This is a genomic window from Stenotrophomonas sp. AS1 (assembly GCF_048957655.1).
Lineage (GTDB): Bacteria > Pseudomonadota > Gammaproteobacteria > Xanthomonadales > Xanthomonadaceae > Stenotrophomonas > Stenotrophomonas bentonitica_A.
In genome coordinates this window covers 168,626-224,943 of sequence record NZ_JARVXM010000008.1, presented here as the reverse complement: position 1 = coordinate 224,943, position 56,318 = coordinate 168,626, and the positions used below count along the sequence as shown (strand labels likewise).

50 protein-coding genes and 2 riboswitches (2 of these 52 running past the window's edge) are annotated in these 56,318 nt (G+C 68.3%); of the genes, 19 read left to right on the top strand and 31 right to left on the bottom strand.

All coding sequences use genetic code 11. The features are described 5' to 3' along the window. The 6 genes from purD to prmA form a co-directional block, all read right to left on the bottom strand. Nucleotides 1–297, bottom strand: partial view of a phosphoribosylamine--glycine ligase gene (gene purD, locus PV764_RS15680; protein WP_421117062.1) — the 5' end (the start) only. 990 nt of this gene lie to the left of the window's left edge; 297 of the gene's 1,287 nt are visible here — the first part of the coding sequence; its start codon is at nt 295–297; its stop codon lies beyond the left edge, outside the window. A gap of 93 nt (nt 298–390) precedes the next feature. Next, complete coding sequence (locus PV764_RS15675; RefSeq protein ID WP_421117061.1) at nt 391–1,326, bottom strand: hypothetical protein; 936 nt, start codon at nt 1,324–1,326, stop codon at nt 391–393. 17 nt (nt 1,327–1,343) lie between these two features. Beyond that, nucleotides 1,344–2,927, bottom strand: a complete 1,584-nt coding sequence (gene purH, locus PV764_RS15670) for a bifunctional phosphoribosylaminoimidazolecarboxamide formyltransferase/IMP cyclohydrolase (RefSeq protein ID WP_102788607.1) — start codon at nt 2,925–2,927, stop codon at nt 1,344–1,346. 174 nt (nt 2,928–3,101) lie between these two features. Next, on the bottom strand, nt 3,102–3,377 hold the full coding sequence (fis, locus tag PV764_RS15665) for a DNA-binding transcriptional regulator Fis (protein ID WP_026069829.1): 276 nt from the start codon (nt 3,375–3,377) through the stop codon (nt 3,102–3,104). 113 nt (nt 3,378–3,490) lie between these two features. After that, nucleotides 3,491–4,414 (bottom strand): DUF3426 domain-containing protein, encoded by a 924-nt coding sequence (locus tag PV764_RS15660; RefSeq protein WP_421117060.1) that lies wholly within the window; start codon nt 4,412–4,414, stop codon nt 3,491–3,493. Between the two features lie 30 nt (nt 4,415–4,444). Continuing rightward, entirely contained in the window at nt 4,445–5,365 is a 921-nt protein-coding gene (prmA, locus tag PV764_RS15655) for a 50S ribosomal protein L11 methyltransferase (RefSeq protein WP_284128711.1), read from the bottom strand. Between the two features lie 187 nt (nt 5,366–5,552). On the opposite strand from prmA, the gene PV764_RS15650 reads away from it, so the two are divergent. Continuing rightward, a complete protein-coding gene (locus tag PV764_RS15650; RefSeq protein WP_019183528.1) occupies nt 5,553–6,515 on the top strand; it encodes a hypothetical protein in 963 nt (320 codons plus the stop codon). After that, nucleotides 6,512–6,886: a hypothetical protein gene (locus PV764_RS15645; RefSeq protein ID WP_421117059.1), complete on the top strand. Its 375-nt coding sequence runs from the start codon at nt 6,512–6,514 to the stop codon at nt 6,884–6,886. The genes PV764_RS15650 and PV764_RS15645 overlap by 4 nt, the downstream gene beginning before the upstream one ends. Nucleotides 6,887–7,058: 172 nt before the next feature. Here PV764_RS15645 and accC read toward each other — a convergent pair whose 3' ends face one another. The 6 genes from accC to PV764_RS15615 form a co-directional block, all read right to left on the bottom strand. Beyond that, nucleotides 7,059–8,426, bottom strand: coding sequence for an acetyl-CoA carboxylase biotin carboxylase subunit (gene accC / locus PV764_RS15640; RefSeq protein ID WP_019183530.1), 1,368 nt, complete (start codon nt 8,424–8,426; stop codon nt 7,059–7,061). Nucleotides 8,427–8,436: 10 nt separating this feature from the next. Then, nucleotides 8,437–8,925: an acetyl-CoA carboxylase biotin carboxyl carrier protein gene (accB, locus tag PV764_RS15635; RefSeq protein WP_019183531.1), complete on the bottom strand. Its 489-nt coding sequence runs from the start codon at nt 8,923–8,925 to the stop codon at nt 8,437–8,439. A gap of 55 nt (nt 8,926–8,980) precedes the next feature. Further along, nucleotides 8,981–9,403: a lysozyme inhibitor LprI family protein gene (locus PV764_RS15630; RefSeq protein ID WP_421117057.1), complete on the bottom strand. Its 423-nt coding sequence runs from the start codon at nt 9,401–9,403 to the stop codon at nt 8,981–8,983. Then, nucleotides 9,403–9,852 (bottom strand): type II 3-dehydroquinate dehydratase, encoded by a 450-nt coding sequence (gene aroQ / locus PV764_RS15625; RefSeq protein WP_421117056.1) that lies wholly within the window; start codon nt 9,850–9,852, stop codon nt 9,403–9,405. The genes PV764_RS15630 and aroQ overlap by 1 nt, the downstream gene beginning before the upstream one ends. A gap of 139 nt (nt 9,853–9,991) precedes the next feature. After that, nucleotides 9,992–12,787, bottom strand: coding sequence for a PAS domain-containing protein (locus tag PV764_RS15620; RefSeq protein ID WP_421117055.1), 2,796 nt, complete (start codon nt 12,785–12,787; stop codon nt 9,992–9,994). Between the two features lie 168 nt (nt 12,788–12,955). Then, nucleotides 12,956–14,023 carry an NAD-dependent epimerase/dehydratase family protein gene (locus PV764_RS15615; RefSeq protein WP_200899506.1) on the bottom strand — a complete coding sequence of 356 codons (1,068 nt, stop codon included), beginning with the start codon at nt 14,021–14,023 and terminating at the stop codon, nt 12,956–12,958. An 83-nt stretch (nt 14,024–14,106) separates the two neighbouring features. On the opposite strand from PV764_RS15615, the gene PV764_RS15610 reads away from it, so the two are divergent. After that, the gene (locus PV764_RS15610; protein ID WP_421117053.1) at nt 14,107–14,487 is read left to right on the top strand and encodes a winged helix-turn-helix transcriptional regulator; all 381 of its coding nucleotides are present in this window, start codon (nt 14,107–14,109) and stop codon (nt 14,485–14,487) included. Here PV764_RS15610 and PV764_RS15605 read toward each other — a convergent pair. After that, nucleotides 14,473–14,694, bottom strand: a complete 222-nt coding sequence (locus tag PV764_RS15605) for a hypothetical protein (protein ID WP_019183537.1) — start codon at nt 14,692–14,694, stop codon at nt 14,473–14,475. The two genes, PV764_RS15610 and PV764_RS15605, sit on opposite strands and share 15 nt — an antisense overlap. A 115-nt stretch (nt 14,695–14,809) precedes the next feature. Then, entirely contained in the window at nt 14,810–15,403 is a 594-nt protein-coding gene (locus PV764_RS15600) for a TetR family transcriptional regulator (protein WP_019183538.1), read from the bottom strand. Between the two features lie 113 nt (nt 15,404–15,516). Here PV764_RS15600 and PV764_RS15595 point away from each other — a divergent pair, with 113 nt between their 5' ends. Next, nucleotides 15,517–16,725 (top strand): MFS transporter, encoded by a 1,209-nt coding sequence (locus PV764_RS15595; RefSeq protein WP_421117052.1) that lies wholly within the window; start codon nt 15,517–15,519, stop codon nt 16,723–16,725. Continuing rightward, nucleotides 16,725–17,930, top strand: a complete 1,206-nt coding sequence (locus PV764_RS15590) for an MFS transporter (protein WP_046273092.1) — start codon at nt 16,725–16,727, stop codon at nt 17,928–17,930. The genes PV764_RS15595 and PV764_RS15590 overlap by 1 nt, the downstream gene beginning before the upstream one ends. Nucleotides 17,931–17,955: 25 nt before the next feature. Here the strand turns inward: PV764_RS15590 and PV764_RS15585 are convergent, their stop codons facing one another. The 3 genes from PV764_RS15585 to PV764_RS15575 form a co-directional block, all read right to left on the bottom strand. Continuing rightward, nucleotides 17,956–18,477 carry a nuclear transport factor 2 family protein gene (locus PV764_RS15585; RefSeq protein ID WP_421117051.1) on the bottom strand — a complete coding sequence of 174 codons (522 nt, stop codon included), beginning with the start codon at nt 18,475–18,477 and terminating at the stop codon, nt 17,956–17,958. A gap of 125 nt (nt 18,478–18,602) precedes the next feature. Continuing rightward, on the bottom strand, nt 18,603–18,800 hold the full coding sequence (locus tag PV764_RS15580; RefSeq protein WP_019183542.1) for a hypothetical protein: 198 nt from the start codon (nt 18,798–18,800) through the stop codon (nt 18,603–18,605). Continuing rightward, nucleotides 18,797–18,940 carry a hypothetical protein gene (locus PV764_RS15575; RefSeq protein ID WP_019183543.1) on the bottom strand — a complete coding sequence of 48 codons (144 nt, stop codon included), beginning with the start codon at nt 18,938–18,940 and terminating at the stop codon, nt 18,797–18,799. Before PV764_RS15575 ends, PV764_RS15580 begins: the two co-directional genes overlap by 4 nt. Nucleotides 18,941–19,249: 309 nt before the next feature. Between PV764_RS15575 and PV764_RS15570 the strand changes: the two genes are divergently transcribed. Beyond that, complete coding sequence (locus PV764_RS15570; protein ID WP_421117050.1) at nt 19,250–21,811, top strand: methyl-accepting chemotaxis protein; 2,562 nt, start codon at nt 19,250–19,252, stop codon at nt 21,809–21,811. A 72-nt stretch (nt 21,812–21,883) separates the two neighbouring features. Further along, the gene (locus PV764_RS15565; protein WP_421117049.1) at nt 21,884–24,517 is read left to right on the top strand and encodes an excinuclease ABC subunit A; all 2,634 of its coding nucleotides are present in this window, start codon (nt 21,884–21,886) and stop codon (nt 24,515–24,517) included. Between the two features lie 15 nt (nt 24,518–24,532). Here PV764_RS15565 and PV764_RS15560 read toward each other — a convergent pair whose 3' ends face one another. The 5 genes from PV764_RS15560 to PV764_RS15540 form a co-directional block, all read right to left on the bottom strand. Then, on the bottom strand, nt 24,533–27,049 hold the full coding sequence (locus PV764_RS15560; RefSeq protein ID WP_421117048.1) for a PepSY-associated TM helix domain-containing protein: 2,517 nt from the start codon (nt 27,047–27,049) through the stop codon (nt 24,533–24,535). Between the two features lie 145 nt (nt 27,050–27,194). Next, nucleotides 27,195–27,755 carry a TlpA family protein disulfide reductase gene (locus PV764_RS15555; RefSeq protein ID WP_070426064.1) on the bottom strand — a complete coding sequence of 187 codons (561 nt, stop codon included), beginning with the start codon at nt 27,753–27,755 and terminating at the stop codon, nt 27,195–27,197. Then, complete coding sequence (locus PV764_RS15550; RefSeq protein WP_421117047.1) at nt 27,752–30,112, bottom strand: protein-disulfide reductase DsbD domain-containing protein; 2,361 nt, start codon at nt 30,110–30,112, stop codon at nt 27,752–27,754. Before PV764_RS15550 ends, PV764_RS15555 begins: the two co-directional genes overlap by 4 nt. Continuing rightward, entirely contained in the window at nt 30,112–30,450 is a 339-nt protein-coding gene (gene cutA / locus PV764_RS15545; RefSeq protein ID WP_343313251.1) for a divalent-cation tolerance protein CutA, read from the bottom strand. The genes PV764_RS15550 and cutA overlap by 1 nt, the downstream gene beginning before the upstream one ends. A 72-nt stretch (nt 30,451–30,522) precedes the next feature. After that, a complete protein-coding gene (locus PV764_RS15540; protein ID WP_421117046.1) occupies nt 30,523–32,307 on the bottom strand; it encodes an endonuclease in 1,785 nt (594 codons plus the stop codon). Nucleotides 32,308–32,600: 293 nt separating this feature from the next. Between PV764_RS15540 and PV764_RS15535 the strand changes: the two genes are divergently transcribed. Both PV764_RS15535 and groL read left to right on the top strand, forming a co-directional pair. Further along, nucleotides 32,601–32,888, top strand: coding sequence for a co-chaperone GroES (locus PV764_RS15535; RefSeq protein WP_019183551.1), 288 nt, complete (start codon nt 32,601–32,603; stop codon nt 32,886–32,888). Nucleotides 32,889–32,979: 91 nt separating this feature from the next. Further along, on the top strand, nt 32,980–34,629 hold the full coding sequence (gene groL, locus PV764_RS15530) for a chaperonin GroEL (RefSeq protein ID WP_019183552.1): 1,650 nt from the start codon (nt 32,980–32,982) through the stop codon (nt 34,627–34,629). A 96-nt stretch (nt 34,630–34,725) separates the two neighbouring features. Here groL and PV764_RS15525 read toward each other — a convergent pair whose 3' ends face one another. After that, complete coding sequence (locus tag PV764_RS15525; RefSeq protein WP_343313256.1) at nt 34,726–35,625, bottom strand: LysR substrate-binding domain-containing protein; 900 nt, start codon at nt 35,623–35,625, stop codon at nt 34,726–34,728. 225 nt (nt 35,626–35,850) lie between these two features. On the opposite strand from PV764_RS15525, the gene PV764_RS15520 reads away from it, so the two are divergent. Together PV764_RS15520 and PV764_RS15515 are read left to right on the top strand one after the other, a co-directional pair. After that, nucleotides 35,851–36,486, top strand: a complete 636-nt coding sequence (locus tag PV764_RS15520) for a glutathione S-transferase family protein (RefSeq protein ID WP_343313260.1) — start codon at nt 35,851–35,853, stop codon at nt 36,484–36,486. Nucleotides 36,487–36,501: 15 nt separating this feature from the next. Further along, complete coding sequence (locus PV764_RS15515) at nt 36,502–37,551, top strand: LLM class oxidoreductase (protein ID WP_421117045.1); 1,050 nt, start codon at nt 36,502–36,504, stop codon at nt 37,549–37,551. An 18-nt stretch (nt 37,552–37,569) separates the two neighbouring features. On the opposite strand, the gene PV764_RS15510 is transcribed toward PV764_RS15515, so the two are convergent. After that, nucleotides 37,570–38,730 carry a serine hydrolase domain-containing protein gene (locus PV764_RS15510; protein ID WP_421117044.1) on the bottom strand — a complete coding sequence of 387 codons (1,161 nt, stop codon included), beginning with the start codon at nt 38,728–38,730 and terminating at the stop codon, nt 37,570–37,572. A gap of 116 nt (nt 38,731–38,846) precedes the next feature. Then, nucleotides 38,847–39,131: a hypothetical protein gene (locus PV764_RS15505; protein ID WP_421117043.1), complete on the bottom strand. Its 285-nt coding sequence runs from the start codon at nt 39,129–39,131 to the stop codon at nt 38,847–38,849. A 130-nt stretch (nt 39,132–39,261) separates the two neighbouring features. Between PV764_RS15505 and PV764_RS15500 the strand changes: the two genes are divergently transcribed. The 4 genes from PV764_RS15500 to aroG all read left to right on the top strand — a co-directional run bounded on the left by PV764_RS15500 (nt 39,262) and on the right by aroG (nt 42,199). Next, complete coding sequence (locus PV764_RS15500; RefSeq protein ID WP_421117042.1) at nt 39,262–39,756, top strand: MarR family winged helix-turn-helix transcriptional regulator; 495 nt, start codon at nt 39,262–39,264, stop codon at nt 39,754–39,756. Continuing rightward, a complete protein-coding gene (locus PV764_RS15495; RefSeq protein ID WP_421117041.1) occupies nt 39,753–40,493 on the top strand; it encodes a DNA alkylation repair protein in 741 nt (246 codons plus the stop codon). The genes PV764_RS15500 and PV764_RS15495 overlap by 4 nt, the downstream gene beginning before the upstream one ends. 14 nt (nt 40,494–40,507) lie before the next feature. Next, entirely contained in the window at nt 40,508–40,855 is a 348-nt protein-coding gene (locus tag PV764_RS15490; protein ID WP_421117040.1) for a DUF6616 family protein, read from the top strand. A 270-nt stretch (nt 40,856–41,125) separates the two neighbouring features. Then, nucleotides 41,126–42,199 (top strand): 3-deoxy-7-phosphoheptulonate synthase AroG, encoded by a 1,074-nt coding sequence (gene aroG / locus PV764_RS15485; RefSeq protein WP_019183560.1) that lies wholly within the window; start codon nt 41,126–41,128, stop codon nt 42,197–42,199. 128 nt (nt 42,200–42,327) lie between these two features. Here aroG and PV764_RS15480 read toward each other — a convergent pair whose 3' ends face one another. The 4 genes from PV764_RS15480 to PV764_RS15465 all read right to left on the bottom strand — a co-directional run bounded on the left by PV764_RS15480 (nt 42,328) and on the right by PV764_RS15465 (nt 50,481). Beyond that, entirely contained in the window at nt 42,328–45,393 is a 3,066-nt protein-coding gene (locus PV764_RS15480; protein ID WP_421117039.1) for an efflux RND transporter permease subunit, read from the bottom strand. Continuing rightward, nucleotides 45,390–48,497, bottom strand: coding sequence for an MdtB/MuxB family multidrug efflux RND transporter permease subunit (locus PV764_RS15475; RefSeq protein ID WP_421117038.1), 3,108 nt, complete (start codon nt 48,495–48,497; stop codon nt 45,390–45,392). Before PV764_RS15475 ends, PV764_RS15480 begins: the two co-directional genes overlap by 4 nt. Next, nucleotides 48,494–49,660, bottom strand: a complete 1,167-nt coding sequence (locus PV764_RS15470; protein WP_421117037.1) for an MdtA/MuxA family multidrug efflux RND transporter periplasmic adaptor subunit — start codon at nt 49,658–49,660, stop codon at nt 48,494–48,496. Before PV764_RS15470 ends, PV764_RS15475 begins: the two co-directional genes overlap by 4 nt. 203 nt (nt 49,661–49,863) lie before the next feature. Continuing rightward, a complete protein-coding gene (locus PV764_RS15465; protein ID WP_019183564.1) occupies nt 49,864–50,481 on the bottom strand; it encodes a trimeric intracellular cation channel family protein in 618 nt (205 codons plus the stop codon). Nucleotides 50,482–50,574: 93 nt separating this feature from the next. After that, a riboswitch (glycine riboswitch) is annotated at nt 50,575–50,666 on the bottom strand. A gap of 20 nt (nt 50,667–50,686) precedes the next feature. Next, nucleotides 50,687–50,769: riboswitch (glycine riboswitch) on the bottom strand. A gap of 44 nt (nt 50,770–50,813) precedes the next feature. Between PV764_RS15465 and PV764_RS15460 the strand changes: the two genes are divergently transcribed. After that, nucleotides 50,814–51,083 carry a GIY-YIG nuclease family protein gene (locus tag PV764_RS15460; protein ID WP_019183565.1) on the top strand — a complete coding sequence of 90 codons (270 nt, stop codon included), beginning with the start codon at nt 50,814–50,816 and terminating at the stop codon, nt 51,081–51,083. Between the two features lie 86 nt (nt 51,084–51,169). Next, a complete protein-coding gene (locus tag PV764_RS15455) occupies nt 51,170–51,514 on the top strand; it encodes a ribonuclease E inhibitor RraB (RefSeq protein ID WP_019183566.1) in 345 nt (114 codons plus the stop codon). Between the two features lie 58 nt (nt 51,515–51,572). On the opposite strand, the gene PV764_RS15450 is transcribed toward PV764_RS15455, so the two are convergent. Next, a complete protein-coding gene (locus PV764_RS15450) occupies nt 51,573–52,865 on the bottom strand; it encodes an NAD(P)/FAD-dependent oxidoreductase (protein ID WP_421117035.1) in 1,293 nt (430 codons plus the stop codon). A gap of 162 nt (nt 52,866–53,027) precedes the next feature. Here PV764_RS15450 and PV764_RS15445 point away from each other — a divergent pair, with 162 nt between their 5' ends. Further along, nucleotides 53,028–53,789 carry an NYN domain-containing protein gene (locus PV764_RS15445; RefSeq protein WP_421117034.1) on the top strand — a complete coding sequence of 254 codons (762 nt, stop codon included), beginning with the start codon at nt 53,028–53,030 and terminating at the stop codon, nt 53,787–53,789. Nucleotides 53,790–53,863: 74 nt separating this feature from the next. Beyond that, nucleotides 53,864–54,484, top strand: a complete 621-nt coding sequence (locus tag PV764_RS15440; RefSeq protein ID WP_019183569.1) for a glutathione S-transferase family protein — start codon at nt 53,864–53,866, stop codon at nt 54,482–54,484. 14 nt (nt 54,485–54,498) lie between these two features. Here the strand turns inward: PV764_RS15440 and PV764_RS15435 are convergent, their stop codons facing one another. After that, nucleotides 54,499–56,318, bottom strand: the 3' portion of a protein-coding gene (locus PV764_RS15435) for a primosomal protein N' (RefSeq protein WP_421117033.1). Its footprint extends 361 nt past the window's final position; the window shows 1,820 of its 2,181 coding nt (coding positions 362–2,181); the start codon falls outside the window, past its right edge; its stop codon occupies nt 54,499–54,501.

Here is a 56,318-nt window from a genome sequence, read left to right as displayed (position 1 = left end):
CGCGGCGGCGGCGGTGGGCCCGAAGATGCGGTGGCCGGCGGCGCGGAAGCGATCGACCACACCGGCCACCAGCGGCACTTCCGGGCCGACCACGGTCAGGCCGATGCCTTCGGTGCCGACCAGTGCCAGCAGGCCGTCCAGGTCGGTGACCTTGACGGCCACGTTGCGGCACTTGGGTTCGGTCGCGGTGCCTGCATTGCCGGGGGCGACGATGACCTCGCGGACCTTCGCGGACTGGGCCAGCTTCCAGGCCAGGGCGTGTTCACGGCCGCCAGCGCCGATGACCAGGATCTTCAATGCAGTTCTCGCGTAAGAGGGCAGGAACGTGATTTTACGCGGTGCGGGCGGCGGGCGCATTCGGGCGGTCGGCTGCCGTGGCAACCCACGGCCTCAGCTGTCGCCGCAGCCGTCGCGCTGCAGGTCGTCCGGTACCGGATACGCGCGCTGCCGCGCATCGAAGATGAGATGGTAGAACCCGGTCGCAGGTCCCGTGCAGTCGTGGCCGCTGGCACGCACCGTCAGCGGCCAGTAGCCCTCCACGGCGTTGCTGTCGCCCACGGTCGTGTTGAAGTCGACCGCGAACACGCCCTTGCCGCAGTCGGCCGGATTGCGGTCACAGCCGTGCAGGGCAAGGTTGTCGAGGTGATCGCGGTACCGGGCGACATCGCGCAGGCGATGGTTGTGTTCGGCGATGTAGCTGCGCCAGACGCGCCGATGGCCGCGCCGGTGTTCCTCATGGGTGATCTGGAACGCGCGGCGCTGCGGGCCGAGCTGCGCGATCTGGACCGTGCCGGGTGAACCGTGGCGCCCGTACTGCCCCTGCAGGCGCTGGGCCATGACCAGCAGCGGATCATCGGCGGGCAGCTGCGCGAAGAAGCCGCCCCGGTTGGTTTTTTCCTCGTCCGTACCCACGCGCAGCACGTACAGATCGACCCGGCCCGGCTCGACCGTGGCGGCATCGTCCAGAGTCTGGCACACCGCCAGCAGGGTCTGTTCCTGACCGTCGGCCGTGGCCGTGTCACGCGCGCACACACGGCGGGTGACCGGGCGAAGTGCCTCCACCTCGGTGTCCTCCCACGCATCCTTCCACGGTGCATCCAGTGCGGCCTTGTCGCCATAGCGCAGGCGCAGGAAGGCCTGCAGGCGCTGGGTATGATCGCCCCTGACGCGGATCGTGTCTTCTGGCTGCGCCGTGGTGTCGAGCACACGGTGCGGTTTGGCGGGCTCGGAAGACGCCCCCGGTTCACTGGCAGGCGTGCAGCCCAGCAGCCCCGCAGCAACGGCCATGACCACCGCTGCGAGGCGATTGCGGAGCGAGGACGACATCCGTGTCGATGCCACCATCAGTGACGGAAGTGACGGACGCCGGTGAACACCATCGCCAGGCCATGCTCGTCGGCGGCGGCGATCACTTCGTTGTCGCGCATCGAGCCACCCGGCTGGATCACCGCCTTGATGCCGGCGGCAGCGGCGGCATCGATGCCATCGCGGAACGGGAAGAACGCATCGGAGGCCATCACCGAGCCTTCCACCACCAGATTCGCATCGGCGGCCTTGATGCCGGCGATGCGCGCCGAGTACACGCGGCTCATCTGGCCGGCGCCGACACCGATGGTGCGGTTGTCCTTGGCGTAGACGATCGCGTTGGACTTGACGAACTTGGCGACCTTCCAGGCGAACAGCAGATCGGCGAACTGCTTCTCGGTCGGCGCCAGCTTGCTCACCACGGTCAGTTCGTCGCGGCTCATGCCGCGGTTGTCGGCACTCTGCATCAGCAGGCCGGAACCAATCCGCTTGGTGTCGTAGTTGTTGAGGCCTTCGCCATGCGGAATGCGCAGCACGCGCACGTTGGCCTTTTTGGTCGCGTATTCCAGCGCGGCCGGCTCGTAATCCGGAGCGATCAGCACTTCAACGAACTGGCGGTCCAGGATCACCTTGGCGGTGGCCGCGTCCAGCGGCTGGTTGAAGGCGATGATGCCGCCGAAGGCACTGGTCGGGTCGGTCGCATAGGCCAGCTCGTAGGCATCGCCGTTGCCGGCGCCCACGGCCACGCCGCACGGGTTGGCGTGCTTGACGATCACGCAGGCCGGCACGTCGAACTGACGCACGCATTCCCACGCGGCATCGGCGTCGGCCAGGTTGTTGTAGCTCAGTTCCTTGCCCTGCAGCTGCTGGAAGGTGGCCAGCGTGCCCGGCACCGGGTACAGGTCGCGATAGAACGCGCCGCTCTGGTGCGGGTTCTCGCCGTAGCGCAGATCCATCACCTTCACGAAGTTCGAATTCATCTGGGCCGGAAACTCCGCGCGCACCGGCACGGCGGTGTCGGTGGTTGTCACGGCCGAGAGGTAATTGCTGATCGCCGCGTCGTACTGGGCCACGCGGTTGAACGCGGCGACCGAGAAGGCGAAGCGCTTGGCCGCCGACAGCTTGCCGTCGTTGGCGTCCAGTTCGGCCAGCAGTTCGTCGTACTGCGACGGATCGGTCGCCACCGCCACGCGGGCGAAATTCTTTGCGGCCGAACGCAGCATCGCCGGGCCACCGATGTCGATGTTCTCCACGGCGTCTTCGAGGGTGCAGTCCGCCTTGGCGGTGACCGATTCGAACGGATACAGGTTCAGCACCAGCAGATCGATCGCGCCGATGCCGTGTTCGGCCATGACGGCGTCATCCAGCCCGGCGCGGCCGAGCAGGCCGCCGTGCACCATCGGGTGCAGGGTCTTGACCCGGCCATCCATCATTTCCGGGAAGCCGGTGACGTCGGCGACATCTTTCACTGCCAGGCCGGCCTCGCGGATCGCCTTGGCGGTCCCGCCGGTGGAGAGCAGCTCCACGTTGCGCGCAGCGAGGGCGCGGGCCAGGTCGATCAGACCGGTTTTGTCGGAAACGGACAGCAGGGCCCGGCGCACGGGCAGCAGATCGGAACTCATGGGGGCAGGAGATCGAAGCGGAGCGGGGCCATATTGTAGGCCAGTGGCGCTGGCATGGCCGCGTTGGCGGTCACCACGACGGCCGGCGGGCCCTGAAACGACGAAGGCCGGTACCGAGGCGTGCTCGATCCGGCCTTCTTTTCCTCGGGCACGACGCGCGCGCCCGGCCCGGCATCAGGTGGTGATGCCGTATTCCTTCAGCTTCTTGCGCAGGGTGGCGCGGTGGATGCCGAGCATTGAAGCAGCGCGGCTCTGGTTGCCTTCGCAATGGTTGAGCACTTCCACGAACAGCGGGATTTCCATCTCGCGCAGCACGATCTCGTAGACATCGTCCGCATCGCAGCCATCCAGGTCCCGCAGGTAGCGCCTGACCGACTGGGCCACGTGTTCGCGCAGGGGTGGCTTGGGCGCGCCACGACTGTTGTCAGGACGAGAAAGGACAGCGTTCAAGGAGTTTCCCGGTGCAAGAGCCGGGGCGGACAACAGCCCACGGCGGAATGATGATGGGGTCAGTCTAGCGCGTGCGTGGGCCGCCTGCCACGCTCTGGCAGCCCGGCGGTGCCTCAGAGGAACTCAAAGGTGAATGCGACCGTAGACGCCGCAGGCTCCCGCACGCGGAAGGCGATCTGTGCGCTCTGGCCCGGTTCCAGCGTAGCGGCCGGGTCCGTCGCGCGATCCAGATAGTCGGCCGGCGCGAACACATTGGTGCCGATCACGCGGCCATCGGCATCGGACAGGGACAACCGCAGCGACGGCCAGGCCTGGGCCCAGCGTGCATCGTTGCGGATGCTCGCCTGCACCTGCAGCGCGCCGGCCACGCCGGCAACGGGGCGTACATCGCGGCTGAGCATGCTGAAGGCGGTCGGCTCGCGCCAGGCCGGCAAGGCGCAGCGCAGCACGCTGCACAGCCCGGCAACCCAGGGCCGCGTGCCGGCATCGGCAGCCAGCCGGGCGCGGTCGGCCACCGCGATCTGCACCAGCAGCAGCGCGGCCAGCCCGGCAACCATGCCCCACTGCCAGCGTGGCGTGCGCAGGCGCGCACCGGGCAGGCGCAGGAAACTCGGCGTGGTGATCGCGTCGGCTGACGGCAGGGCAGCCGTGGCCGGGGTGGGTGCGTCCCCGCCCAGGGCGCGCCCGTCATCCGGCAGCGCTGTCGAAGGCGATGGCGATGGCGCTGGCGCTGGCGCCTGCCCGACCGGCGCGGCTGCGGGCGCCGCGTCGGCGATGAACCGGCGTGCGGCATCAGCGTCGGAGTCGACCCCGATGCCAGGTGCCGGCGCGGACGGCTGCGGCGCATGCAGCGGCTGTGCATCGATCACCTGTTCCACCGCCAGCGGCGCGATGCGATCGCCCACGGACGTCATCGACGGCGCAGGCGGCGTGTCATCGGGTGCGGCCGGACGATCCGCCGGTTCGGCCGGGGCCGGCGCAGACGGACGCAGGAACGTGGCGAGCGGGCGTCGCGGCGGCATCGGAGGCTCGGACATGGGCACGGGACCGGGCAGGGGACGGGCTATTCAAGCACGGCGGACGCCGGTGATGCGCATCCAGTCGCCATCCTGTGCCACGGCCAGCTGCTCGAAGGCCGGGGCATAGCGCTCCAGCAGTTCACCTTCCTGCCCGTGCAGGATGCCCGACAGCGCGATGCGACCGCCCGGGGCGACGCGCGCGGCCAGCACTTCGGCCAGTGCATCCAGGGCCGAGGCGAGGATGTTCGCCACCACCACCGGGTACGTGGCCTGCGGTTCGTCCTCCGGCAGATAGACCTGCACCCGGTCCTGAAGACCATTGCGCTCGGCGTTGTCACCGGTGGCGATCACCGCCTGCGGGTCGTTGTCCACGCCCACCGCGCGGGCAGCCCCCAGCTTCAGCGCCGCCAGGGCGAGGATGCCCGAGCCGCAGCCGAAATCGAGCACGGTGTTGCCGGCCAGCGCGCCTTCGGTGGCCAGCCCGTCCAGCCAACGCAGGCACAGCGCGGTGGTGGGGTGGGTGCCCGAACCGAACGCCAGGCCCGGGTCCAGGCGGACCACGGCGGCATCCTCGGCCTGCGCGGCCTCCGGCAGGTCGTGGTTCCACGGCACGATCCAGGTGCGGTCGCCGAAGGCCATCGGCTGGAACTGGTCGATCCAGGCGCGTTCCCAGTCTTCGTCGGCCACGGCGCGGAAGCTGGCATTGGCCCAGTCCAGGCCCGGATCGAAGGCGTCCAGCGCGGCCAGCAGGGCCAGCGCATTGGTGTCGCCCGGGAACAGCGCGGTCAGCACCAGGTCGTTCCACAGTGGCGTCTCGCCCACACCCGGCTCCAGGATCGCGCGCTCGTTGCTGGTGTCGGCATCGGCATCGAGCAGGGTCACCGCCAGCGCGCCCACGTCGTCCAGCGCATTCTCATAGCGCGGCTGGGTGGCTTCGGTGCAGTGCAGGGTGAGTTCCAGGAAGGGCATGGGGGCAGGGACCGGCGGAAAACCGTGCATGTTAGACCAGTGCGGGCCGATGGTCCCGGCGGCCAGGCGGCGCGGGCGTCTCGCCGGCCGGTAAGATTGGCCTGACAGCCGGTTCAGACAGCCTCGCGGCTGCTTGCTAAACTTGGCGTTCTGCTGTCAACCGCTGACAGCCTGTGACGTCCTGCCCATGGCGCTCGTGCCGACCCTGAAAACCTGGTTGCTGGTCGTACCGGCCCTGGCGTTGCTGGGGGTGGTGGGCTATCGCGCGGGCGATCGGGTGCTGCACGCCGAACCGGCCACCTCGCAGGTGGATGGGCCGCAGGCCGGCGAGGCCACCAGCGCGGTTCCGGCCGAAGCGCGGCAGCTGGCCCGGCGTCTGCTCGGCAGCGAGCGCGGCACCGCGGTGGCCTCGGGCCTTCCGCTGGACCTGCGCGCGGATATCGAAGGCGACACCGACCTGTTCGCCTACGCGCAGCGGCTGCAGTTCCAGGCCGCCAATGGCAACGCCGAGGCCGGGTGGATGGTGAGCCGGGTGTACGACTACTGCGCCATGTACGCGATGGACCCGGGCGGTTACCAGCTCGACAACACCCTGCTCACCGGCATGGGCATGAGCGCCTCGGCACCGATGGTCGCCGCGCGCGAGCGCGTGTCGCGCCGCTGCGCGGGCTTCGTCAGCAGCGATAATCTCGGCCGCCCGTTGATCCTGACCCAGCGTCTGGAGGCGGCCAAGGCCGGCAACCTGGCTGCGGAGGCGTCGCTGTTCGCCGAAGGTCATCCGCTGGAAACCGCCCCGGCCTATCGTCGCGGCCTGGTCGAGCGCGTGATGGATTCGCGCGATCCGGAAGCCTTCATGGCGCTCGCGCCAGGCATGGGTCAGCGCGCCAGCGGGGACAGCGCGATGAGCGGCCTGGTGGCCGGCGATCAGTTCAGCGAACTGGCCTGGCGGCTGGCGGCCTGCGAACTGGGTATGGCCTGCGGCCCGGACAGTGTGCTGATGAACAATTTCTGCGCGAACGGAGGGATCTGTTCGCAGAACGGTGGGCAGGACTTTGCCACTTTTGTGTATGACGCCGCGGTATCGCGGCAAGGTGCGGGGAAAATGAACGTGTTGGTCGAAGAGCTGGTCAAGCAGAGGAATGGGCGATGAATTACCGTCGAATCCTGCACGGTGCGAAATTCTGGTTCTGGGTGGCGTTGTTCGTCGCGTACTCGGCCGGAGCAGTGGGCCTGGTGATGATCGATACCTACGATGATCGTTACCGAAGCCTGTCCAAGGTGCAGTTGACCTCGGTCAAGGCCGATGCCGAAGTGCGTCGTGCCGGTGCCAGTCAGGTCGCTGCGGTGTATCGCGCGCAGAGTGGCATGCCGTTCGCTTCGTTGCCGACCGGCAGCACCTTCCAGGTGGTGTGGCCGGATGGTTCCACCGAGACGATGGTGATCGTCGATCCGACCTCGTCGCTGGGCGTGGAGCCGGTGAAGAATTCGCAGGTCACCGCGGCCGATACCACCAAGCGGTAAGCACGCGCGGCATGCCCCGCCCTGCGGGGCCGCGGCGTGCCTTCGCCATGGCTCGGGTCAACCAACCCCGGGTTGGCGCCACCGGCATCGCGGGCCATGGCAGCTCGGTTCGCGCAAACAAAAAGGCGGGGAAATCCCCGCCTTTCTGCTGTCCAGCGTCCCGCGCAAGCGATCAGGTCAACGCGATCGACTTGTTCTTGCGTTCGGCCAGGCGCTTTTCCAGGTAGTGGATGTTCTGTCCACCGGCCTGGAAGCCCTTGTCGCGCATGATGCGCTGCTGCAGCGCGACGTTGGTCTTGATGCCGTCCACGACCAGTTCGCTCAGCGCCACGCGCATGCGCGCGATCGCGGTCTCGCGATCCGGGCCGTGCACGATCAGCTTGCCGATCATCGAGTCGTAGTTCGGCGGCACGCGGTAACCACTGTAGATGTGGGTATCCACGCGCACACCGGGGCCACCCGGCGGATGGAACGCGGTGATCTGGCCCGGGCTCGGCACGAAGGTTTCGGCATCTTCGGCGTTGATGCGGCATTCGATCGCGTGGCCGGTCAGCACCACGTCGCTCTGCTTGATGCTCAGCTTCTGGCCGGCGGCGATGCGCAGCTGCTCGCAGACCAGGTCGATGCCGGTCACCATCTCCGTCACCGGATGTTCCACCTGCACGCGGGTGTTCATTTCGATGAAGTAGAAGCGACCGTCTTCGAACAGGAACTCGAAGGTACCCGCGCCGCGGTAGCCGATGCGGATGCAGGCTTCCACGCAGACCTTGCCGATCTCGTCGCGCAGCTCGGCGGTGATGCCCGGTGCCGGCGCTTCTTCCACCACTTTCTGGTGGCGGCGCTGCATGGAGCAGTCGCGTTCACCGAGGTGGATGGCGTTGCCCTGGCCGTCGGCAAGCACCTGGATCTCCACGTGGCGCGGATTCTCCAGGAACTTCTCCATGTAGACCTGATCGTTGCTGAAAGCGGCCTTGGCTTCGGACTTGGTGGTCTCGATCGCCGCCTTCAGCGAGGCCTCGGCATGCACCACGCGCATGCCACGGCCGCCACCGCCACCGGAGGCCTTGATGATGACCGGGTAGCCGATCTCACGGGCGATCTTGGTGTTGGCCACGATGTCGTCGGTCAGCGGGCCGCCCGAGCCGGGCACGCACGGCACGCCGGCCGCCTTCATCGCGCGGATCGCTTCCACCTTGTCGCCCATCAGGCGGATGGTGTCGGCCTTGGGACCGATGAAGATGAAACCGGACTCTTCCACGCGCTCGGCGAAGTCGGCGTTCTCCGACAGGAAGCCGTAGCCCGGGTGGATGGCCTGGGCGTCGGTGACTTCCGCCGCGGCAATCAGCGCCGGGATGTTGAGGTAGCTCTCCGAGGACGGTGCCGGACCAATGCAGACCGACTCGTCGGCCATGGCCACGTGCTTGAGGTTGCGGTCGACCGTGGAATGCACGGCCACCGTGCGGATGCCCAGGGTGTGGCACGCGCGCAGGATGCGCAGCGCGATTTCCCCTCGGTTGGCAATAACGACTTTGTCGAGCATGGACGAGTCCTTAGCCGATCACGAACAGCGGCTGGTCGAATTCGACCGGCTGGCCGTTTTCGCCCAGGATGGCGACGATGGTGCCGGAAACATCGGCTTCGATCGGGTTGAACATTTTCATCGCTTCGATGATCGCCAGCGTTTCACCGGCCTTGACGGCCTGGCCGACCGACACGAAGGCCGGCTTGTCCGGCGAGGACGAGGCGTAGAACGTGCCGACCATCGGCGCGCGCAGCACGTGGCCGTCCGGCAGGGCGTTGCCGGCCTTGGCGGTGCCACCGGTGGAGGCTTCGGTCGGCGACTGCATCGGCATCGCCGGGGCAGCGGCCTGGGCCGGTGCCGGGGCCATCATCATCTGCGGCTGGGCCTGGACCATGCCGTAGCCGGAGACGGGCGCGCGCGACAGACGCACGGACTCTTCGCCTTCCTTGATTTCGATTTCGGCGAGGTTCGACTCTTCCAGCAGGTCGATCAGCTTCTTGATTTTGCGGAGATCCATAGGGGCCTCTGTGGTCTTGATGTCAGTGGAGAGGGGAAAGCGCGGTGCGCTCGGGTCAAAGCAGTTCGTAGAAATCGCGCAGCTGCCGCGTACGGTCGCGCGCGAGGGTGGTCAGGCAATGCATCTGCGCGCCATTGCGCGAGGTGCCATCGGCGTTGAAGGCGTAGACCGCCTCGCAATCGTGGTCGCGCAGCTGCATCCACGCGCGCTGGGCCAGGACCAGCTGCTTCTCGGCATCGGCGCAGTGTGTGCAGGCGCCTTCGGCAGCCTGGCTGCGCAACTGCTGGCGCGCCTGGGCATACACCGTGTTCAATTCGGTATCGGCCTCGCTGGCCACATCCGAGGCGCACAGGTCTGATTCCATGGTGCCGCTCGGCTGCGCGCAGTCGATGCCTTCCGCGCTGCGATCAGCGGCGATGGCGGCGCCACACAGGCAGCCCCACAGCGCGACGCTGGCCAGGACACGCGGCAGCGTCATCACGCGGAGGTGGCCGCCAGCCGGGTCAGCGCTGCATCCATCGCGTAGCGATAGCTGTCCGCACCGAACCCACAGATCACCCCGACCGCCTTGTCGCTGAAATAGCTGTGCTGGCGGAAGGGCTCGCGTGCATGCGGGTTGGACAGATGGATCTCGATGAAGGGCAGGTCCACCGCGGCCAGCGCATCGCGCAGGGCCACCGAGGTGTGGGTGAACGCCGCCGGGTTGATCAGGATGAAGGCGGTGCCGTCGTCCCGGGCGGCCTGCACGCGGTCCACCAGCACGTGCTCGGCGTTGGACTGCAGGTTCTCCAGGGCATGGCCGGCGGCCTGCGCCTGGGCCAGCAGGGCCTGGTCGATCTGCGCCAGCGTGGTGTGCCCATAGACCCCCGGCTCGCGCGTGCCGAGCAGGTTGAGGTTGGGGCCATGCAGGACCAGCAGTTTCGCCATGGGTGCCGAACAACAGGAAAGGGCGGAGTCTGGCGGAACTGGTGGATCGTGTCCAGTTCGGCGAAGTTACGCGTGTTTCAAACGGTTGTTTGAAATTCGCGTGCGATCCCTGTCCCAGCACGGCATGCCGGCGTCGGGATCACCGCACCTCTGCCAGCACCGCGCGCACCCGCAGCGCCAGATCTTCCAGCGTGAAGGGCTTGCCGATCACGTGGACTGCGGGGTCCAGCACCCCATCGTGTTCCAGCGCATTGCGGCTGTAGCCGGTGGTGAACAGCACTTTCAGGTCGGGCCGCCGTTTGAGGGCTTCGTCGGCCAGTTGCCGGCCGTTGACCTCCGGCATCACCACATCGGTGAACAGCAGCGCGATGTCCGGATGCTGCTCGAGCAGCGCCAGCGCGCCGGCCGCACCGTCGGCGGCAAGGACCGGGTAGCCCAGTTCGCTCAGCGCCTCGATGGAAAACTGTCGCACGCCCGGTTCGTCTTCCACGACCAGGACCAGCTCGCGGCCACCGCTCAGCGGGCGACTGTCCGCGGGTGCTGTCGAAGGACCCGCGTCGATCTCCCCCTCCCGGCGCGGGAGATACAGCGCCACCGTCGTTCCCTTGCCGAGCGAGGAATGGATCTTCACGTGCCCGGCCGATTGGCGGACGAAGCCGTACACCTGTGACAGGCCCAGCCCGGTGCCCTGGCCGACCTTCTTGGTGGTGAAGAACGGATCGAAGGCCTTGGCGATCACCTCCGGTGGCATGCCGCCCCCGTTGTCGGCCACGGTGATCAGCACGTACTCACCGGGGGGCACGTCGGCACGCATGGCGTCTGCGGCAGAGGCGATCCGGCAGTTGGCCGTTTCCAGCACCAGCCGCCCGCCGCCCGGCAGCGCGTCGCGCGCGTTGACGGCCAGGTTGAGGATCACGTTCTCCAGCTGATTGGCATCGGCGAAGGTGCACCACACCTGCGCGGCCAGCACGGTCTCCAGGCGGATGTTGCTGCCCAGCGAATGCACCAGCAGGTCCGACATCCCGGCGATCAACCGGTTCACGTCCAAGGGCACCGGCTGCAGGGGCTGTTGCCGGGAAAACGCCAGCAGGCGCTGGGTCAGCTGCGCGGCCCGGGTCGCGCCGTCGATGGCCATGTCGATGTAGCGCTTGGCGCGCGGATCGCTGTCGCCCATGCGCATCGCAAGCAGGTCCAGCGGGCCGATCACGGTGGCGAGCATGTTGTTGAAGTCGTGCGCGATGCCGCCGGTCAACTGGCCCACCGCCTCCATCTTCTGGCTTTGGCGCAGGGCATCTTCCACGCGCGTGCGCTCGGCGACCTCTTCGAGCACGCGGCTCTCGAGGTGTTCGTTCAATTCCTGCAGGCGTGCGTCGGCGAGCTTGCGCGCCGTGATCTCGATCGCCACGCCGACCACCCGCACGCAGCGGTCGCCTTCGAAATGGCCACGCCCCTTTGCCGCCACCCAGCGCACGACACCGTCTTCCTTGCCGACGGTGCGGTACTCCACGTCGTAGAGCGCGCGCCGGGCCGGGTCGGCCGCGGCGGCGAAGGCCGCGAACGTTGCCTCGCTGTCATCGGGATGGATGCCGTCGTAGAAGTCGCGCAACGTCACTGCCACCCCGGGCGAGATGCCGAACATCGCCTTGGTCCGTGCCGGCCAGATCAGTTCATCGCGGACCAGGTCGACATCCCAGAAGCCCATGTCACCGGCCTCGGTGGCAAAGCGCAGGCGTTCCTCGCTCTTGGCCAGCGCAGCTTCGGCGGTATTGCGGACGGTCAGGTCGAGCATCGCGCCGATCATCCGCAGCGGCTCACCCACGCCGCCACGCAATACGGTGCCGCGGTCGAGCACCGGCGCAAAGCTGCCATCGGCGCGCCGGAACCGGTATTCGCTGTTCCAGCTCGTCTCGCCGCCTTCGATCACCGCATGGATGTCGGCATCGACGCGCGCACGGTCATCGGGATGGATGTGGTCCAGCCACCACTGCGCCGTGGTCTCGGCCAGGGGATGGCCGAACAGGGTGGTGAGCGCCTCGTTCCAGATCACATGGCCATCGGAGATCCGCCAGTCCCAGATCGCATCGTTGGTAGCCTGGGCGGCCAGCCGATAGCGCTCCTCCACTTCCAGGTGGCGGGCCTCGGCGGCCTTGCGGTCGGTGATGTCCAGCGAGGTGCCGACCAGGCCGACCACGGTGCCGTCGGCGTCACGCAACGGTGACTTGGTCGACAGCCAGTAGGCGCGCCGGCCGTCGGGAAAGCTCACTTCCTCTTCAAGCTGCTCGGTCTGCCCGCTGGCCATGACCCGCTCGTCGGTGGCCATGACCGTCGCGGCCTGGGCTGGGTCGTTCAGCAGTTCGGCATCGGTGCGGCCCACGTACACCTCCGGCGGCAGGCCGATGAGGTCGGTGGTGCCGCGGTTGCCGATCAGGATCCGGCCCTGGCGGTCCTTGGCATACACCACGCCGGGCGCTGCCTCGACGAAGGAGCGCAGCAGGGTCTGTGCCTGGTCCCGCTCGGCTTCGATCCGGCGGCGTTCGTCGATATCGATGAGCACGCCGGGGAAGCCGATGGCCTCTCCCTGCGCATCGAGATCCACCCGGCCGATCGCTTCGATCCAGCGGTACGCGCCGTCCGGGCCGCGGGTACGGTACTGGTGCGCATAGCGACCGCCCCGGCGGACCGCCTCGGCGATCGCATCGGCCAGGCCGGCGCGGTCGTCGGGGTGAACGGCGGCGACCACCTGTTCCAGCCGCAGTTCCGTGCGCGCCAGGGCAGGGTCCAGGCCATGGGCCAGGGCGAGGGCATCATCCACCGTGAGGTTGTCCCGGGCCACGTCCCAGAACCAGGTGCCGATGATCGCGCCGGCGGCCAGCGCCATCTTGACGCGCTCGGAATCCCGCTCGCGGTGGGAGCCGGGGGAAGGTGAAGAACTCAAGCGGTACCTGCGATCGGCGGGGGGCGGGTCCGGAACCCGGTGGCCCGTACTGCAGGCGACACGGGGCGGCAACGATAGGGTATCGCTGCCGGGCGCCGCTTTGGAACACCCCCCGTTCGCCCCCGCTGCCCGGGCTGGATCCCGTCGGTCGCCGTGGCTCCGGCTCGATCAGGGGATCAGGCGCGCCGCCCGCAGGCGGGCGAACAGGTCGAAGAACGCATCGTCGCTGGGCTGGTAATCCAGGAAGCCCATCCGGCGGCTTTTGGACATGTCCGTGATCACCTCCAGCGGGCGCCCGAGATCGGCATCGGTGTGCCAGGGCGAGATCAGCCGATGGATATCCGGCTCTGCCAGACCGTGCGTGGCGGCCAGTGCGGACCAGGGCGCGGCATCGTCGGCCATCTGAGCCGCCAGCGGCCGCACGTGGCCACTGAAGGGCACGGCCTCGATATCGAACCACGCCGCGATCCGGCCCCACATCCAGCGCCACCGGAACACATCGCCGTTGACCACGTTGAACGCCTGGTTGGCGGCGGCCGGTGTCTGCGTGGCCCACAGCAGGTGCCGCGCCAGCAGCCCGGCGTCGGTCATGTCGGTCAGCCCCTCCCATTGGGCGAGCGAACCGGGGAACTGGAACGGGCGCCCGGTGTGCCTGCACAGGCTCGCGTGCACGGCCAGGGTCGTGCCCATGTTCATGGCATTGCCCACCGCCGCGCCGATCACCGTATGCGGGCGATGCACGCTCCAGTGGAAGCCATCGCGGGCGGCGGCGGCAAACACCTCGTCTTCCTGTGCGTAGTAGAAGTTGTCCACGGGCAGGCGCGGTTGTTCTTCACGGAAGGGCGTCTGCGGCAGGTTGCCCTGCGCGTACGCCTCGAACGGGCCGAGGTAGTGTTTCAGGCCCGTCACCAGCGCTACGTGCTGCACCGTGCCTGCGGGCTGAAGCGCGCCAAGCAGGTGACGCACCATCGCGCCGTTCACCCGGATGTTCTCGGCCTCGTTGGCCTGCCGGGACCAGGTGGTGATGAACACGTGCGTGGGTGCCAGTCCGGACAGCGCGGCGCGCGTGGCCTGCGCATCGTGCAGGTCGGCGCAGATGCCGTGGGCGCCGGCGGGCAGCGAATCGGGCCGACGGGCCAGGCCGTGAACTTCCCAGCCCTCCTGCAGCAGCCGTTGTATCAGTGCACTGCCCACGATGCCCGTTGCACCGACCACCAACGCTTTCTGCCTCACGATGTCGCCTCGTTCATTGCTTTACATGCGCACACCTTAGGATATCCAGGTACGCCTCGAAAGAAGGCACCAAACGGTAACCACCCATGAAAACGGATACTCCCGAAGAGCACTGGCGAGAGGATTGCGCCCCCCGGCGGGTGCTGGAGCTGTTCAGCACCAAGTGGACCTCGATGGTGCTGCACACCCTGGCCGTGCGGCATGACGGTACCGCCCGCAGCAACGCGCTGCACCGCAGCCTGCCGGCCGTCTCCAAGAAGATGCTGATCCAGACGCTGCGTGACATGGAGCATGCGGGGATCGTGCTGCGCACCGAGTACCCCACCGTGCCGCCCTCGGTGGACTACACGCTGACCCCGCTGGGGCGCCAACTGGTCGAACCGATCGAACTGATCTACGACTGGGCGCGCCGCAATGCTGGCGCCCTGGACGCGTTGCAGCCGCGCGCGACCTCACGTCGACGCTGAGCGGGACGTGCCTGCCGGATCGGGTAGGGTACGGCTCCCCTCCAGCGGATCGGTCACCAGGACCACGCCGCCCGGCTGCTGGTCCTTGAAGAAGGCGTCAGCTTCGCGGGCCAGCGCCTCGGTTCGGGCCGGGGCAGCGTTCGTTGCCGCAGCGGAGCCGGTCATCACCAGCGCCGATGCCATCAGCACAACACCCGGAATCTTCATGCGTCCTCTCCTTCAGTAGATGGGAGAAGCGTAGGGGTGGCCCTGCGATGACATGGAGCGATATATGACCTGCGGTCAGGGACTGGATCCAATGGCGGCCTGACCGGATGAGCGGTCAGTGCTGCGGGGTGACCCGCAGCCCACGCAGCAGCAGGTCGAGCGCCGCCACGCTCTGTGCCAGCCGCGCATCGCCATCATCGCCATCGGCGATCCAGAACGCGGCCTCGGCCAGGCTGCCGTACACCAGGGAGGCGAGGGCCTGCGGGTTGGCCTCGGCGACCATGCCCTGATCGATCAGGGCGGCGAGCAGGCGCTGCATGGAATCGATGCAGTGGCGTTGGGATTCCGGCGAGGCACCGCCGAGTACCGCGCGGGCATCGCGCAGGACGACGCGTTGGATGGTCGGCTCCAGCGCCATCTCCAGATACCCGGTGCAGCGCAGGCGAAACCCCTCCCAGGGATCGGCTGCAGCATCGGAGATCGCGTTCAGACGCTCGTCCATCTCGGCGTCGATCTGCTCCACCACCGCCGCGAGCAGGCCCTGCTTGTCGCCGAAGTGGTGATACAGCGCGCCACGGGTCAAGCCGGCCTGCGCGGTGAGGTCATCCATGGAGGTGTCGGCGTAGCCGCGCGCGCTGAAGAACGCGCGGGCGGTGGCCAGCAGCGTGGTGCGGGTCTGCTCCATCTCGGCGCGGGTGCGGCGAACCATCGTCATCTCCTTGCATACGGGGCGGATGATTGTTTACATCCGGTGCGTATGTATATAGGATTTTAAACATACGATGTGTATGTAAATGGGTGAGCATGCCCATGGAGACGAGGTTGAACCGCCCCTATCGCGATCTGTTCGCTGCGCCCGGCACGGCCGGCTTCACCCTGGCCGGCCTGCTGGCGCGGCTGCCCCTGCCGATGACCGGGATCGGCATCATCGCGCTGCTGTCCCAGGTGCGCGGCAGCTATGCGCTGGCCGGCGCGGTCGCGGCGACCTTCGTGCTCACCTATGCACTGGTGTCTCCGCAGGTCTCGCGCCTGGTGGACCGGCAGGGGCAGCGCCGGGTACTGCCGATGGCGACCGGCATCAGCGTGATCGGCCTTCTGCTCCTGCTCGGCGGCTCGTGGTACCACGCCCCGGTCGCGCTGCTGTTCGTCGGTGCACTGCTCGCCGGTGCCATGCCCAGCCTGTCGGCGATGGTGCGCGCACGCTGGACGGCGCTCTACCGCGGTCAGCCGCGCCTGCAGACGGCGTACTCGCTGGAAACGGTGTTCGATGAAGTGACCTTCATTGCCGGGCCGCCGCTCTCCGTCGGTCTGGCGGTCTCGCTGTTTCCGCAGGCCGGCGTGCTTGCCGCGGCCATGCTGTTGCCGATCGGCGTATTCGCCCTGGTCGCCCAGCGCAGGACCGAGCCGCCCATCGAGGCCGTGCCATCGACCGGCGAGCACTCAGGGTCCGTGATCGGCCTGGCAAGCGTGCGCTGGCTGGCGCTGCTGATGGTGGCGATGGGGGTGATCGTGGGCACCATCGATATCGTCAGCGTCGCCTACGCGGCGCAGTCGGGCCAGCCGGCCGCGGCGAGCCTGGTGCTCTCTGCGTATGCGGCCGGGTCCTGTCTGTCCGGGGTACTGTTCGGCGCACTCAAGCTGAAGGCGCCACTGCACCGCCTGGTGCTGCTGGGTGGAATGGCGACTGCCCTGACGACCGTGCCGCTGCTGCTGGTCGGCAGCATCGGCTCACTTGTGTCGACGGTGCTCGTGGCCGGCGCCTTCTTCGCACCGACGATGATCGTGGCGATGTCGCTGATCGAGCAGCAGGTACCGGCGCGCCAGCTCACCGAGGGCATGACCTGGCTGCTGGCGGCACTGAACGTGGGCGTGGCGCTGGGCGCGGCGATGTCAGGCTACGGAGTGGATGCGTACGGCGCGCGCGCTGGATTCCTGCTGGCGGTCACTGCCGGCGGTGCGGTGCTGCTGGCGGCCGTGGTCGCGTATCGACAGTTGCGGCCGCGCGACGACCGCGACCTGGGGGAAGGCTGATGCGCACGCACGTGGAATCGGCATCGCCGCACGCGTGGTGGGCGGTCACCGCCGCCAGTCTGGCCACCTTCTCGGTCGTCACCACGGAGATGTTGCCGGTGGGGCTGCTGACGTCGATCGCCGACGCATTGGGAACGAGCACCGGCACCGCGGGCGTGATGGTCTCGCTGCCCGCACTGCTGGCAGCGCTGTTCGCACCGCTGGTGGTGATCAGCGCCGGCAGCGTGGATCGCCGCACGCTGCTGTGCGCGCTGCTGGGGATGCTGGTCATCGCCAACCTGGTCTCCGCGCTCGCACCGACCCTGGCCTGGATGCTGGCAGCGCGCGTGCTGGTCGGGCTCTGCATGGGCGGCATCTGGGCCATTGCCGGCGGCCTGGCGGTGCGGCTGGTGGCCGCCCGATCGGTTGGCCTGGCAACATCGCTCATCTTCGGCGGCGTGGCGGCGGCGTCGGTACTGGGCGTTCCACTGGGTGCGCTGATCGGTGAACTGCTGGGATGGCGCTGGGCGTTCGGCAGCATGGCGCTGTTGGGAGGTGTCGTACTCGTCCTGCATATGGCCGTCATGCCCCGGCTGCCTTCGTCAGGTGCGACCCCCCTGCGTCAATTCGGGCACGCGCTGGGCAACCGCGGGCTGCAGCTCGGGTTGATGCTGACCTTCCTGCTGGTGGCCGGACACTTCATCGCCTTTACCTTCGTGCGGCCGCTGCTGCTGTCGGTGTCGGGCTTCGACGCGCGCTGGGTCGGGCTGTTGTTGTTCGGCTACGGCGCCGCCGGGATGGCCGGCAACTTCATCGCCGGCATCGTGGCAGCACGACGTACCCCGCTGACGGTGTCGCTGATCGCGGCGGGCCTGGTGCTGGCGCCGTTGCTGTTCCTGTCCATCGGCGATTCCCGCCTGGGCGGCGCCATGGCGCTGCTGGCGTGGGGGCTGGCCTACGGCGGGGTATCGGTGGGCCTGATGACGTGGATGATGAAGGCCGCACCAGGGGCGGTGGAGGTCGCCTCCTCGCTCTACGTCGGCGCCTTCAACATCGGTATCGCATCCGGGGCATGGATGGGGGGCCAGGCACTGGACCGGTATGGCCTGACCGCCAATCTCTGGCTCGCCGGAGGCTTCGCGGTCGCGGCGGTGGTGGTGTGCATTGCCGGCCGCCGGATGCAACCGGCGCAACGGGATACCGGCAATCCCTCAGGCGCACTGTGACAGTGCGGACCGACCCTGCCAGGCCTCACTTTTGTCCTGTCGTCTCCAGCGCCGCCTTTTCAGCCACGGTCAACGCGCGATGGCCGTAGCTCAGCACCCGGGTCATCTGCCATTGCCCGTCCTTTTGCTGCCAGACCATCACGAACTTGGCGCTGCCTTCGCACTTGCCGGTGGCCACCTCGCAGAAGCGGTGCTCGCCCTCCTCGATCGCGCCGAAGTTCTTGATCGGGTAGACCTTGAGCGTCCCGGGAACCCGTTCGCGGCGGACCTTGTGGCAAATGTACTTGCGCGTGTTGGAGACCACTGTGTCGCGATCGAACGTGGCCCCGCCGCTGTCGTGATAGAACTCGACGGTAGGCGAAAAGTAGCGGGTAAAGGTCTCCAGGTCGCAGCGGTTGTAAGCGTCGAAGACCTGGTCATCCAATCCGGTGATGGTGCGCGTGAGGGCAGCGGCGTCTTCGGCCTCCTCGCCAGCAGATGCCGCCAGGGGCGCGAGCATGCCGGCGGTTACGAGCACGGCGGCGACAACAGCGGGGAAGCGTTTCATCGGCAGTGCCTGCTTCAATCGGACCAGAGCGGGCGTCACTTTTCGCACGGGCCGCGACGCCCTTCAAGTGTCATTCGGATGGATGACCTCCGGCGCACGGAATCACGGGCGAGGGCAGTGGCCCCTTACAGCGTGCTGGAGTCCACCACTTGGCGGCCGGCCTGGGTCAGGTCGATGTCGCCATCTTCCGCCTGCGCGGCATAGCCGGCTTGGACGGCCCAGTTGGCCGCCTCGTCGCTGACCGGCCGCGTAGCGTTGATGTCGCGCAGGATCTGCCGCTGTTCTTCAGTGAGGGGCGCCCGGGTGCTTTCGCTTCCGCTCATGGCGCGCGGACCTCGACGCTGATCGCGCCCTGGGCCAGCCGTGCGCGCTTGGCCCGCCGATGGTTCACCCACCACACCAGCCCCGGCAGGCCGTACAGCAGTGCACCGGCGAGCAGAAAGATCTTGAAGGCGGCATTCATGGCGGTCTCTCTCCGTGCGGTATGGCATTGGTGCGTCGTGATCGGCCCAAGGTGCGGTGACGCGCACCGGCGCCTGCAGCGGCCCCGGCCGCGACCCCAGCGCTAGTTCAGCGCAATCGCCGTGAAGGCGCTGTCCCTGCGAGGGATACCCCGAGCCGCAGGGCGCTCGTCGCCGGACCGTCATCACTTCGTCGTCTGGCTCGCTTACAACGGGAGCCGCTGGCGACGCCATGGCCGCTGGTTGAGATGGGCCCTAAAGTTCCTCCCCAACCCGCCGATACCGATGCGTCCTTCCGCCTGGAGTACGTGATGTCGGCCGTCCCCCGCCGCCTGTCGTTGTTCGTCGCCCGCCTGGGCGACCGGTTCCGCTTCCGTCTGGCCCCGCCGTCCCGGTTGGCCGGGCTCGGTCGTCTCAGCGTGGCACAGAAACTCAGGGCCAGCCTGCTGATCTGCGGCCTCGGCCTGTTCGCGGTGGCCGTGGTCTACGGCTGGACGCGGCATGATACCGAGCGGGCGGCCGAGACCTTCGCCGCCCACCAGCAGGAGGCCGCGCTGGCGGCCACGCTGGCGACCGAGGTGGCCGAGGCGCGACGGCTGCAGACACGGTATGCCAGCACCTTCGATGATGTCGACCGCGACGCCCTGCAGGCGGCGCAACAGCGCTTGCAGGCCACGCTGGCCCAGCTGCAGCGCGATCCGCACGATGCCGGCAGTGCCGGTGCGCTGCGTGAGTTGGCGACGCGGGCAGCCGACTTTGCCGAGGGCATCACCGCATTGAACGCCCGCGTGGACGAGATGGGACGCGGCGATGCCGGCCTGCGTGCACAGCTGGAGGCAGCGGCTGCCACGCTGGAGGCCAGCGTCGAGGCCAGCGCGCGGCCGGCGCTGATGGCCCAGCTGCAGAAGATGCGCCGCGAGGAGAGCCTGCTGCTGCTCACCGGCGATTCGGCACACACTGATCGCGCCAGCGAACAGAAGCTGCCCTTCGATCTCGCACTGGGCCAGACGCGCCTGGGGCCGGAGATGCAGGAGGCACTGCGGACGCAGATGGACAACTACCAGGGCGCGCTGTTGGCCTACACCGCTGCCCGCATCGGGCTGGACGTGGAAGCGCAGTCACTGGCCGAGACCGCGGCCCAGATCGGCCCCGGGCTGCAGGCGCTGCAACAGGCGCAGACGCTGGCCTTGGCGGCGGCACGCGAGCGACAGGCCGCGCGGGCCAGCACCATGGGGATCGTATTCGCGCTCACGCTGCTGCTGGTCGCGGTGGTGCTGATCGCCACGCTGCTGCTGGTGCTGCGCGCGGTGCGCCACCCGATCACCGATACGTTGCGCTTTGCCGAGGACATCGCCGAGGATCGGCTCGACACCGTCCTGCCCCTGCATAATCCGCACGATGAAATCGGCCAGCTGGCCGCGCGCCTGCGCCACATGCAGCACCGCCTGCGTGAGCGGATCGACGCCGAGCGCGCGGTCGCGCGCGACAACACCCGTGCCCGCCAGGCGCTGGACTGCGCACAGACCGGGGTGATGGTGCTCGACGGTGAGGGGCAGATCGGTTTCCTCAACCAGGCGCTGCTGGCCGAACTGCAGCTCACGCACGCGGACTGGAGCGGCCAACCGGCTGCCGCCCTGCATCCGGCCTTCGCCACCCTGGTGCCGACGCTGCAGGCCGGCCAGCGCGCCAGCCGCGAGATCGAGCACGCGGGCATCCGCTACCAGCTGGTGATCACCCCTATCGTGGACCACGGCCAGCTGCTGGGCGCAGCGGTGGAGTGGCGCAGCCGCGCGCTGGAAACCACGGTGGAAAACGAAGTCGCCGCACTGGTGGACGCCGCCGCACGGGGGGAACTGCACGGGCGCATCACGGTGGACGACAAGCAGGGCTTCGTCAAAACCCTGGCCCTGAGCATCAACCACCTGCTCGATACCTTCCAGAGCAATCTGTCCGGGCTGCAGGGGCTGCTCTCGGCGCTGTCGCAGGGCGATCTGCGCGTCCGCATGCACGGTGACTTCCACGGCGTGTTCGCCCGCCTGCGCGACGATGCCAATGCCACGGTGATGCAGCTGACCGACATCGTCGCGCGCATCCAGCACGCGTCGCTGGCGATCAACCATGCCGCCGGGGAGATCGTCGCCGGCAACCACGACCTCTCCGATCGCACCGAGCGCCAGGCGGCGCACCTGGAAGAGACGGCGTCGTCGATGGAGGCGCTCTCGGCCACCGTGCGGCAGAACGCGGATTCAGCGCAGCAGGCCAACCAACTGGCGATACGCGCGGCCGAAGTTGCGGCCCGCGGCGGCGAATCGGTGGCGCAGGTGGTCACCACCATGGCCGATATCGCCCTGTCCTCGCGGCGGATCGGGGAGATCACCGGGGTGATCGACGGGATCGCGTTCCAGACCAACATCCTGGCCCTGAACGCCGCCGTGGAAGCGGCGCGGGCCGGCGAGCAGGGGCGCAGCTTCGCGGTGGTGGCCAGCGAAGTGCGCCTGTTGGCACAGCGCAGTGCCGACGCTGCGCGCCAGATCAAGCAGCTGATCGAAGCCTCGGTGGAGAAGGTCGATGCCGGCACGCGCCAGGTCGATGACGCGGGTGCGACCATGGGTGAGATCGTCGGCAGCGTACAGCGGGTGACATCGATCATGGCCAGCATTTCAGCCGCGTCGCAGCAGCAGACGGCGGGCATCGAGCAGGTGAGCCAGACGTTGCTGCAGATGGATGGCAGCACGCAGCAGAATGCGGCGCTGGTGGAAGAGGCTTCGGCCTCGGCGCGCGCCCTGGACCGCCAGGCCTCGCTGCTGGGCGAAGCGGTGGATGCCTTCGTCGTGACGCCACCGCCGCCGGCGCGTGTGCGGGCGACGGCCTGAGGCTGCGTCAAGGCCGCGCTCACCGTTCTTCACCGGCGGTGAGCCGGCGCTGTGGTTCGCTATTGTCCACCTATGAAGAAATCCACGCGCCGGCCGTCGCCTCCCACTGCCCCGGATGCCTTCGTGCGCGTCCGGGGTGCACGCGAACACAACCTGAAGAATGTGGATGTCGAGATCCCGCGCGATGCGCTGGTGGTCTTCTCCGGCATCTCCGGCTCGGGGAAATCCTCGCTCGCGTTTGGCACGCTCTACGCCGAGGCACAGCGGCGCTACCTGGAATCGCTGTCGCCCTACGCACGTCGCCTGATCGATCAGGTCGGCGTGCCGGACGTGGACGCGATCGAAGGGCTGCCACCGGCGGTGGCGCTGCAGCAGCAGCGTGGTACTGCCAGCGTGCGCTCCAGCGTCGGCAGCGTCACCACGCTGTCGAGCCTGCTGCGGATGCTGTACTCGCGCGCCGGTACCTATCCGGCCAGGCAGCCGATGCTGTATGCCGAGGATTTCTCGCCGAATACACCGCAGGGCGCCTGCCCGAACTGCCACGGGCTGGGCTACGTGTATGAAGTGACCGAACAATCGATGGTGCCCGATCCCTCGTTGAGCATCCGCGAGCGCGCCATCGCCGCGTGGCCACCTGCGTGGCACGGCCAGAACCAGCGCGACATCCTGGTCACGCTGGGCTACGACGTGGACATTCCCTGGCGCGATCTGCCCAAGAAACAGCGTGACTGGATCCTGTTCACCGAGGAACAACCGGTGGTGCCGGTCTACGCCGGCTTTACCCCGGCCGAAACCCGCGCCGCGCTGCGGCGCAAGGAAGAACCCAGCTACATGGGCACCTTCAGCGGTGCGCGCCGCTATGTGCTGCACACCTTTGCGACCACGCAGAGCGCGATGATGAAAAAGCGCGTGGCCCGCTACATGATCGGCGCCCAGTGCCCGGTCTGTGATGGCCGCCGGTTGAAGCGCGAAGCGCTGTCGGTGACATTCGCCGGCATGGACATCGGCACGCTGTCGCAGCTGACGGTCAGTGCGATGGCGCAGGCGCTGCGTCCTGCGGCCGAAGGCCACTTCGATGCGCCGGCAGCTACGGCCACACGCAGCCGCAGCGCAGGCCGGCAGGCCACCGCCAAGCGCGTCGCCGCCGGTGGCAATGCGCATGCCGGCGGCAGTGACGTACGCCGCACGCCGGATCTGTCCGAAGAGAAACGCATCGCGGCACAGCGCATCGCGCACGATCTGGTCGAGCGGATCGGCACGCTGCAGTCGCTGGGCCTGGGTTATCTGTCGATGGACCGCGCGACCCCGACGCTGTCGCCGGGCGAACTGCAGCGCCTGCGCCTGGCGACGCAGATTCGTTCCAGCCTGTTCGGCGTGGTGTACGTGCTGGATGAACCCACCGCCGGCCTGCATCCGGCCGATGGCGAGGCCCTGTACGACGCGCTGGCCCAGCTCAAGGCCGGCGGCAATACCTTGTTCGTGGTCGAGCATGATCTGGAGATGTTGCGCCGCGCGGACTGGCTGGTGGATGTCGGCCCCGGCGCAGGGCAGCATGGCGGCCAGGTGCTCTACAGCGGGCCGCCGGACGGCCTGCGCACGGTCAAAGCCTCGGTCACTGCGCCGTATCTGTTCCAGGACGCCACCGGCACGCGCCGCACGCCGCGCGCGCCGTCCGGCTGGCTGGGCCTGCAGGGCGTCCACCGCAACAATCTGCACGGCGTGGAGGCGCGCTTTCCGCTTGGGGCGTTCACGGCGGTGACTGGTGTCTCCGGCTCGGGCAAGTCCAGTCTGGTCAGCCAGGCACTGGTGGAGCTGGTGGGCGAACACCTGGGGCAGGAGCCGGTGATCGAGGAAACCGACAGCGAGTTGCCGCAGCCCAGCCGCATGGAACGCACGCGGGGCCGCTTGAACGGGGCCAAGGCGATCAAACGCCTGGTCAATGTGGATCAGAAGCCGATCGGGCGCACGCCGCGCTCGAATCTGGCGACCTATACCGGCCTGTTCGATCATGTTCGCCGGCTGTTCGCCGGTACACGCTCGGCCAAGGCGCGGCGCTACAGCGTCGGCCGCTTCTCCTTCAACGTCGCCGCCGGCCGCTGCGAGACCTGCGAAGGCGAGGGCTTCGTCCACGTCGAACTGCTGTTCATGCCCAGCGTCTATGCGCCGTGCCCTACCTGCCACGGGCAGCGTTACAACGCCAAGACGCTGGAGGTGCAGTGGAACGGGCGCAACATCGCGCAGGTGCTGGCGATGACGGTGGAGGAGGCGTTGGCGTTCTTCGCCGACGAGCCACCGGTGCAGCGGCCGCTGCAGCTGCTGCGGGATATCGGGCTGGGCTATCTGCGCCTGGGCCAGCCCGCCACGGAGCTGTCCGGCGGCGAAGCGCAGCGGATCAAGCTGGCCACCGAGCTGCAGCGCAGCCAGCACGGCAGCAGCCTGTACGTGCTGGACGAGCCGACCACCGGCCTGCATCCGGCCGACGTGGACAAGCTGATGGCGCAGCTGCACGGTCTGGTGGATGCCGGCAACACGGTGGTGGTCGTCGAGCACGACCTGCGCGTGGTGGCCGATGCGGACTGGGTGATCGATGTGGGGCCGGGGGCTGGCGAAGACGGCGGGCGGATCGTGGCCGAGGGCACGCCGGCACAGGTCAGCCGGGCCACGCAGGGGGCGACGGCGCGCTATCTGCGCCGCTGGTTCCCCTGAGCGGCCGGGCGTTGCTCAGTACACATCGCGACGGTAGCGTCCGTCGTTGAGCAGGGCATCGACCGGATCGTTGCCCAGTACCTCGCGCAGCACCGCATCGACGCCTTCGGCCATGCCGTGCAGCGAGCCGCACACATAGATGCTGCCACCCAGATCCACCCATGCGCGCAGTGCCTCCGGTGCGGCGCGCAGACGATCCTGCACATAGCCGCCACCCTCGGCATCGCGCGAGAACGCCAGGTCCACGCGGCTCAGATGGCCCTTCGCCTGCCAGGCCTCGATCTCCTCGCGATAGAGGAAATCGTGCGCGCGGGTGCGCTCGCCGAACACCAGCCAGTGCCCGCGGTCGCCCTGTGCGTCCGCTTCGCGCAGCAGGCTGCGCAGGCCGGCGATACCGGTGCCGTTGCCGATCAGCAGCATCGGGGCATGCTCGGGATGGCGATGGAAGCCGGTGTTGCGACGTACCCGGGCCGCGATGCTCTCCGCCTCGGTGGCATGCACGCACAGCCAGCCAGAGCCCAGCCCATGGCGGCCGTCGGGCAGCGCGGTCAGGCGGATCACCAGCTGCACGGCCCCATCGGCCGGTACCGAGGCGATCGAGTACTCGCGATGGGGCAGCGCCGGCAGCCGCGCCAGCCAGCGCGCGGCATCGGCTGCGGCGGCAGGATCACGTGGCTCCACAGCCTCCGGCAGCACGCGCGCGGCAGCCGCTTCGAGCAGCGTCGTGATCCGTCCATCGACCGTCACCGGTGCCTGCGGATCCAGGCCGTTGCGGGCCAGTGCCGCCAGCACGTGGGCACGCGCGTGGCGGGGCGCCATCTCCAGGATGTCACCGGCCTGCCAGTGCGCGTGGGCCGGCGGGTGCAGTGCCACCTGCCAGATCGCCCCGGCGGCGCTGCCCGGATTGAGTACGGTGCGCGCACCGAGTGCCCACGGCTGCAGCGCCACCGGCGCCGGCAGCGGGGTGTGGTCCTCAACGCCGGTCAGCAGGGCCAGCTGCTGCTGCCACTGCGCCAGTGGCACCGCATCGGTGCGATCCACCTCGATGCTGGCGAACAGCCGCTGCGCGCCCTGCGCCGCCAGCCAGCCATCCACCTGGCGCGAGAAACCACAGAAGCGGCCGTACTCGCGATCACCGAGCCCAAGCACGGCATACCTCATTCCCTGCAGCGCAGCGGCGTGCGCCAGTACGCGTCGCTCGAAGGCACGCGCGGCGTCCGGTGCTTCGCCATCGCCGAAGGTGCTGATGACGAACAACGCAGTGTCCGTGTCTGCCAGCACTGCGGCATCCACCTGCGCCAGCGGGCGGACGTGTACCGGCAGGCCGGCCGCCTGCAGCTGTGCAGCCGTGCGCCAGGCCAGCTGTTCGGCAAAGCCACTCTGGCTGGCGAATGCCACCAGCCACGGCTGCCCGGTGCCGATGGCCGTCGCCAGCGGCAGGCGCGAGGCGCGCACGTCGCGCTTCTTGCGGCGGCGGTCCAGGTACAGCATCCAGCCGGTGATGAAGAACACCAGCATGCCCAGGCTGGAGAGCATCACGATGATCCGCCCCGGCAGCCCGAAGAAGCTGCCCGAGTGCAGCGCGAACACACTGACGATGATCTTGCCGCCAACGTTCTTGCTGCGGTAAGGCTCGTAGGAGAGCAGGGCACCCGTGGACGGATCGAGCTGGAGGATGTCCTGCGCGCGGTCGTGCGCGGTGTTGCTTCCCTGCACGCGGCTGGTGAGCGCACGGCCTGGCCTGGCCGGGAAACGAAGGTCGATGTACCCGCGCCGCACGCCTTCCAAGGCGTACAGCGTGGTCTGCACCTTGTGCAGGTCCAGTGGGCCGCCACGGGTGCGCGGCGCGGTCTGCTCGGCGGTTGGGCCGCCAAGCAATGCGGTTGCGCCCTTGCGGTACCAGTCGAACGACCACCACAGCCCGGTCAGCGCGATCATCAGGTAGACCAGCAGCACCCAGGTGCCGACCACCGAGTGCAGGCTCCACAGGAAACTGCGCCCGCTGCGCGCCCACTCCACCGCCAGCCAGGTGCGCCAGTGCCACCAGCGCCGCGGCCAGCGCAGATACAGGCCGGACAGGCAGAAGAACACCAGCGCGATCGCGCAGCTGCCGGTGATCAGGCTGCCGCGCTCACCGCTGACCAGGTGGCGATGCAGATCCTCGACGAAGGCGAAGAAGCCCAGCCCCTTCAGCCCGGTGAGCACGGTGCCGGTGTACGGATCGAAATAGCGCCAATTCGCCTGGCCGCCTTCGAAACGCGCCACCGACAGGCGCTGCCCGGTGGCGTCCACGCGCAGCCGCTGCAGCGGCTGTGGCATGTCCTGCTGCAGCCGTGGCAGCAGCTCTGTCAGGGCCAGTGGCTGCTCGCCCGCCGCGTGCCGCTGCACCACCTGCGCCAGGGCCGGGTTGGCCGCGCGCATGATCTCGTCTTCAAAGGCCAGCGTGGCCCCGCTCAGGCCCATCACCGCCAACACGGTGCCGGCGGTAATGCCCAGCAGCCAGTGCAGCTGGAAAATGATGGTCTTCAACATGGGGGCGGTCCGGCGGCAAGGCGAAGCGCGCCCGGCGGTGGATGAGAATGGATCTCGTCATTGTTGGGTGCAGGCCGGAGGCGGTCAATAGCCCAGGTCGGGCCCGTACGGCCCCCCGATCAAACAGCCACTTCGCCCAAGCGCGTCAGGGCGTTGCCCAGGCCTCGATTTCGCCAGCCGCAAACGGCCCCAGCTTCTGTTTCACGATGCGCCCCTGCGCGTCGATCAGCACGGAGTACGGCAGCAGCCCCTGCGCATTGCCCAGGCGCACGCTCGCATCGGCCGGCCCGGGGGTATCGAGCACGATCGGATAGGCGACCGGGACGCGGGTCAGGAAATCGCGCACGCCCTCGGGCGTATCCAGCGCCAGCCCGAGCACCTGCACGCCCGTAGCGCCCTGGGCATCGGCAAAGGCGGTCAGCGCGGGCATTTCCTCCACGCAGGGGCCGCACCAGCTGGCCCAGACATTGATCAGCAGCGGACGCCCGTGGAAGCTGGCCAGGTCCTGCGGTTTCCCTTGGAGGTCCGGCAGGGTGATCGCCGGCATCGGATCCCCCGGTTGGGCCGCGACCACCGCCGGCCGTGGCGGTGGCGGGGCAGTGGCCGGGCGCTCGTCATGCCCGGCGAACCAGACGCCGGCGCCGATGCCGAGCACGGCCGCGATCACGACCACCACGACCGTCCGCCGTGGTGGCCGCAGGCTCATCGCGCGGTCCGCAGCAGCGCTTCTTCGACCAGCGCCTGGGTCAGCACGGTCGGCAGCACGGTCGGCGGGGCGCCCGGGCCGTAGACCACGTACAGCGGCACGCCGACGGCCTTGTGCTCATCCAGGAAGGCGGTGATCTGCGGGTCGACATTGGTGTAGTCGCCGCGCATGTAGACCGCGTTGGTCCGCCGCAACGTATCGCGGAAGGCGTCGGTGCCCAGCACCGCGCGCTCGTTGGCCTTGCAGGTCACGCACCAGTCGGCGGTCATGTTGACGAACACCACGCGGTTGTCCTGGCGCAGGCGGTCCAGCATCTGCGGCGAGTACTCCACCACGTTGTCGCTGGCCGACTGTGCGGCCTTGGTCGGCGGGTCCAGGCGGGTCACGCCCCAGATCGGATACAGCGCGCCGAGCACCAACAGCAGGGCCAGCAGGCCGCCCACGCGCTGGCTGCGCCAGCGGCTGCGCTCGAACCACCACAGGGCCAGCGACAGGATCACCAGGCCGCCCAGCACCAGCGCCATGGCGTCCACGCCGCGCTGCTTGCCCAGCACCCACAGCAGCCAGATCGCGGTGCCGTACATCGGGAAGGCCAGCACCAGCTTGAGGGTTTCCATCCACGCACCGGGGCGCGGCAGGCGGCGCGCCAGCGAGGGCACGAAGCCGATCAGCAGGAATGGCAGCGCCAGGCCCAGGCCGAGCGCCAGGAACACCAGCATCGCCTGCAGGCCGGGTGCAGCGAAGGCGTAGGCCAGGGCCGGCCCCATGAACGGAGCCACGCACGGGCTGGCCACCACGCAGGCGAGCACGCCGGTGAAGAAATCGCCGACCGGACCGCTGCGCGAGGCCAGCGACTGGCCCATGCCACCCAGGCTGCCGCCGAGGGTGAACACGCCCGACAGGCTCAGGCCCACGGCGAACATCAGGTACACCAGCGCGGCGATGAACCACGGGTGCTGCAACTGGAAGCCCCATCCCGCGGCCTGGCCGGCCGCACGCAGCGCGATCACCAGGGCGCCGATGGCAGCGAACGCCACCAGCACGCCGGCGGTGTACCAGAGCGCATGGCTGCGCGCGCGCTGGCGGCTCTCGCCACTCTGCGCCACGCCCAGCACCTTCAGCGACAGGATCGGCAGCACGCACGGCATCAGGTTGAGGATCAGGCCACCGGCGACGGCGAACAGCAGCAGCACCAGCAGGTTGCCGGGTGCGGCGGCCGGTGCCACCGGCGGCGGGGTGCGCTGCGCGTTGTCTGCACTGGCATCGGGCGGGGTGGCGGTATCGCCGGGCACGGCCAGCGCCGGTTCGTTCGGGCGGATCAGCATCGGCTGGCTGCCGGCGTCGCTGCGGGCCTGGTCGCGCTTGTCGCGATTGGGCAGGGGGGCGATGACCTCGGTCTTCTGCGCGACCTCATCGGCCTTGGCGTTGATCGTGCCTGCCGGCAGCGCCAGCTTCACCCGGCGCGTCATCGGCGGGTAGCAGATGCCATCGGTCTGGCAACCCTGGAAGGTGATCACCAGCGTGGCGTCGGTCGCACCGGCGGTGCTGCGGCGCAGGGGCAGCGGCACATCGATCTGGTCGAAATACACGGCGACATCGCCGAAGTGTTCATCGCGGTGCGATTTGGCAGCCGGCCACTTGGGCTTGTCCGCGCGGATGCCCGGGGCGCCTTCGAGCGCCAGCGAGGTGCGGTCGCGATACAGGTAGTAGCCCGGCGCCGGGGTGAAACGCAGCAGCACGGTATTGCCATCGCCGACGATCGCATCGAAGCCGAACGCGCGCTCGGAGGGCAGCGGCAGCGCCTGGGTGGTGCTGGTGCCGGGCAGGCGCAGGCCGGTGCCGCTGTTGCCGGCCAGCGGGTTGTTGAACGGGGAGGCGGCAGCGCTGGCGGCAGCCGGGGCGGTGCTGGCCGCGCCGCTGCCACCGCCCGGCAGTTTCACCTGCAGCGTGCGCTTCTGCGGCGGGTAGCACACGCCAGCATCGGCGCAGCCCTGGTAGCGCACTTCCAGCGTGACGGTGTCGGCGCCGTCGGCGGCCTTGCCGGGCAGGACACCGGTCAGGCGCTCGCGGTAGGTTTCCACCTCGCCGAAGAAGTCATCGTGGTGCTTCTTGCCGGCCGGCAGCTGCAGCGCCTCGGCATCGAAGCCGGCCTCGGCCTTGACCGTGGTGCGGTGGCGGTACAGGTAATAGCCCGGGGCGATCTTCCAGCTGATCTCCACGCGATCGCGGTCACGCGCCTGCGCAGTAAGCCCGAAGGCCTCATCGACCGGGAGCAGGTCTTTTTCACTGACGGCCCAGGCCGGCAGGGAGACCGCGAGCAACGCGCACAGCGCGGCAACACGACGAAACAGCGTCATCAATCACTTTCCTCACGGGTCTGCGCCCGAATCCAATCCAGGTACGCCGGCAGGCCGGCGCGGGTTTCGACCGCGATGCACTCGGGGAGTTCATACGGATGCAGGGCCTGCACGCGCGCGATCGCGGCATCCAGGCGGCTGCCGGTGGTCTTGATCAACACTTGGACCTCGTGGTCCTCGGTGACCTCGCCCTGCCAACGGTAGGTCGAGTGCGCCCCGTCCAGGCGCGTCACGCACGCGGCCAGGCGTTCGTCCACCAGCGCATGTGCCAGCCGCGTGGCGCAGGCCACGTCGGGGCAGGTGGTGAACAGCAGGAAGACGGGATCGGCAATCGACATGACCGCCGAGTATAGGACCGCTGGAGGCCAATGGTCCGACCGGCGCCACGAGGGGGCGCCGGTCGGCCGGGCTCAGTTGGCCAGCTGGCAGGTGGCCGGCCTGGCCGAGGTGAACAGCGCCGGGGTGGCCCATTCGGGGTGGTCGATGAACGGATTGCGGTTGCCCTGGAAACTGAAGATCACCTCGTTGCGAGCGCGTTCTGCCGCGTCCGGCGGGTCGGCAAGGTGCCAGTCGATCAGGGTTGAGAGCAGGCCCATGTAGGCCGGGGACGCCGAGGTTTTGACGATTCTGCTGCGGTCGTCGGTCAGCTCCAGATCGGGCTCGGACTGGCCGGTTTTCGCATCTTTACCGCCTTCATAACGGATCGCCATGTACATCACCGCACGCGCCATATCTCCCTTGCGGTGGCCCCACACTTCGAACGAGCCGCCATTGCCATCGGGCGTGCGCACCCAGTTGGAGGTGCCCGGGTAGCCGCCGCTGCCGCCGCCGGACCCGTTGTTGGATTCGGTCGCACGCTCACCGCAGTTGCTGTCGCATTTGGCATAGGGCTTGTTGCCGCGGTCCGCATTCCACTGCGCATCGGTCAGGTACAGCATGTGGGTGTCGGTATACGGCGCGTAGGGCAGGCCCTTGTCGCCGGTGGTGCTGGCAAAGCCCAGCGAGTTGGGCCAGGTGTGCTCGCGGTTGTAGGTCAGCCCACTGCCGGTGCCGGCCCGCCCGCTGACCTTGGTGTAGCTGCGGTTGCGGTAGGCATCGAGGATGTTGCCGCTGTTGTTGGGATCTTCGTCGGCGATCTCCAGGATCGTCCAGGTGCTGGTGCCCGAGCCGCTGTACGGATACGCGGTGTGCCCCTTGATGGTCTCGTGCAGCGAGCAGCGCAGCTGGCTGGGGCTGGAGGTGTTCACCTTCGCGTAGTACTCGCCGGGGTTGCCCGGATTGCCCGGGTCGGGCGTGGTGGCGGTGGCCACGGTGAACGCGATGCGGGTATCGGCGGCCGGGCGCGCGCCCTGGGCATCCTTCACGCGGGTGGCGCGGATATCGAAGCGGCAGGCTTCCCCCGCCACCAGCGCGGTGTTGGTGGCCAGCGTGAAGCGGGTACCGGTGGTCGGATGGCTCAGCGCGACCGTGCCGGACTGGCCGCAGCTCAGCGCGAACGCGCCGCTGGAGAGGGTGACCGGCTCACTGAAGGTGACGCTCAGGTCGGCCGCGGCCGGGAACGTGCTGGCGCCCTGTTCGGGGGTGGTGGCCGTGACCGAGGGCGCGGTATTCGGGCCGGTCGGGCCGCCGCCGCTGAAGGTCTGGCCGTGGTTGCAGGCGCCGAAGGTCTGCCCGGCCGATTCGGCCCAGGTGAAATGCGCGTACTGGCTGCCGGTGCCGGTCAGCTGCAGGGAGGTGCCCGGGGCGGTGCTGTTGGTCTCGCTGACCGGGATGTTCTGGCTGGTCAGGCCCGCAGCGGGTCCCCCGGCCGCGGTGATGGTGCCCTCGTAGCTGAGGAACTGGACCACCTTGCCGCTGGCATCGACCAGGGCGATGCCATCGTTGGGACCGTTCTGGAGGCCGTTGGTCGGGTAGCTGACCGTGGCCAGCCGCGCGCTGCCGCAGCTGGCGGTGCCGGCCGGGACCGCGTTGTCGGCGTAGACCGTGGCGGCCGAGGGAGTGCTGCCGTTGTAGAGGTAGAGCCGGTAGCCGGACAGGTCCTCACCGGCGGTGGCGACCACCTCGATCGCCTCGCCGACATCCCCGGCCGGGGTGCTGTCGTCGTAATGCAGTTCATTGATGAATACATCGGCCCGGGCCGGGCTGGTGGCCAGTACCAGCAGGCAGGCCAAGGACAGCGGCGTCAGCAACCTCATCTACGGCTCCTTGTGATTGGTCAGTGCCGCTCGAATCTACGCAATCCAGATGACACATCCGCCACCCTGTCGTATTCGACCTTTCGCACTGAGAACTGCGTCAAACATTCACGTCCGACGACCGGCCGGCAAAAAAATCCCATCGGCTGCCCTTGAAAGGGCAGGGGCCAGCACCATCTCTGCTCTGTCCCGCACCGTCGGGTTTTTTCGTGAGCGTGGCTGGCAGTCGCCCTGTGCGAGTGCTAACATCGCCAGACTTTCCTAGACCAATCAACAACTTAAAAGGGTCTCACATGAGCATCAAGCCGCTTCATGACCGCGTCGTAGTCAAGCCGATCGAAGCCGACGAAATCTCGTCCGGCGGCATCGTGATTCCGGATTCCGCCAAGGAAAAGTCGACCAAGGGTGAAGTCGTGGCCGTCGGCCCGGGCAAGCCCCTGGACAACGGCAGCGTGCGCGCGCCGTCGCTGAAGGTCGGTGACAAGGTCATCTACGGCCAGTACGCCGGCAGCAGCTACAAGTCCGAAGGCGTCGAGTTCAAGGTTCTGCGCGAAGACGACATCCTCGCCATCGTCGGCTGAGTGATGCGGCCGGCCCCGTGCCGGCGCTTCCGCACTTCCTCCCGTTCAAGCAGCCGGGCATGGCCCGGCTCTACATAAAAAGGTAATCGCAATGGCTGCCAAAGATATTCGTTTCGGTGAAGACGCCCGCGCCCGCATGGTTCGCGGCGTCAACGTTCTCGCCAATGCCGTCAAGGCCACCCTGGGCCCGAAGGGCCGCAACGTCGTGCTTGAGAAGAGCTTCGGCGCGCCGACCATCACCAAGGACGGCGTCTCCGTCGCCAAGGAAATCGAACTGGCTGACAAGTTCGAGAACATGGGCGCGCAGATGGTGAAGGAAGTCGCGTCGCGCACCAACGATGACGCCGGCGACGGCACCACCACCGCCACCGTGCTGGCCCAGGCCCTGATCCGCGAAGGCGCCAAGGCCGTCGCTGCCGGCATGAACCCGATGGACCTCAAGCGCGGTATCGACAAGGCCGTGATCGCCGCCGTCGCCGAGCTGAAGAACATCTCCAAGCCGACCGCTGACGACAAGGCCATTGCCCAGGTCGGCACGATCTCGGCCAACTCGGACGAGTCGATCGGCAACATCATCGCCGAAGCGATGCGCCGCGTGACCAAGGAAGGCGTCATCACCGTTGAAGAAGGCTCGGGCCTGGACAACGAGCTGGACGTCGTCGAAGGCATGCAGTTCGATCGTGGCTACCTGTCCCCGTACTTCATCAACAACCAGCAGTCGCAGACCGCTGACCTGGACGATCCGTACGTGCTGCTGCACGACAAGAAGATCTCCAACGTGCGCGACCTGCTGCCCGTGCTGGAAGGCGTCGCCAAGGCCGGCAAGCCGCTGCTGATCATCGCTGAAGACATCGAAGGCGAAGCGCTGGCGACCCTGGTGGTCAACACCATCCGCGGCATCGTGAAGGTCGTGGCCGTCAAGGCACCGGGCTTCGGCGACCGTCGCAAGGCGATGCTGGAAGACATGGCCGTGCTGACCGGCGGCACCGTGATCTCCGAGGAAATCGGTCTGTCGCTGGAAAAGGCGACGATCAAGGACCTGGGCCGCGCCAAGAAGGTGCAGGTCTCCAAGGAAAACACCACGATCATTGATGGCGCCGGCGAGAAGGCCAACATCGAAGCGCGTGTCACCCAGATCAAGACCCAGATCGAAGACACCTCGTCGGATTACGATCGCGAGAAGCTGCAGGAACGCGTGGCCAAGCTGGCCGGCGGCGTTGCCGTGATCAAGGTCGGCGCTTCGACCGAAATCGAAATGAAGGAAAAGAAGGATCGCGTCGACGACGCCCTGCACGCGACCCGTGCAGCCGTTGAAGAAGGCGTGGTCCCGGGCGGCGGCGTTGCCCTGGTCCGTGCGGTCACCGCGCTGAGCGGCCTGAAGGGTGCCAACGAAGACCAGAACCACGGCATCCAGATCGCCCTGCGCGCGATGGAAGCCCCGCTGCGCGAAATCGTGGCCAACGCTGGCGAAGAGCCGTCCGTGATCGTCAACAAGGTCAAGGAAGGCACCGGCAGCTTCGGCTACAACGCCGCCACCGGCGAGTTCGGCGACATGCTGGAATTCGGCATCCTGGACCCGACCAAGGTGACCCGTTCGGCACTGCAGAACGCGGCCTCGATCGCTGGCCTGATGATCACCACCGAAGCCATGGTTGCCGAAGCCCCGAAGAAGGATGACGGCGCTGGCGCAGCTGGCGGCGGCATGGGCGGTATGGGTGGCATGGGCGGCATGGACTTCTGATGTAGAGGCCGGCCATCGGTCGGCACCTGCCATCCGCCACCGCAGTACGAAAAACCCCGCCGGAAGGCGGGGTTTTTTTGTGCGCGTAGTACCGACTCACAGCGCGCTGGTGGGGGCCGCGACCTCGTCCTGCAACCAACCCAGGAAGGCTGCGATGGCCGGTGTCTCCTCGGCGCCGGGCAGGGTGACGGCGTAGTACGCAAACCGCGTCGGCCAGGGCTGATCCAGCACCACCGCCAGCCGACCGCTGGCCACTTCGGCGTCCACATACAGATCGCGCACCAGCGCGATGCCCTGGCCCGCTTCCGCCGCGCGGATCAGCAGCACGTCATCATCGAAGGCCGGGCCACGCTCGATGCGCGGATCGGCGGGCAGGCCAAGCGCGCGGAACCATAGCGACCAGTCACTGCGATCGGAATCCTGCAGCAGCGGGTACTGCAGGCAGTCCGCGGCGGAGTGGATCGGCGGCCCCTCGGCGAGCAGCGTCGGGCAGGCCACCGGCAACAGCACCGGTGCCGCCAGCGGACGCGAGACCAGCCCGGGATACTCGCCGAGACCGTGGCGGATCGCGATGTCGATGCGATCGCGGCGCAGATCCGCCAAGGCCGACGAGGCTTCCACGCGCACCTCGATCTCCGGATGCCGCGCGGTGAAGCGGCCCAGCCGCGGCACCAGCCAGGCGGCGGCAAAGCTGGGCACGGTGCTGATCGTCAGCGTCTGCCGCGCATGGATGGCGTCCAGCGTCGCCATGCCGTCCTGGATCTGATCGAACGCACGCAGCAGCGCAGGGTGCACCTGCGCGCCGGCGGCGGTGAGGGCGACGCCGTGCCGCGTGCGGGTGAAGAGCTCCACGCCGGTGCGCGCCTGCAACAGCTTGAGCTGCTGGCTGATCGCACCCGGGGTGACGCCCATGACCGCGGCGGCCGCCTTGAGGCTGCCATGTCGTCCGGTTTCGACGAAGGCGCGCAGCGCGAGGAGGGGAAGGACAGCGCCCATGACGTTAGATTTTCTCTCTTGAGCAAGCACGATAAATCGTTCTACAGCAGGCCATGGCCTGCGTAGCATCGTGATCATGTTGATTCACGGCGGTTTAGTCCAACTGCATTGCATGAACTCCACCAATGCGCCCGCAGCCGGCATGCGCTGCCTTCGCGGCGTGGCGTCGTGACGTGACGTGACGTGACCTCCCTCCGCCATCCATCCCCTGCCAAGGAGACCCGCATGTCCCCAGCGTCGCTGCACCTGTACACCGACAGCTCGCCCAACGGCTTCAAGATCACCATCGCGCTGGAAGAGCTCGGCATCCCTTACGTGCTGCATCACGTGCGCATCGACGCCGGTGAGCACCGCCATCCCGATTTCCTTCGGCTGCATCCACACGGCCGCATTCCGGTGCTGGTCGACGAGGCAACCGGTATCACGGTGTTCGAATCCGCCGCCATCCTGCTCTACCTGGCCGAGCAGAGCGGAAGCCTATTGCCGCAGGCGCCACGCGCGCGCTGGGAGGCAATCACCTGGCTGATGTTCCATGCCGCCAGCGTCGGCCCGATCCTGGGCCAGCGTGTGCATGTCGAGATGTTCGCCGACGCGCCCCATGCGCCCGCGATCGAACGCTATCGGCGCTTGAGCGAGGCATTCTTCGCCACGCTGGACCAGCGCCTCACAGACCGCCCATGGCTGGCCGGCGAGGCGTACTCGATCGCCGACATCGCCGGCTACGGCTGGAGCCACATCGCGCAGCTGATCGGCTTCGATTTCAGCGCGTACCCCCACTTGAGTGCATGGCACCTGCGCATGTCACAGCGGCCTGCGGTGCAGCGCGGCGTGCAGCTCCCCGAACCGGCCACCGGCCCCTGATCCAGGACGACCACGATGACGCTGTTGACCGCTATCACCGCTGCACAGGGGCCGCTGACCGGCGCCTCCGCCCCCGCGTTCGCCCGGCATGCCGGTTACCAGCGGATGTTCCGCGAGGGAGCACTCACGCTGGGCGTGTTCCTGCCGCTGCGCTTCTACCAGGGGGACATGCAGGTGCTGGCCGGCCAGGCCGACCTGGTGCGCCAGCTGGACCGCGACGGTTTCGCCGCGACCTGGGTGCGGGATGTGCCGTTGTTCGATCCGCTGTTCGGCGACGCCGGGCAGGTGTTCGATCCGTTTACCTACCTGGCCTTCCTGGCGGCGCGCACCGAACGGCTGGCGCTGGCCACCGGCAGCGCGATCTTCTCGCTGCGCCATCCGATCGACCTGGCCAAGTCGGCGGCCACCATCGACCAGCTGTCCGGTGGGCGCCTGGTGCTGGGCATCGCTTCGGGTGATCGCCCGGTCGAGTTCCCGGCGTATGGCCTGCAGCATGCAGACCGTGGCGAGCGCTTCGCCGCCTCGGTGGCCTACGTGCGTCAGTTGATGCAGCATGGTCCCCTGCATATCGAGTCGCCACTGGGCGCGCTGCAGGGCGTCGAGCTGATGCCCAAGCCGGTCGCCGGGGCGATTCCGCTGCTGGTGACCGGCACCTCGCAGCAGACACTGGACTGGGTCGGGCAGCATGCCGATGGTTGGCTGACCTATCCCGAGGCAACCCATCACGCCGCCGGGCCGCAGCGCCTGGCTGGCAAGATCCAGGCCTGGCGCCGCCTCATTCCCGATGGGGGTTTCCGCCCGCATGTCACTAACGAATGGCTGGATCTGGTCGAGGACCCGAACCATCCACGCACCCCGCTCAATGGCGGCTACACGTTGAGGACCGGTCGCCACGGATTGATCGATCTGCTCGGCGAGTGGCAGCGCGCCGGCGTGAACCATGCTGCGCTGGGCATCCAGTTCTCGCAGCGCCCCGCAGCCGAGGTGCTGCAGGAGCTGGCCGAGTACGTGCTGCCGTTGTTTCCCTCGCATGACGGGCCAGTGCCGGCACAGGTGCGCTGGTAAGCCGCTACGTGGCCTGCGTCATTCGACGAACGTCTTGCCCCCGTACTCCCACGACCACGGCGCGCCGGTTTCGCCCAGAACGAACCGCACCAGGGCCGGGAACGCCGCTTCGGCGCGCACGTCGTTGCCCAGCACCACCACGCAGCGTTGGCGTCGCGCCACGCACACCAGCGTGTTGCCCACCGCATCGTCGTGGCCGCCCTTGTAGAACCCGCGCCCCTGCGGTCCCTGGAACACCACCACGCCCAGCCCGGCGGCGAGGTCACGGCGCCGTTGCGCAGGCGCCAGCTCGTCCTGCAGGGTCGGAAACTGGCTGGCCGTGGTGATCGGCCACTGCGCGTGGACCAGCTCGGCACGCCCCTTTGCCGACAGCCCCTCGCCGCGCATGCAGCCGGCAGCGAAACGCGCGATGTCGGTAATGGTGGTATCCATTGAACCGGCAGCTCGCACGCGGCTGCGCTCATCGTGCGGCTCGCTTGTGCCGTCCTGGGTCCAGCCATCGGCCAGGTTGCCGGCAAAGTCGGGGCGCCACAGCATGCTGGTGCGGGTCATGCCGAAGCGGTCGAACACCCGCCGTTGCATCTCCGCGCCCACCTTCAGGCCCAATCCTCGCTCCAGCACGAACTGCAGCAGGATCAGGCCTTCGCCGGAGTAGGCATAGCGCGTGCCGGGATCGAAGTGCAGGCGCAGCTTTCCATCCGGCTCCAGGAACGCGAAATTGGCAAACCCGCTGCGATGGCTGAGCAGCATCCGCGCGGTCAGGCGACGCCAGCGCGGGTCGTCCCTGAGGTCCGGCCAGGGCGCGTACTGCTTCTCTGCCGGGTAGTCCGGCAAGGGGCGCTGCAGGTACTCGCCGATCGGCCGGTCCAGGTCCAGCACCCCCTCGTCCACCAACTGCATCACCATGTAGGCAAAGGCCATCTTGGTCAGCGACGCGCCGTACATCACCGTGTCGGTCGTCAGTGGGTCACCGGCGGCGTTGCGCTTGCCGGCCGCATGCACCTGAACGACCTTCCCATGATCGATCACGGCCAGTGCCAAGCCCTGCGCATGCGTCTTGGCCATCATCCGCGCCATCTCGGCATCGACCGCGGCAGGGTCTGGAAGCGTTGTGGGCGGCGTGGCGAGCGCAATGGGCGCCGCCGTCAGCAGCACGAGCATCAAGGCGAACGGGCGCATGGCACGGCACTCCTCCAGGACTCGGCCGCATCCTACCGCGGCGCGGCCCCGCGTACAGCGCCGAAGGTCATCGTGACCTATGGCGTCGATGGCAGGGCTCTGCCGGGGTCAGCCGGTCAGGCCGGCGCGCGCGCCACGCGCCGACGCTCGCGCCAGGCGAGGCCGAGGTGCGCAAGCAGGAAGAACAGCGCGCCACCCACCAGCATTCCCTGCGAGTTCGCCATGGGCAGCCGTATCGCTGCCGCCGTCCCCAGCGCCATGCCGAACATGCCGACGCCGACGGCAACGCGTTGTCGCGCCAGGAACTGCGCCTGCGCGCGCTGACGTTGTTGGACAGCCTCGCGCTTGGTGTCCGGCCGCAGGATGGCCTGGGCAATGGCGTCAGCCTGGGAAGGGGTCATCTACACATCCTCATGGGCGATCCTGTGGCGATCTTCGCTTGTTACCTGCACGGCGTAAAGGACGGCGGCGCTTCCAGGCAGGTCGCGACAGCGATATAGTTAGCCGCCATATCATCCTGGGTCTCCGTGCATGCTGGAAACCAAACACCTCGCGTTCCTGACCGAGCTGGAGCGCCGTGGCCAGCCCGATTCGGGCGAGCTGGCGTTGTGCTTCCAGGTGCTGTCGCTGGCCAGCGCGATCGACCAGGACTGTGCCAGCCGGCTGGCGCCGCTGGGCCTGAGCGAAGGGCGCTTCGTGCTGCTGTTCCTGCTGCGCGGTGCGGAAACGGCACTCTCGCCTCACCAGTTGGCCGAGCGCGCCGGGGTGACCCGCGCCACCATCACCGGCCTGCTCGATGGGCTGGAGCGCGAGCACCTGGTCAGCCGCCACAGTGATCCGGATGACATGCGCCGCATCCACGTGCGCTTGACCAGGGCGGGTCAGGCGCTGGCCGCGCGCCTGTTCGACCAGCAGACCGCGTGGATCGCCTCGCTGTTCGCCGATATCAGCCCGCGGGAACGGCGCACGCTCGGCACGCTGCTGCAGCGCGTGTGGTCGCGCACTGATGCGGGCCGCGCGGCATGAAACAGCCCATCACCCGCGAACGCCGCGGGCAGCTGGATCGCGGTGAAACCGAAGCCACGCATCTGGCCGAAGTGCTGGCCGTCGACTTCGCAAAGCTGATGGCCCATGTCGCCCCCGGCTTGCCTGCCGCCGCGATCACGCCGATGCGCAATGCGGCCAAGCGCGGCATCACGCTGCGCATGCAGGGCGCCGCGACGCTGTTGCGCGTGCATGGCCACGGCGATCATGCACGGTGGTCGCGGCACGCCAGCGACACCGTGCGTGGCTGGGCCTGCTATCTGATCGGCAGCGACCCGGCCTTGTCGCTCGAACACAGGCTCGATGTGCTGCGCACGCTGGCCGACGATGCGCATTTCGGCGTCCGCGAGTGGGCATGGCTGGCCGTGCGTCCGCATGTTGTCGCCGAACCCCTGCGTGTACTCGCGCACCTGCACGGCTGGACCACCGACGTCTCACCCAACGTGCGTCGCTTCGCCTGTGAAGCGCTGCGCCCGCGGGGCGTGTGGGCTGCGCACATCACCTTGTTCAAGCAGGAGCCGCAACACGCGCTGCCGCTGCTGCAGGCGCTGTGCTGCGACGACGCGCGCTATGTGCAGGATTCAGTCGGCAACTGGCTCAACGACGCCGGTAAAAGCCAGCCCGACTGGGTCCGCGCGCTGTGCAGCGAATGGCAGCAGCACCACGCCGATGATCCGGCCAATACCTATATCCGCAAGCGCGCACTGCGCTCGCTCTGACCTCAAGGAACGCCATGTCGCACATGTTGATCGAGCTCTACACCGCCACCCCCGCCTGGACCGCGCTGGACCCGGTGTCGCGCGGGGCGTTCTTCGCCCGCATCGGCGCCGGCATGCAGCACGTGGATCCGGCCCGCATCACGCCGCTGGCGATGGGCCGCATCGAACAAGACGTTCCGCACACCGCGGCCGAGCAGTTCTATGCGGTGTGGCAGTGCGCCGAACGGCTCGATGCCGATGCCTTGCTGGCCGCGATCGGCGCTACCGGGTGGCACGAGTACTTCACCACCACGCACGCGGTGGGGGCAGCAGGCACGCTGCAGCAGCACCTGGCCGAGCTGGCGGCGTTGCCGCGGGGGTGAGCGCACCGCTCGCGGGGAGGGGCCTGAACCGATGCCGCAGTTGCGAATGAAACAGTTGGCACCTCCAAACCCCTGTGTTATCAATACTCCCCAATGAACGCACGCCCCGCCAATTCCTACTTTTGGTATTACTTTCCGAAGCCACCGGCGGAGGAAGGCATGCGCTCACCCTGAAGAAACCTTCAGACGCATTCCCGAAAGCCGCCAGCGCACCTGGCGGCTTTTTTGTTGCCGCCGCGCTGGGGACCCCCACTTCCAAGGAGTTACCCCATGCCCCCCCATACCGACGACCTGCGCATCCGCAAGATCGAACCGTTGACCCCGCCGGCACAGCTGCTGGCGATGCTGCCCTGCGACGACGAAGCCTCCGATACGGTCAGCGCCTCGCGCGCGGCCCTGCACGAGATCCTGCATGGCCGCGACGATCGCCTCGCGGTAGTGATCGGCCCGTGTTCGATCCATGACCCGGTGGCCGCCATCGAGTACGCCCAGCGCCTCAAGCCGCTGCGCGATGCCTACGCCGATGAGCTGGAAATCGTCATGCGCGTGTACTTCGAAAAGCCGCGCACCACGGTGGGCTGGAAGGGCCTGATCAACGATCCGGACCTGGATGGCAGCTTCAACATCAACAAAGGCCTGCGTGTGGCGCGCGGCCTGCTGCGCGACATCAACAAGCTGGGCCTGCCGGCCGGCGTTGAATTCCTCGATGTGATCTCGCCGCAGTACATCGCCGACCTGGTCGCTTGGGGCGCCATCGGCGCACGCACCACCGAAAGCCAGGTGCATCGTGAGTTGGCATCGGGATTGTCGTGCCCGGTCGGGTTCAAGAATGGCACCGACGGCAACATCAAGATCGCCGCCGATGCGATCGGCGCGGCCTCCAACCCGCATCACTTCCTGTCGGTGACCAAGGAGGGCGGCACCGCCATCGTGGCCACCGCCGGCAATCCGGACTGTCACGTGATCCTGCGCGGCGGCAAGACGCCGAACTACGATGCCGACCACGTGGAAGCGACCAGCCAGACGCTGGCCAAGTCGCACCTGGCCGCACGCATCATGATCGATGCCAGCCACGCCAACAGCAGCAAGAATCCGGAGAACCAGCCCAAGGTCATCGCCGACATCAACGCGCAGCTGGCCAACGGCGAAGAGCGCATCGTCGGCGTCATGGTGGAGAGTCATCTGGTGGCCGGCCGGCAGGACCTGGTGGACGGCCAGCCGCTGACCTACGGCCAGAGCATCACCGATGGCTGCATCGGCTGGGACAGCTCGCTGGCGGTGCTGGAGAGCCTTGCCGAAGCAGTGCGGGCGCGGCGGGCGGCGCGGATCAACAAGGCGGCATAAGCGTGGGTTGATCCGGGGTAGAGCCACCCCACGGGTGGCTGCGTACAGCGCCGCAGCGCTTCATGCAGTTCATGCAGAAGCAGCCACGCATGGCATGGCTCTACCCTTGGGCTGTCGCGCGTTGATGATCACGCGGCGCGCCTCAGCTTCGCCAACGCCAGATAGATCGCCGGCGTGGTGTACAGGGTCAGCCACTGGCTGACCAGCAGGCCACCGACAATGGCAATGCCCAACGGCTGGCGCATCTCCCAGCCTTCGCCGGTGGCCAGCATCAGCGGCAGCGTGCCCAGCAACGCGGCCACGCTGGTCATCAGGATCGGCCGGAACCGCAGCCGTGCCGCCTCGCAGATCGCCTCGTAGGACGACAGGCCGCGCTCGCGTTCGGCCGACAGCGCGAAGTCGATGATCAGGATGGTGTTCTTCATCACCACGCCCACCAGCAGGAACAGGCCGAGCAGCGAGATCAGGTTCAGCTCGTTGCCGAAGGCCATCAGCGCCAGCAACGCGCCTACGCCGGCCGAGGGCAGGGTGGAGAGGATCGCCAGCGGCTGCACGAAACTTTCGTACAGCACGCCCAGCACCAGATACACCGCCAGCATCGCGCCGAGGATCAGCCACAGCTGGCGCTCGCGCAGTTTCTCGAAGCCACCGGCCTCGCCGCTGAGCCGCGCCTGCACATGGGTGGGCAGCATGATCCTGGCCATGGCCTGGTCCACCGCTTTCACCGCCTGGTCCAGGGTGACGCCGGGCGCCAGCGCGAACTCGATCCAGACCGAGGCGAACTGCTGGCTGTGATAGATCCGGTCCGGCGCCATGCCGTACTCCCACCGCGCGATGGACGACAACGGCAGGCGCTGGCCGTCCTTGCCGATCACATGGATCTGCTCCAGCGTGGAGGGATCCTGGGTGTAGCGCGGGTCCAGCTCCATCACCACGCGGTACTGGTTGAGCGTGTCGTACAGCGTGGCAACCTGGCGTTGGCTGAAGGCATTGTTGAGCACCGAGGCGACCATGCGCATGTCCACGCCCAGCCGGGCCGCCGCATCGCGGTCGATGTCGAGAACGACCTGGCGCATGCCTTCATCGCCCTTGGATTCCACATCGACCAGTTCGGGCAGGGCGCGCAGCGCATCGGCTACCCTGGGCGTCCACTGCCGCAGCGGTTCCAGCTCGCCGGAGAGCAGCTGGAACTCGTACTGGCCGCTGTCGCCGCTGCCTTCCAGCTTGATGTCCTGGTCCACCCACAGGAACATGCCGCCGCCCGGAATCTTCGGCATGTTGGCGCGCAGGCGGTCGATCACCTGCTGGCTGGAGACCTTGCGCTCGGCCAGCGGCTTCATCTTGATCATGATGAAGGCGTTGTTGACCCCGCTGCGGCCGCCGATGTACCCGATGATGTCGCTGATCGCCGGGTCGGCCAGCAGCAGCTTGCGGTAGGCCTCGATCTTGGGCTGCATCACCTGGAACGAGAGGCCATCGTCGCCGCGCGCGAAGCCACGCAGCTGCGCGGTGTCCTGCTTGGGCACGATGCCCTTGGGCACCTGCTGGAACAGCCACACGTTCAGCGCGATCACACCTGCGAACAGCAGCAGGGGCAGCGCGAGCCAGCGCAGCATTGTCTGCAGGCTGCCCACATAGGCGCCGCGCAGACGCTCGAACAGCGCGGTGCCGGCGCGCTGCAGGCCATTGCCGGGGCCGGGCCGTGCCTGCCCGAGCAGGCGCGCGCACAGCATCGGGGTCAGGCTCAGCGAAACCAGCAGCGAGACACCCATCGCCGCCACCAGGGTCAGCGAGAACTCGCGGAACAGCTTCTCGACGAAGTCATCCAGGAACAGGATCGAGATGAACACCACGGCCAGCGCGATGTTCATCGACAGCAGCGTGGCACCGACTTCCCCCGCGCCCCGCAGCGCGGCGGTCATCGGTGAGGCGCCTTCTTCGCGATGGCGGGCGATGTTCTCCAGCACCACGATGGCATCGTCCACCACCAGCACCGCGGCCACGATCAGCGCCATCAGAGAGAGCGTGTTGAGCGAGAACCCGAGCAGGGCGATGATCGCCAGCGCGCCCAGCAGCGAGACCGGGATGGCGACGGTCGGCACCAGCGCCGCGCGCCAATGGCCGAGGAAGGCCAGCACCACCAGCACCACCAGGGCGATCGCCAGCAGCAACGTCAGCTCGGCCTCGCGCAGGGTGGCGCGGATCACCGGCGAACGGTCCATCACCACCTGCATGTCGATGTTGGCCGGCAGCAGCGCCTGCAGCGTGTCCATCTGTGCCTGGATGGCGTCGACGGTCTCGATGATGTTGGCCTCCGGCTGGCGGCTGACGATCAGCAGCACCGCCGGGCGCTCGTTGTGGAAGCCGCTGGCGTAGCGGTCTTCAACCCCTTCGCTGATCCCGGCCACGTCCTCCAGGTACACCGGGCGGCCATCGCGCATCGCCACGATCAGGCGGCGGTACTCGGCGGCGGTGCGCAGCTGCAGCGTCGCTTCCAGCTGCCACTGCTGGGCCTGGCTGGCGACGGTGCCCAGTGGCTTGAGTGCGTTGGCGTTGCGGATCGCCGCGGCGATGTCGTCCAGCGCGATGCGGTGATGGTTGAGTGCATTGGGATCCAGCGAGACGCGCACCGCCGGCAGCGAACTGCCGCCCACCTGCACCTCGCCGACGCCGGGAATCTGCGCCAGCTTCTGCGCGATCACCGTGGAGGCCACGTCGTAGATCTGCCCCGGCGAGAGGCTGTCCGAACTCAGCGCCAGCGCCATGATCGGTGCCTGCGAGGGATTCACCTTGCGGTACTGCGGCATGCCCGGCATGCCACTGGGCAGCTGCGCGCGCGCGGCATTGATCGCGGCCTGCACGTCGCGCGCGGCATCGTCCACGTCGCGGCCGAGCGCGAACTTCAGCTCGACCTGGGTCGAGCCCTGGGTGCTGGCCGAGTCGATCCCGGTCAGCCCGGGGAGGGTGCCCAGGGCACGCTCCAGCGGCGTGGCGACGTTGGCGGCCATCGATTCCGGGCTCGCGCCGGGCAGGCTGGCGCTGACGTTGATGGCCGGGTAGTCGACCTGCGGCAACGGCGCGACCGGCAGCAGGCGCAGCCCGAGCAGGCCGGCCAGCACCACCGCGACCGCGAGCAGCACGGTGGCGACCGGATGCTGCACGAACCAGCCGATCGCCCGCGACAGCGGACTCACGCCAGCGCCCCGTCAGCCTCGTCGGTCACCGGCGCGGGGCGCTGGCGGAAGCGGTCGAAGAACAGGTAGATCACCGGCGTGGTGAACAGGGTCAGCACCTGGCTGACGATCAGCCCGCCCACCATCACCAGGCCCAGCGGCTGGCGCAGCTCGGCGCCCGAGCCACTGGCGAACATCAGCGGAATCGCGCCGAACAACGCGGCCAGCGTGGTCATCAGGATCGGGCGGAAGCGCAGCAGCGCGGCCTGGTGGATCGCCTGGCGCGGCGCCATGCCATGCTCGCGCTCGGCCTCCAGCGCGAAGTCGATCATCATGATCGCGTTCTTCTTGACCAGCCCGATCAGCAGCACGATGCCGATCACCGCGATCAGGTCCAGGCTGCGCCCGCTGACCAGCAACGCCAGCAGCGCACCCACCGTGGCCGAGGGCAGGGTGGAAAGGATGGTGATCGGGTGGATGAAACTCTCATAGAGCACGCCCAGCACCAGGTACATCACCACCACCGCCGCCAGCACCAGCCACAAGGTGCTCGACAGCGACGCGCGGAACGCATCGGCCGCGCCCTGCAGGCGCAGTTCGACGCTGGCCGGCAGCCCGATCGCGGCGCGTGCACCTTCGATCGCCTCCACCGCTTCGCCCAGCGACGCATCCGGGGCGAGATTGAACGAGAACGTCACCGCCGGGAACTGGCCGACATGGTTGATCAGCAGCTGCGCCGGGCGCTGTTCGATCCGCGCGATGCCGCCCAGCGGCACCTGCCGCCCGTCCGGCCCGGTGACGTGCAGGCGCGCGATCGCATCCGGGCCGAAGGCCACGTCCGGGCGCGCTTCCAGCACCACGCGGTACTGGTTGGCCTGGGTGAAGATGGTCGAGATCTGGCGCTGCCCGAAGGCGTCGTACAGCGCGTCGGCGATGGCCTCCACGCTGATCCCCAGCCGCGCGGCGGCGACCCGGTCGATCACCACATGCGCCTGCAGGCCCTGGTTCTGCAGATCACTGGCGACGTCGGCCAGCGCCGGCGACTGCTGCAGGTGCGCGAGCAGGCGCGGTGTCCATGTTTCCAGCTGCGCGAGGTCCGGGCTGGTCAGGGTGAACTGGTACTGGGTCCGGCTGATCCGGTCTTCGATGCCCAGTTCCTGCACCGGCTGCAGGTACAGCTTGATGCCCGGCACATGCGCCACGCGCTGCTGCAGCCGCGCGATGATCGCCTGTGCATCGGCAGCGCGCTGTGCATGCGGCTTCAGCTCGATCAGCAGGCGGCCGCTGTTGAGCGTGGCGTTGTTGCCGTCCACGCCGATGAACGAAGACAGGCTGGCCACGTCCTCATCCTCCAGCAACGCCGCGGACAACGCCTGCTGGCGCTGCGCCATCGTCTGGAAGGAAATCGACTGCGGCGCCTCGCTGATGCCCTGGATCAGCCCGGCATCCTGCACCGGGAAGAAGCCCTTGGGCACCCACACGTACAGCACGGCCGTCAGTACCAGCGTGGCGACGGTGGCGGCCAGCATCAGCGGCTGGCGCTGCAGCACCCAGTGCAGCTGGCGATCGTAGAGCGCCACCACGCGGTCGAACGGGTCACCCTGCTGCGACGATTCCTGCCCATCGGCATCGCGACGGGTCGCGTGGCCGGCCTTGAGCAGGCGCGCGCACATCATTGGCGTCAGCGTCAGCGAGACCAGCAGCGAAATGCCGATCGCCACCGCGAGCGTGATCGCGAACTCATGGAACAACTTGCCGACCACGTCGGCCATGAACAGCAGCGGGATCAGCACCGCGATCAGCGACAGCGTCAGCGAGATCAGGGTGAAGCCGATCTGCCTGGCGCCTTTCAGCGCCGCCTGCATCGGCGTCGCGCCGCGCTCCAGGTGACGGGCGATGTTCTCCAGCATGACGATCGCATCGTCCACCACGAAGCCGGTGGCGATGGTCAGCGCCATCAGGGTGAGGTTGTTGAGCGAGAAGCCGGCCAGCAGCATCACCCCGAAGGTGCCCACCAGCGACAGCGGTACCGCGATGCTGGGAATGATCGTGGCCGGGATGTTGCGCAGGAACACGAAGGTGACCATCACCACCAGCGCGATCGCGATGAGCAGCTCGTGCTGCACGCCGCGGATCGAGGCGCGGATCGATTCGGTGCGATCGCTCAGGATGGCCACATCCACACCGGCCGGCAGCGAGGCCTGCAGCTGCGGCAGCAGCGCCCGCACCTGGTCGACCACGGCGATCACGTTCGCACCCGGCTGGCGCTGGATGTTGATCAGTACGGCCGGGGTGGTGCCCGACCACGCGGCCAGCTGGCGGTTCTCGGCGCCATCCTCGATGGTGGCCACGTCGCCCAGGCGCAGCGGCGCGCCGTCTTTCCAGGCCAGGATCAGCGCGCGGTACTCGGCCACCGAGCGCATCTGGTCGTTGGCATCGAGCATGATCGCGCGGGTCGGGCCGTCGAAGCTGCCCTTGGGCATGTTGACGTTGGCCGTGCCGATCGCGGTGCGGATGCTGGCCATGCTCAGGCCGTTGGCGGCCAGCGCCGAAGGATTGACCTGGATGCGCACCGCCGGGCGCTGCCCACCGGCCAGGCTGACCAGGCCGACGCCGGGCAGCTGCGAGAGGCGCTGGGCCATGCGCGTATCGACCAGATCGTGCACCTGCGGCAGCGACAGCCCCTGCGAGGTCACCGCCAGGGTCAGGATCGGGGTATCGGCCGGGTTGACCTTGCGGTACACCGGCGGCACCGGCAGGTCATCGGGCAGGAAGCTGTCGGCGGCGTTGATCGCGGCCTGCACTTCCTGCTCGGCCACCCCGAGCGCGACCTCCAGCGAGAACTGCAGCGTGATGACCGAAGCGCCGCCCGAACTGGTCGAGGACATCTGCTTCAGGCCGGGGATCTGCCCCAGCTGCCGTTCCAGCGGTGCAGTGACCGCGCTTGTGGTGACATCCGGGCTGGCACCGGGATACAGCGTGGTGATCTGGATGATCGGGTAATCGACCTGCGGCAGTGCCGCGACCGGCAGCAGGCGGTAGGCCATCACGCCGGACAGCAGCAGCGCCACCATCAGCAGCGTGGTCGCGACCGGGCGCTCGATGAAGGGGCGCGAGAGGTTCATGCGCCGGTCCGCGTCGGGTCCTGCTCCACCACCTCGACCTTGGCGCCTTCGCGCAGGCCGTCGATGCCTTCCACCACCACGCGCTCGCCGGGCTTGAGCCCTTCGCGCACCGAAACCCGTTCGCCATCGGCCGGGCCGAGCACCACGTTGCGCAGGTGCGAGGTGGCATCGGCCGTGATCACGTAGACGTAGCTGCCTTTGCTGCCGAACTGCACGGCGGCATTGGGGATCACCACCGAATCGCTGCTGCTGACCTGCAGGCGCACGTTGACGAACTGGTTGGGGAACAACGACTCATCGGCGTTGGCGAACTGCGCGCGCAGCTTGAGCGTGCCGGTGGCGGTATCGATGCGGTTGTCCAGGCTGGAGAGCACGCCGTCGCCCAGCGCGGTGCGCTCCTCGCGGTCCCAGGCTTCCACGGTGAGCTGCGGATTGGCACGGGCGGCGGCGACCACCGCCGGCAGGTCCGGCTCGGGCACGGTGAACAGCACGCTGATCGGCGTGGTCTGGGTGATCGTGGCCAGCGGTTCGGTATCGCCACTGCGCACCAGGTTGCCGACATCCACATTGCGCAGGCCCATGCGTCCGGCCACCGGCGCGGTAATGCGGGTGTACTGCAGCTGCAGGCGCGCTTCATCCACGGCCGCCTGGTCGGTCTGGCGACGGCCCTGCAGCTGGCGCACCTTGCTCTGCTGATCACTCAGGTCCTGCGCGGAGACGAAGTGCTTGGTCTGCAGTTCGGTGAAGCGCCTGAGCTGGCTCTCGGCGTTGTCCAGCTCGGCCAGGTTCTGCTGCTGGGTGCCCAGCGCACGCGACAGCTGTACCTGGAACGGGCGCGGATCGATCTCGGCCAGCAGCTCGCCGGCGGTGACGTGCTGGCCTTCGGAGAATGCCAGCCGCAGCAGTTCGCCATCCACGCGGCTGCGGAGGCTCACTGTATGCAGCGGGGTCACCGTGCCGAGCGCCTTCAGGCGCACCACCAGGTCTTCCTGCGTCGCAGTGGCCACGCGCACCGGGGTCGGCTGCGGGCCACCGGCGGGGCTGGCGGCAGGCGCGGGCGAGAGCAGCTTCCATGCGGCGATCGCGACCAGCCCGACGGCGGCAGCGATCAACAGCGGTTTGGCGAAACGACGGCGAGACGAGGCGGGCGTTGAAGCGGACATACGCATCCTGCGCACCCTCCACCGGAGCAGTGCGTCCATGGGGACCGGCCGAGTGCGGCAGGTCAACGGGGGAGAGGGTGTCTGGCGGGGCAGCGGGTGGAACACCGCCGCGTGGCTGGATGCCGTTCGTTTGGAACGGGAGCGCCATGATACAGGGCCAGGCCGCTCAAGCTCCCGTGACCTTGGTCATGCCTGCGCGTGCGTCAATGCACCTCGTCGCGGTACACGAACTTCGGCATTTCCCATTTGAAGTGGATCGCCAGCAGGCGGAACAGGAAGCCGCCGCCCAGGCACCACAGCGTGGCCGCGTTGAGCGACACGCCGAGTTCCAGCAGGGTCAGGTAGGCCGCGCCGGTGAGCAGGGTGATCACGGCATACAGTTCTTTCTGGAAGATCAGCGGCACCTCGTTGCACAGCACGTCGCGCAGCACGCCACCGAACGCACCGGTCAGCATGCCGGCGATCAGGATGATCGGCACGGTGTGCCCGCCCTCGCGTGCGACCGCGCAGCCGATCAGGGTGAACGCGATCAGGCCCAGGCCATCGAGCACCAGGAAGGTACGCCGGAAGTGGTGCATCCAGCGCGCCACCCAGGTCGCGATCAGCGCCGCGCAGATGGTGAAGCCCAGGTACTCCGGGTGCTTCACCCAGCCCAGCGGGTAATGCCCGAGCACGATGTCGCGCAGTGAGCCGCCGCCGAGCGCGGTGACGCAGGCGATGATGACCACGCCGAACAGGTCCATGCGGCGGCGGCCGGCCGACAGCGCGCCGGTCATGGCTTCGGCCGAGATGGCGATGAGGTAGATCAGGGAGAGCAGCATGGGGGTGGCTCCGGAAAACACGTCAGGCGGGGACGGAAACGCACACGCATCACGCCAGCGCCGCTGCACTGTCGTGGGGTGGGATTCCGTTGCCGCTCCCGCTGTCCTTTTGCCTGAGAGTTCGGTGGCCAAGGCCACGTGCCCCTTCGGCGGGTCATTGAAGACCTCTCTCCAGATCGGCGTGTCGGATGCATGGTTGGTGGCGTATCGAGCCACCGGCCTGAGCGATTATGGGAGCCTGCGCCTTCGGCGGGCGCCAGCGCGGCGCCTCTCTCCTGCATCCGGGGCGGATTCTAGCAGCCGCCGGGCCCGCGCCGGGGGATAATCCCGGTATGCCCGCTGAACCCGCCCTCTGGTACCTGTACCTGCTTGAATGCCGCAACGGCAGCTATTACGCCGGCATCAGCAACGACGTGGAGGCGCGCTTCCAGGCCCACCTCGCCGGCAAAGGGGCCAAATACACCCGGGCCCACCCACCGGTGAGGGTGCTGGCGATGCGCGCCTACCCGGACCGGGCCGCGGCGTCGAAGGCCGAGTGGCAGCTCAAGCGACAGCCCCGGGAGCGCAAACTGGCGTGGCTGCAGCTGCCCGAACCCGGGTAACGTTGCGCGCGGCTTGTTCGGGCCTTCGCCGGCGGCATACCATCGATCTCCGTTCGTTGATCCGCTTGCCCAAGCCCTGGAGTGCCATGTCCCGCGATCTGTCGTTGTACCCGGAAGATGAGAATGGCGATGTGCTCTGGAACATGTTGCAGGATGGCGACGACCTGTCGATTCCGCGCGAGGTGGATTTCGCGCTGATCTTCCCGACCCAGGACGTGGCGATCGCCTTCGCCGTGCACCTGCTCAAGAACGAGCAGAAGGTGTCCTTGGCCGCGTACGAGGGCAACGAGGAATACCCGTGGCAGGTAGTGGTGCATCCGCTGATGCTGCCGACCCACCAGAACATCTCGGGCTTCGAAGGTCTGCTCGCCAGCGAGGCAGTCTCCTACAGCGGCCAGGTCGACGGCTGGGGCTGTCTGTCGCAGGGCTGAGCGGCCCATCCGTGTGGCAGCCCGGCATGGCTGGCTGCCACCGTTGCCGCTCGACCGCTCAGGGCGTCGGCGGCCGCTTCGGCCGCCGATCATCCTGCGCATCGCCGAAGATGATCCGCGCGCTGCGCTGGTAGCTCCAGTACGCCACTGCCCAGTTCAGCAGCACCACCACGCGGTTGCGGAAGCCGATCAGGAAGAACACGTGCGCGGCCAGCCAGAACCACCACGCCAGCACGCCGGAGAGCTGCAGGCGGCCGAGGTGGACGATCGCGGCCATGCGGCCGATGGTCGCCAGATTGCCGAAGTCCTGGTACTTGAACGGGCCTGGCGCAGGCTTGCCGGCCAGGCGCGCCTGGATCGTGGTCGCCACGTGCTTGCCCATCTGCTTGGCTGCCGGGGCGACGCCGGGTACCGGCCTGCCATCGGCCTGGGTCAACGCGGCCAGATCCCCGGCCACGAAGATCTCCGGGTGACCGTCCAAGGTGAGATCGGGCTGCACCGGCACGCGGCCGGCGCGATCCAGCGGAACCTCCAGCGTGCGCGCCAGCGGCGAGGCGGCGACACCGGCGGCCCAGACCACGGTGCGCGCTTCGACGAAGCGCTCGCCCAGCTGGAAGCCCTCGGCGTTGATGTCGCTCACCGGCGTACCGGTGAGCACTTCCACGCCCAGTTTCTCCAGCTGGCGGCGCGCCTTGAGCGAGAGCACCTCGGGGAAGGTGGACAGCACGCGCGGGCCGGCCTCGACCAGGCGGACCCTGGCCGAGGCAGGATCGATATGGCGGAATTCGTTGCGCAGCGTATGCCGGGCGATCTCGGCCAGGGTGCCGGCCAGTTCCACCCCGGTTGGGCCGCCGCCGACCACGGCGAAACTGAGCCAGGCGGCCTTGCGCGCGGGATCCGGTTCGGCCTCGGCGCGCTCGAAGGCGAGCAGCAGCTTGCGGCGCAGGGCGATGGCATCGTCCAGCGTTTTCAGGCCCGGCGCATCGGCGGCCCATTCGTCGTGACCGAAGTAGGCGTGGGTGGCGCCGGTGCACAGCATCAGCGTGTCGTAGGCGATCTGCGTGCCATCGGCCAGCGTCGCAGTGCGTGCGGCCTTGTCGATGTCAGTGACTTCACCCAGGCGCACTTCAACGTTGCGCTGATGGCCCAGGATGTGGCGCAGCGGGGCGGCGATATCGGGTGCCGAGAGGCCGGCGGTGGCCACCTGGTAAAGCAGCGGCTGGAACAGATGGTGGTTGCGACGGTCCACCAGGGTGATGCGCACGTGCGCCGAGGCAAGGGCACGGGTGGCCCAGAGGCCGGCAAAACCACCACCGATGATGAGCAGGTGGGGCGTGGGATCGCGGGTCATGCTTCACTCCTTGGCGGGCGCCGGAGGGGGGCGGCGCAGGTCGTCTCGTGATGCGGCCCATGGTCGCACGTGAAGCGCGATGTTCACGTCGATGGCCGATACTGGGTTCAGGGGCCATCGCGCCTGCCCGATGGCCGATCCGATCCCGCCCTGGAGACCGAGATGTCCGAACCGGAAAAGCGCATCGCCCTGCTGATCGATGCCGACAACGCACCCGCCTCCAAGATCGATGCGGTGCTGGCCGAAGTCGCCCGCTACGGCGTGGCCAATGTCCGCCGTGCCTACGGCAACTGGAAGAGCCCGCGCTTGAAAGGGTGGGAATCGGTGCTGCACGAATACGCGATCCGCCCGATCCAGCAGTTCGCCTACAGCCGCGGCAAGAATGCCTCGGACATGGCGATGGTGATCGATGCGATGGACATGCTGTACGCGCGCAATCTGGACGGCTTTGCAATCGTCTCCAGCGATGCCGACTTCACGCCGCTGGTGATGCGCCTGCTGACCGACGGGGTCAAGGTGTACGGCTTCGGTGAGAAGAAAACGCCCGAGCCGTTCGTCAACGCGTGCTCGAAGTTCACCTACATCGAAGCGCTGGGCCAGCCCCATGCGGCCGATCAGGAGGTGGAACAGGACAACGAAGAAACGCGCCCGCGCAAGAGCGGGCCCGAACTGCGCAACGACACCCGGCTGGTGCAGATGCTGCGCCGTGCAGTTACGTCGGCCGAAGCCGAGGATGGCTGGTCGCACCTGGGGCCGGTCGGCAGCCAGATCGGCAACCAGGCCTCGTTCGATTCGCGCAATTACGGGTACAGCAAACTCAGCGATCTGCTGGCCGCGACCGGCCTGTTCGAGATGAAGAAGGACGGCAAATCGACCTATGTGCGCGCGCTGCCCAAGAAGAGCACGGCCAAGGCGGCAAAGTAAGCCCCCGCCGATCGGCGTATCGTATCCGCACCGCGCGACCCGTGCCGCGCATCGCCCGATATGAGAATCCGATCATGCTGAAAATCTGGGGCCGTCGCAATTCCAGCAACGTGCGCAAAGTGCTGTGGTGTGCCGAGGAGATCGGCGCGCCGTACGAGTCGATCGAGGTCGGCGGTGCCTTCGGTGGCACGCAGTCGCCGGAATACCGTGCGATGAACCCGAACGGGCTGGTGCCGGTGATCGAGGACCAGGGCCTACCGCTGTGGGAATCCAACACGATCGTGCGCTACCTCTCCGCGCGCTACGCGCTGGGCACGCTGTATCCGGAAGACGTGGTGGCGCGCGCGCAGTCGGAGAAGTGGATGGACTGGACCACCTCGACCTTCGCCGGCGTGTTCCGCGATCTGTTCTGGGGCACGCTGCGGACCGCGCCGGCGGATCGGGACGAGGCGCGCATCGCTGCCGCGCTGGTGCGCTCCGGCGAGTTGCTGGCGATGGCCGATGAAGCCCTGTCGCGGCAGCCGTATCTGTCCGGTGAGCAGTTCGCGATGGGCGATATTCCGCTGGGCGCCTTCATCTATGCGTGGTTCGAGATGCCGATCCAGCGCCCGGACCTGCCGCATCTGGCGGCCTGGTACGAACGGCTGAAACAGCGGCCGGCATATCAGCGTGGGGTCATGACCGCGCTCACCTGAGCGACCGTGCCGCGCTAATACAGATCCATCGGATCCACATCCAGCGACCAGCGCACCTTGCGTGCCTGGGGCAGCGCGGCAATCTGCGGCGTCACCTGGTCCAGCACGCCATGCAACGGGCGCCGCGCCGGTGAGGACAGCAGCAACTGAGTGCGCTGGTAGCCCGCGCGGCGCGGCATCGGCGCGGGCATCGGGCCATAGCGTTCCACCGCCGCATCGTCGGGAATCAAGGCGCGCACGGCACTGAGCATCGCGTTGGCATGCTCCACCTGCTGCGCTTCGGCACGCAGCAGTGCCAGATGCGCGAAGGGCGGAAAACCGGCCGCCTCGCGCTGCTGCAGTTCCGCATGGGCAAAGGCGTGATACCCGCCGTTGACCAGTGTCTCCAGCAACGGATGCCCCGGGTGATGGGTCTGCAGCCAGACCTCCCCCGCATCCACCGCGCGCCCGGCGCGGCCGGCGACCTGGATCAGCTGCTGCGCGAGTTTCTCACTGGCGCGGAAGTCGGCCGAGAACAGGCCTTCGTCGATGCCGACCACGACCACCAGGGTCAGCTTCGGCAGGTCGTGCCCCTTGGCCAGGATCTGCGTGCCGACCAGGATCCCCGCGCGATCGCCGAGCGAGGCCAACTGGGTCTCCAGCGCGTCGCGCTTGCCGGTGGTGCCGCGGTCGATGCGGATCACCGGAAAATCCGGGAATGCTTCGACCAGATGTTCTTCCAGCCGTTCGGTACCGATGCCCTGCGGCTGCAGCGCCAGGCTGCCGCAGTCCGGGCAGGCCAGCGGCGCGGACTGGCGTGCGCCACAGTGATGGCACTGCAGGCGGCGGCCGCCGGCGTGCACGGTCATCGGCGCATCGCAGCGCTGGCACGGGGCGGTCCAACCGCAGTCATGGCAGAGCAGCACGGGTGCATAGCCGCGGCGGTTCTTGAACACCAGCACCTGGTGCCCGGCCTGCAGATGCTGGCTGATGCCGGCCAGTACCTCCGGCGACAGCCCATCGCGCAGCGGCCGTTTGCGCACGTCGAGCACGCGCACCACGGGGGGCCGCGCCGCGCCCGCGCGCTGCTTCAGGCGCAGGTGGGTGTAGCGGCCGGCCTGCGCGTTGTGCAGCGATTCCAGCGACGGCGTGGCACTGCCGAGCACCACCGCCACGTCCAGTGCCTTGGCGCGCACCAGCGCGAAATCCCGCGCGTGGTAGCGGATGCCGTCCTGTTGCTTGTAGCTGCCGTCGTGCTCTTCGTCGATCACGATCAGGCCCGCATTCGGCAGCGGGGTGAACACCGCCGAGCGCGTGCCGACGATGACCTGCGCTTCACCCCGCGCGGCAGCCGCCCACACGCGGGCACGCTCGTTGTCGTTCAGGCCCGAGTGCAGCACATGCACCGGAATGCCCAGGCGGTTGCGGAAGCGCGACAGCGTCTGTGGGGTCAGCCCGATCTCCGGCACCAGCACCAGCGCCTGCTTGCCACGCGCAAGGCACGCCACGATCGCCTGCAGGTAGACCTCGGTCTTGCCACTGCCGGTGACGCCATCCAGCAGGTAGGCGGCAAAGCCGTCGGCGGCGGTGATCGCGGCGATCGCGTCGGCCTGTTCGGCGTTGGGCGCGGGGCCGCCTGCGGGCGAGGCCACGGCCGGCGAATGGGCCAGCGCGATCCGTTCAACCAGCCCGCGCTTGGCCAGCGAGCGGGCGGCGCTGCGCCAGTCGTCCATCAACGTATCCAGGCGGTCTTCGTTCACCACACCCTCGGCCAGGCACTCGGCCAATCGCTGCGGGCGGGTGCCGTTGCGCAACTTCGGCTGCGGGTCGTGCCCGGCGTCGGTCAACTGCCAGC

Excerpts from the sequence above, each read along its gene's own strand:
- PV764_RS15490 (WP_421117040.1), top strand. The coding sequence starts at position 40,508 with ATGTCGCACATGTTGATCGAGCTCTACACCGCCACCCCCGCCTGGACC.
- groL (WP_019183552.1), top strand. The coding sequence starts at position 32,980 with ATGGCTGCCAAAGATATTCGTTTCGGTGAAGACGCCCGCGCCCGCATG.
- accB (WP_019183531.1), bottom strand. The coding sequence starts at position 8,925 with ATGGATCTCCGCAAAATCAAGAAGCTGATCGACCTGCTGGAAGAGTCG.
- PV764_RS15515 (WP_421117045.1), top strand. The coding sequence starts at position 36,502 with ATGACGCTGTTGACCGCTATCACCGCTGCACAGGGGCCGCTGACCGGC.
- PV764_RS15535 (WP_019183551.1), top strand. The coding sequence starts at position 32,601 with ATGAGCATCAAGCCGCTTCATGACCGCGTCGTAGTCAAGCCGATCGAA.
- cutA (WP_343313251.1), bottom strand. The coding sequence starts at position 30,450 with ATGTCGATTGCCGATCCCGTCTTCCTGCTGTTCACCACCTGCCCCGAC.
- PV764_RS15570 (WP_421117050.1), top strand. The coding sequence starts at position 19,250 with ATGTCGGCCGTCCCCCGCCGCCTGTCGTTGTTCGTCGCCCGCCTGGGC.
- PV764_RS15645 (WP_421117059.1), top strand. The coding sequence starts at position 6,512 with ATGAATTACCGTCGAATCCTGCACGGTGCGAAATTCTGGTTCTGGGTG.
- aroQ (WP_421117056.1), bottom strand. The coding sequence starts at position 9,852 with ATGGCGAAACTGCTGGTCCTGCATGGCCCCAACCTCAACCTGCTCGGC.
- PV764_RS15550 (WP_421117047.1), bottom strand. The coding sequence starts at position 30,112 with ATGACGCTGTTTCGTCGTGTTGCCGCGCTGTGCGCGTTGCTCGCGGTC.
- PV764_RS15475 (WP_421117038.1), bottom strand. The coding sequence starts at position 48,497 with ATGAACCTCTCGCGCCCCTTCATCGAGCGCCCGGTCGCGACCACGCTG.
- PV764_RS15525 (WP_343313256.1), bottom strand. The coding sequence starts at position 35,625 with ATGGGCGCTGTCCTTCCCCTCCTCGCGCTGCGCGCCTTCGTCGAAACC.
- PV764_RS15575 (WP_019183543.1), bottom strand. The coding sequence starts at position 18,940 with ATGAATGCCGCCTTCAAGATCTTTCTGCTCGCCGGTGCACTGCTGTAC.
- PV764_RS15460 (WP_019183565.1), top strand. The coding sequence starts at position 50,814 with ATGCCCGCTGAACCCGCCCTCTGGTACCTGTACCTGCTTGAATGCCGC.
- PV764_RS15450 (WP_421117035.1), bottom strand. The coding sequence starts at position 52,865 with ATGACCCGCGATCCCACGCCCCACCTGCTCATCATCGGTGGTGGTTTT.
- accC (WP_019183530.1), bottom strand. The coding sequence starts at position 8,426 with ATGCTCGACAAAGTCGTTATTGCCAACCGAGGGGAAATCGCGCTGCGC.
- PV764_RS15660 (WP_421117060.1), bottom strand. The coding sequence starts at position 4,414 with ATGTCCGAGCCTCCGATGCCGCCGCGACGCCCGCTCGCCACGTTCCTG.
- PV764_RS15605 (WP_019183537.1), bottom strand. The coding sequence starts at position 14,694 with ATGAAGATTCCGGGTGTTGTGCTGATGGCATCGGCGCTGGTGATGACC.
- PV764_RS15650 (WP_019183528.1), top strand. The coding sequence starts at position 5,553 with ATGGCGCTCGTGCCGACCCTGAAAACCTGGTTGCTGGTCGTACCGGCC.
- PV764_RS15630 (WP_421117057.1), bottom strand. The coding sequence starts at position 9,403 with ATGACGCTGCCGCGTGTCCTGGCCAGCGTCGCGCTGTGGGGCTGCCTG.
- PV764_RS15540 (WP_421117046.1), bottom strand. The coding sequence starts at position 32,307 with ATGAGGTTGCTGACGCCGCTGTCCTTGGCCTGCCTGCTGGTACTGGCC.
- PV764_RS15510 (WP_421117044.1), bottom strand. The coding sequence starts at position 38,730 with ATGCGCCCGTTCGCCTTGATGCTCGTGCTGCTGACGGCGGCGCCCATT.
- PV764_RS15590 (WP_046273092.1), top strand. The coding sequence starts at position 16,725 with ATGCGCACGCACGTGGAATCGGCATCGCCGCACGCGTGGTGGGCGGTC.
- prmA (WP_284128711.1), bottom strand. The coding sequence starts at position 5,365 with ATGCCCTTCCTGGAACTCACCCTGCACTGCACCGAAGCCACCCAGCCG.
- PV764_RS15555 (WP_070426064.1), bottom strand. The coding sequence starts at position 27,755 with ATGAGCCTGCGGCCACCACGGCGGACGGTCGTGGTGGTCGTGATCGCG.
- PV764_RS15585 (WP_421117051.1), bottom strand. The coding sequence starts at position 18,477 with ATGAAACGCTTCCCCGCTGTTGTCGCCGCCGTGCTCGTAACCGCCGGC.
- PV764_RS15610 (WP_421117053.1), top strand. The coding sequence starts at position 14,107 with ATGAAAACGGATACTCCCGAAGAGCACTGGCGAGAGGATTGCGCCCCC.
- aroG (WP_019183560.1), top strand. The coding sequence starts at position 41,126 with ATGCCCCCCCATACCGACGACCTGCGCATCCGCAAGATCGAACCGTTG.
- PV764_RS15675 (WP_421117061.1), bottom strand. The coding sequence starts at position 1,326 with ATGTCGTCCTCGCTCCGCAATCGCCTCGCAGCGGTGGTCATGGCCGTT.
- PV764_RS15465 (WP_019183564.1), bottom strand. The coding sequence starts at position 50,481 with ATGCTGCTCTCCCTGATCTACCTCATCGCCATCTCGGCCGAAGCCATG.
- PV764_RS15565 (WP_421117049.1), top strand. The coding sequence starts at position 21,884 with ATGAAGAAATCCACGCGCCGGCCGTCGCCTCCCACTGCCCCGGATGCC.
- PV764_RS15445 (WP_421117034.1), top strand. The coding sequence starts at position 53,028 with ATGTCCGAACCGGAAAAGCGCATCGCCCTGCTGATCGATGCCGACAAC.
- purH (WP_102788607.1), bottom strand. The coding sequence starts at position 2,927 with ATGAGTTCCGATCTGCTGCCCGTGCGCCGGGCCCTGCTGTCCGTTTCC.
- PV764_RS15500 (WP_421117042.1), top strand. The coding sequence starts at position 39,262 with ATGCTGGAAACCAAACACCTCGCGTTCCTGACCGAGCTGGAGCGCCGT.
- PV764_RS15505 (WP_421117043.1), bottom strand. The coding sequence starts at position 39,131 with ATGACCCCTTCCCAGGCTGACGCCATTGCCCAGGCCATCCTGCGGCCG.
- PV764_RS15600 (WP_019183538.1), bottom strand. The coding sequence starts at position 15,403 with ATGGTTCGCCGCACCCGCGCCGAGATGGAGCAGACCCGCACCACGCTG.
- PV764_RS15455 (WP_019183566.1), top strand. The coding sequence starts at position 51,170 with ATGTCCCGCGATCTGTCGTTGTACCCGGAAGATGAGAATGGCGATGTG.
- PV764_RS15495 (WP_421117041.1), top strand. The coding sequence starts at position 39,753 with ATGAAACAGCCCATCACCCGCGAACGCCGCGGGCAGCTGGATCGCGGT.
- PV764_RS15440 (WP_019183569.1), top strand. The coding sequence starts at position 53,864 with ATGCTGAAAATCTGGGGCCGTCGCAATTCCAGCAACGTGCGCAAAGTG.
- PV764_RS15560 (WP_421117048.1), bottom strand. The coding sequence starts at position 27,049 with ATGTTGAAGACCATCATTTTCCAGCTGCACTGGCTGCTGGGCATTACC.
- PV764_RS15470 (WP_421117037.1), bottom strand. The coding sequence starts at position 49,660 with ATGTCCGCTTCAACGCCCGCCTCGTCTCGCCGTCGTTTCGCCAAACCG.
- PV764_RS15520 (WP_343313260.1), top strand. The coding sequence starts at position 35,851 with ATGTCCCCAGCGTCGCTGCACCTGTACACCGACAGCTCGCCCAACGGC.
- PV764_RS15580 (WP_019183542.1), bottom strand. The coding sequence starts at position 18,800 with ATGAGCGGAAGCGAAAGCACCCGGGCGCCCCTCACTGAAGAACAGCGG.